This window comes from Aquirufa sp. ROCK2-A2 (assembly GCF_054558485.1).
The window spans coordinates 518,540-576,210 of the sequence record NZ_JBPXKA010000001.1 but is presented as its reverse complement, the minus strand read 5'-3'; the positions used below and the strand labels follow the sequence as shown (position 1 = coordinate 576,210).

Below are 57,671 nucleotides of genomic sequence, written 5' to 3'. Positions count from 1 at the left end.
CAATACCCATTTTAGAAGTAAAGAAGCCTGTAGCTGTTAAATTTCTCATCATAGTAAAAAAGCTTACCCCTTGGGAAAATTCTTTCTTTGCTATTTCAGGATAGGCAATATCATCTACGATATTAATGCGTTGAGCTGGAGTTAAATCAACAAACAATTTCTGAAAGCGTTTGTTTGATTCAGCATCTAACCAACGTAAACCTCCGCGCATCGGTGTTTTCATTTCAGGTTTATCTTTTACAATGAATTCGATAAAACCGGTCACTCCCGACTGAGATGCACTTCCAGATTTTCCATCAGCAGGAATAATAATATCTGTCAAAACAGTAATGGTTGCTAATTCATGTGCGTTCAAAAACTTTTCAGCCATCAAACGAGCATCTCTTTCAGCCTCATCTTTGGTTCTTCCTCCTGGAATTTTTAATTCTCCAGATGCTGTTTTAGGTGCGCCAAATTGGTCTAAGGATTCTGCTGCTTGAATATCTGGACTCAACACTGCAAGTCCTAATGAACTTAAACCTAAGTTTTTTAAATAATCTCTTCTTTTCATTAGATATTGCCTTTTTTACGTTGATCAAGAATATATTCAGAAGTTCTAAGGGATAATGCCAAAATAGTTAAAGTAGCATTTTTATCTCCTTGAGAAACAAATGGCGCTGCATCCGCTACAAAAAGATTTTTTACATCATGAGCTTGACAATTCGAATTTAACACAGAAGTTTTCGGATCATTACCCATACGAGCAGTACCTACTTCATGGATAATCTTTCCAGGTTCCGCCAATCCATAATTGTTTTCTGGTCCTGGTTTTTTACCCATTGGAACACCACCCATAGAAACGATGATTTCCTCAAAAGTATCCTGCATGTGCTTCGCTTGCTTCACTTCATAATCAGACCATTTATAATGAAATCTTAACACAGGAATACCATATTTGTCTACCGTATTCGGGTCGATTTCACAATAATTATCTTCTCTAACTACTGGTTCACCTCTACCCGCCATACTGATGTATGAACCGTAATATCTTGCATAATCTTCTTTCAAGCCAGATCCGTATCCTCCAGCTGGTTTAGCTTTACCATCTTTGGTATATTGCGCTTTTCCATTTACGCCTTCGATACCTGAACCAAATCCAAAACCTGGCATTCCCATTCCTCCACCATATTCAATGTGGTAACCTCTTGGGAAATCTAATTTTTTGTTATCTAACCACCATGGCGTGTAAATATGCATTCCGCCTACTCCATCTTCATTGTAACGTTTTCTATCAAACAAAGCAGGAATAATTCCTGAACGGGAAGCCCCTGTAGAATCATTTAAATATTTTCCTACTACTCCTGATGAGTTAGCTAAACCATTCGCATATTTCGGCCCTTTGGAATTCAATAATAAACGAGCGGTTTCTCCAGCACTAGCTGCCAAAATAACCACTTTACCTTTAACCGTATATTCTTGTAAATTAACTGTATTAACGTAAGAAATACCCGTTGCTAATCCAGATATCGGATCTGTGATCACTTCGCGAGCCATCGCATAAGTAATTAAGGTAGTATTTCCAGTTGCTACGGCCGGTTTAATTAAAACAGATGAGGAAGAAAAATCGGCATAAGCCATACAAGCTCTTCCACATTGACCACAGTAAAAACATTTACCACGTTCATCATTGATTTTTTTAGTCAACATAGCCATACGAGATGGATAAGTTGGAATTCCCAACTTTTTGTTGGCTTTCATGATCATCAATTCATGAAGACGAGGCTTAGGAGGTGGTAAAAATTGTCCATCTGGATCATTACGAAGTCCTTCGTTGGAACCAAAAACACCTATTAATTTCTCTACACGATCATAATATGGTTTCATGTCGTCATAACCAATCGGCCAATCGTCACCTAAACCATCTATACTAGCGCGTTTAAAATCATCTGGACCAAAACGCAAAGAAATTCTTCCCCAGTGATTGGTACGACCACCCACCATTTTAGCACGGAACCAATCAAATGTTGTTCCATTTTTTGCCGTATATGGCTCTCCTTCAATGTTCCAACCTCCATAAGCAGCATCAAAATCGCCAAAAGGACGTGTTGTGCTTGCTCCTCTACGCGGAGATTCGTAAGGCCATTTTAATTGAGTGATATTTTTTGGATCAGCTGGATCAAAAGGTTGACCCGCTTCTAAAACACAGACTTTGACTCCAGCTTTAGCCAAAGTATAGGCTGCCATCCCTCCTCCAGCTCCAGAACCAACAATGACAACATCAAATACTTCTTGCTGAGCTTTAATATTAATAGAATCGTTTATCATAAAATAGGTATTATTTTGAAAGTTCGAAAATAGAAAATTTAAAATTAATATTCTAATATTTCTATCCTGAAAATTTCAACTATCTATTTTGCGAGGACAAATTCCTTTACATTACTTTGATTTCCTGCCAAATCGTATCCATACACACAAACCTTTGCAGGCAAATCGGCCGTGGGAACTAATTTGGAAAACCGAAAATAAGGTTCTAAATCACTTTGATCAGCACAGTTGCAGGTTGCTAGGGGTCCAACTTTCCAAGCATAATTAACAATTTCAGGATACTTAAAAATAGGCTCTATGAAATAGCCATCTGAGCCTTTATTTTGACTCAATTGAATATAATCTGAACTTGGAGCCGTGAAATCCATTTTAAATGTCAGATAGCTTTTTTGATTATTTTTCAAAAATGAAAGCACATAAAATCCTTCTTCATTCGGAAAAGGAATTTGCATTTGATCGGCTATCATAGGAGAAAAACCAGTTTTATTTTTTGGGTCAAAGGCTTCAAAGGGATCTAAGCGAAAAGATAACTGAGCAAAATTGCTCGTTTGAAAAACCAATTTTTTGTCCTTCAAATTTTCCTTCCCAAAATTTCGAACAGCGCCTTCTAAATTGACAGAAAAATCGAGCGGTTTTTCTAATTCATTTTTTGCTGAGTTTATATCAAAAATACCTTTCGAATTAAAACTACCTTTCATTTTTCGGATATCCAGGACATAGGTAGTCTCGTTTTTAGTTTGTGGACGAACATTGGAATAGAATTCACAAGGAGCCCCTAACTCGCAATTACCGATTCCACCTATTGTAGTTGTATTAATCATTCCCCACATTCCTTTCTTCAAATCTTCAAACACGGGAGAGCCTGAACTTCCGGATGCAATGTTTTTAAAATTATTAGAGAAGAAATCATACCAAAGCCAAATAAATTCCGCGACAGTTGTACTATTTCCTTGAATTCCATTGCTTATTCTTAATTGAACCGTTTGCTGAGAAAGCGGATAACCAAAGGCTTGAATCTTAGTGCCAGCGGCTGGAATCGAATTGGCGATTTTAATGGGTAAAATGCCGGCATTTTGTAATTCCCTATTGCTATGTTTTAACTCCACAATGGCCAAATCTGTACCCTTCATGGTAGCATAAGCTATTTTATTGGTTGCAAAACTTATTTGTTCTGATTCTGGAATACCTTCCAATCTTTTAAATGTAACTTGAGCAGAAAGGGGTGTATCCAGGTATATAGAATTGTCCTCAAAGCTATAATTGGTGCAGTGTCCATTGGTTAGGATGTAGGCAGGAGAATCCAATGTTTGATTGGGAACTTCGATGTAAGTTGCAGTACAAGTCATTGGACCTTCAAATTGCCCAATGGCTAACAATGACTTATCTGAAATATTGGGATAATTGATTGGGCCATCTGGAATTATGGGAGTTAAAATCTCAGAAGGAGCTGAACATGCATGAATGATCAAAAAAGAAATTAGAATAAAAATACTATGGATAGAATTTCTCATTGAAAGATTAGATGGTTAAGTTTGAAATAGTTTATTAAAACGGACACAAAACTATTTTATTTTACTCAAAAATAAAAAATGAATTAATTATTTATGCAAACAGCCATTATTACAGGTGCATCCAAAGGCATCGGAAGAGCATTAGCTATTTTATTAGCCAAACAAAATTTCCAATTAAGTTTAATCGCAAGAAATGTCGGTGAACTGAAAGATTTAGCCGCGGAAATAACTGAAATCGGACACCGACCACTTTATTTTGCCGGTGATGTGGCAGATGAAGAATTTGTCAAAATGGTTGTTGAAAAAACAGCACATACTTTTCAGCGAATAGATTTCATGATCAACAATGCAGGAGTAGGTGCTTTTGGCCCTATTGAATCGTACACAAGTCAGCAATGGGATCAAGTTTTTTCGACCAATGTCAAAGGAACTTTTCTATTTTCCCAAGCGGTTTTGCCAACTATGAAATCAGCAAAAAAAGGACATATTATCTCCATTGCATCGGATGTAGCTAAACGAGTATTTGATGGTGGATCTTTGTATTGTGCCTCCAAGTATGCTCAGCATGCTTTTTCTGAGGCTTTACGAAAGGAAATCAGAAAAGACGGAATCAAGGTTTCAGTGGTTTATTCCGGCTTGGTGGATTCCATGTTTCACCGGGAACCTCAAGGGGATCCTAGCCATAAAGACTGGCTGAGTCCGGAAGACATGGCCGAAAGTATTGCCTTTATCATGAATCAACCAGCACATGTGGTAATCGATGAATTGATGATTCATCCATTGAATCAAGAATATTAGAATGACGAGTTAATAATGGATCAATTCCTTTCTAATCATTCTTAATTAATGCGTTTCTTTGCTAATAACGATATGATTATTTATATTTAAAATTGCATTTAAACCCCCAAGCATGTCATTTAAAAAACCATACCTCTCTTTAAGTCAAATTATCAACATGAATGTCGGATTCTTTGGCATTCAATATTCCTTCGGATTACAACAAAGCGCCGTTAACCCTATTTATGATTTTCTAGGGGCTAGTCCCGACGAAATTCCTCTGTTAAACCTAGCCGGTCCTGTTACGGGCTTATTAATTCAACCTGTTATTGGTGCATTAAGTGACAGCACATGGCATCCTAAATGGGGCCGCAGAAAACCTTACTTTTTCATTGGAGCATTATTGTGCAGTATTTGCCTACTTCTTTATCCATTTAGTAGTTCATTATGGATGGCCGCTGGATTATTGTGGATTTTGGATGCAGGAAACAACACCGCCATGGAACCCTATCGTGCTTTTGTGGCAGATAAACTGAATGAGGAGCAACAACCAACAGGTTTCCAAATGCAAAGCTTTTTTACAGGATTTGGACAAACCTTGGCAAATTTATCGTTATTCATATTTCCATTGATTTTCATCGGCAAAACAGGTTCATTACCTACTTGGGTTTATGCTTCCTTTTTCCTTGGCGCGGTTTGTTCCATTGGATCCATTTGGTGGTCGATGAAAACCACCGAAGAAATCGTACCGAGTGCAGAAGAATTAGCCTTAATTCGCTCCAAAAAAGTCAGTTTTGTAGAATCTTTAAAAGAAATCTTTGAGGCGATTAGAGAAATGCCCAAGGTAATGTGGCAATTAGCATTGATCTACTTATTTCAATGGTATGCCTTATTTTGTTATTGGCAAAATTCATCCAAAAGCATTGCACTTTCCGTTTGGAATGCCACTCCGAAGGACCAACCAAAATTATACGAAGAAGCCGTTTCTTGGACAGGCTTAGTGAACGGTTGGTACAATATCGTCACCTTTTTATCAGCCTTAGCGCTAGCTAGATTTGCCAATAAATATGGTGCAAAAAGTGTTCACATGATTTGCTTAATATTGGCAGCTGTTGGATTTTTAGCTTTCCCAATGATACATGATAAAAACCTTTTATTTGTAGCCATATCTGGTTTCGGTATTGGTTGGGCAAGTATGATGGGCATCCCCTATTTGTTGGTCGTAAATGAAATACCCAAAGAACGTTATGGTGTATACATGGGAATTATCAATATGATGATAGTTATTCCAATGATTTTACAAAATCTAACTTTTGGATATATTTTAAAGCATTTTTTAGATAATGACTCAAGAAATGCGATTATCTTTGCGGGCGTTTTATTGATACTTGCAGCTATTGCAACGGCAATAATTAAACCCACCCATAAAAATTCAGAAGTATAATGAGTGTATTGTGTATAGGCGAAGCCTTGATTGATATGATTTGCACAGATAAGGGTTCTCCCCTTTCTGATGGCCAAAATTTTTTAAAAAAACCGGGTGGAGCACCTACCAATGTAGCAGCAGCTATTGGTGCCTTAGGCGGGCAAGTAGGCTTAAGTGCCAAAGTGGGAAATGACCCATTTGGTAAACACTTAAAAGAAGTTATGGCTTCTTTCCAAGTCGATACCCAAAATTTGATTTTAGATCCAAGCCATTTCACCACATTTGCTTTTGTTTCTTTGATGTTGGATGGCGAAAGAGATTTTGTCTTTAATCGAGGAGCAGATGCGGCATTGAATTTAGCTGAAATTCAAGCAATTGATTTAAGTGAATTTTCCATTGTACATTTTGGATCGGCCACGGCATTTTTAGATGGTCCGCTTAAAGAATCTTATTATTTTCTATTAGCAGAAGCGAAAAAAAAAGGTAAAATCGTCAGTTTTGATCCCAATTACCGACATTTATTATTTGGTGACAAACAAGATACTTTCATCGAGCAGTCTTTGATTTTTTTACAACAAGCTGATTTCACTAAACTTAGTGACGAAGAAGCCATGCTGATCACTAGGACCCAAACTTTGGAAGATGCCATCCACCAATTATTGGAAATCTGTAAAGGTGTTTTTGCGATTACCATTGGCAAGGAAGGAACCCTGTTAGGATTAAACAATGAAACCCATAAAATCAATAGCATTGAAGTTAAGCCTGTCGATACCACCGGAGCAGGAGATGCATTTGTAGGGGCAGTTTTATATCAAATTGATCAAATGGGTTTAAAAAGTGTCTCCGAATTATCTTTTGAAAATTGGAATAAAATCATTCAAAATGCCAACAAAGCAGGCGCTAGAACCTGTGAATACATGGGCGCTATGGAAGCATTTAAACATTTAAACAATAGCATTTTTAATTAATTTACCTGTGTACAATTCATACTTACAAAATACGATTAACGAATATTCAAAAAATTTAAAAATTGGCAGTACGCCAAATGACAAAGCTTTTTTGCAAAGATTCGCTGCTAATATTGCTGATATAAATGAAATATTTGACCACATTTATGGCAAACATCCAATTGGCAAACCACTTTTCGAATTATTAATCAAAAGTATTTTTCAAGCTCATTTAGATAGAAACAAAGACTTAAAATCCAGAGATGATGCCAAGGCACAAAAAGGGAATTGGTTTTTGAGCAATCAATTAATGGGCATGAGTCTTTATGTCGATCGTTTTGCTGGAAATATACAAGGATTAGGTAAAAAACTTGATTATTTGGAGGACCTTGGAGTCAATTTCCTTCATTTAATGCCATTGTTCAAAAGTCCAGAAGGCGAAAGTGATGGTGGATATGCAGTAGAAGACTTTCGACAAGTAGAAGAAAGATTGGGTAGTATTGAAGATTTACGAAAATTACAATCAGAACTACAGTCAAAAGACATGTATTTAATGATCGATATCGTATTGAATCATACCTCTCACCACCACGAATGGGCCAAAAAAGCGAAATCAGGCGACAAGGAATTTTTAGATTATTTCTATTTCTATGATGACCGTCGTATTCCGGACCAAATGGAAGAATTCTTACCAGAAATTTTCCCAGAAAGTTCACCTGGAAGTTTTACCTACATTGAAGAAGTTGACAAATGGGCGATGACCGTTTTCCATCATTACCAATGGGATTTAAATTATACCAATCCAAAGGTTTTTGTGGAGATGTTAAACAATGTTTTCTTTTATGCCAATTTAGGCGTTGATGTATTAAGAATCGATGCTCCAGCCTTTATTTGGAAAAAGAATGGTACAACTTGTCAAAATTTACCTGAAGCACATAAACTTCTCCAAATGATCAAGCTTTGTGTGGAAGTTGCAACTCCTGGAATGGCTTTATTAGGTGAAGCGATTGTGGCTCCTGCCCAAATCATGGAATATTTTGGAACAGGTAGATTTGCTACACATGAATGTGATTTTGCTTATAATGCCACTCAAATGGCTTTGCAATGGGATGCTTTAGCCACCGGAGATACACGGATTATGTTGGCTGCTCAACACGAATTAGAGAAAAAACCTTTGGGGGCAACTTGGATTACTTACACGCGCTGCCATGATGATATCGGCTTAGGTTATGACGATTATATGATTGAACAGTCAGGATACAACCCCTATTTACACCGGATGTATTTGAAAAATTACTACGGTGGATTCCAAGAAGATTCTCCAGCGACTGGAGCACTTTTTGCGGTGAATCCTAAAACACAAGATGCTCGAATTTCGGGTTCTTTGGCTTCACTCTGTGGCTTGGAAAAAGCCAATGACAGCAAAGACAAGAAGAAAATTCAAACTGCCATTCAAAAAATAGTGATGATGCAAGCGCATTGCTTCTTTTTAGGCGGTGTGCCCGTTATGTTTTATGGAGATGAAGTAGGTTACGAAAATGATTACTCGTACTTACAAGATTCAGGCAAGAGCTATGATAATCGCTGGATGCACCGTCCGATCATCGATTGGAAGAAAAATAATAAAGCCAAAAAACCAGGAACAATAGAAAATCAGGTATTCTCTTCCATTCAAAAATTAATTGTGCTTAGAAAAAGTCTTGAGGTCGTCGCCGACTTGAAAAATATTGAATGGATGAAAAGTCATAATTCAGCGATTGTAGGTTATGAGCGTTTTATTGGCAAAAAACGCATGTATTTCCTTTTCAATTTTAGTCAGTTTAAACAAGAATTAACATTCTTTGCATTTGATAAAAACGAGGAAAGACCCGAAAAACTACGAGATTTATGGACGAATCAATCTATTTCGGTAGGAATGGATCACGAACATTTATCATTCCAACCTTATCAATTTTATATTTTGGAAGAAGTTTAACTTAATACATTATGATAGAAACCTTTTTACTAAGATATGCCCTGAATTTTATTTTCACCTTTTTAGTCATTAGGTTAATCTATTATCCTACTTACCGAAATAAAGATTTCGTTTTTACTTATTTCCTCTTCAATAATATTTTATTTGTATTGTGTTTCTTGTTAAGCGAGGCCGACTTAAAGTTCGGTTTTGCTTTTGGCCTTTTTGCGATGTTTTCCATGTTTCGCTATCGGACAGTTACGGTTCCAATCGGCGAAATGGGCTATTTTTTCTTAGTCGTGACGTTAGGAATCATCAACTCCATCAGCTCGTTCAATAATTTATATTTATTGCTATTAGCTAACGGAATTTTGGTATCCTTGACTTTTATTTTAGGCCGATATTTATCCCTAAAACATGAAAATTCATTGCAAATCAATTTTGAAGATTTACAGTTATTGAAACCCGAAGATCGAGATACATTAACGAAAGTTCTTGAAGACCGAATTGGTCTAAAAATTCATAAAATACAGCTCATCAAAGTCGATTATCAAAAACAACTTGCACAGTTAAAGGTGTTTTATTTTTCCAACATCAATGAAAGCTTTTCAGGGGATGCCGAAGATTAGCCTCCTCACGATCCTTCTATTTAGTTGTCCCATTGTTCCAGGTTTTGGACAAGACTCCACAAAAATACTGCGAGAAGTTATTGTACAAGAACAAAAATCAGATATTCAATACAGTCCTAGTAAAAAAATCTACCAAATAAGTGGAAATATAACCACCATTGGAGGTAATTTACTGGATGCCTTGGCCAACATCCCATCTCTATACATCAATCCAGATGGAATTATACAATACCGAGGAAATCAGAATATGACGATCTACTTCGATGGAAAACCTTCCGGCTTTGTCAATTCCTCCAAAACGAATGCCTTAAGTCTTTTTCCCTTGGATATGGTGGAACGCGTTGAAATCATCTCATCTCCAGGTGCCAATTTCTCCTCAGAAGGAAGTTCTGGTATCTTAAATATCATATTGAAAAAAGGCACTCAAATGCCGTCTTCCTTTAAGTTAACAGCCAATTTTGGAACCCGTGATAAATATTCGGTCACTTCTTCCTACGCCAAAACAAGTAAAAAATTTACTCAATTTTTGGATTATAACTTTCGAAAAACACGTAGAAATGATTACCAGAATTTATTCCGAGAAAATCCAAGTTCGAACGGATTTGCTAGAATTTATCAAGAAATGGATGAAATCAATCGGGATGAAAATCATACCCTCAAATGGGGAAATAATTGGCAAATAACGACAGAAAATAATTTAGTAGTTTCCTTTTTAGGAAGAGCGGCCTTGGATGAAAACAATGAAATCAGACAAAATCGCACCAAATACCTTTCTTCACCTCAGCGTTTATATATTCGCGATGCGCTGAAAAAAGGTACTGATTATGGTTTTGATTTTTCTATATCCTATCAAACCAAAAAAAGGAAATCTGAATCGAGTTTGGATTTTCTATGGATTAACAATGTTGGTAAGGATCGAAATGATTTTGTTCAAAATTATTATTACAACGATTTTGAAACATTTAACTCTAATATTCCTCAAAGATTGGAAAGAAGTGCTAATGATAATCAAAATCATACCTTTATCCTCCAGGGAGATTGGATCCAAAAAATTAAGCCTAAAGCCAATTGGGGATATGGTTTTAAATGGAGTAATCGATCATTCAGTAACCAATTTTCTTACGAAAAATGGAAAACAAATCTTTGGCAAATTGACCGAGCTAGAAGTAATCAATTTGACTATGATGAGAACATCGCTGCTTTGTATACACAATGGACCCAAACCTTACATCAATGGGATTTCCAAGCCGGTCTTAGAGCAGAATTAAGCTTAATTTATCTTCCCATCCAAAACATTAGCAATAATTACCTTAATGCATTCCCTTCATTTTCTGCCGTGAACAACAAAAATGTCTTGGGAACCATATCTTTTAATCTTTCGAGTCGCATCAATCGACCCAGTTATAAATCATTAAATCCCTTTATTTCCTTCGCTGATCCGATCAATTTATCCAGTGGAAATCCCAATTTAAAACCAGAAAAAACCCTATTAATGGAGATGGGTCAGGCCAAAGATTTCAAACACTTTTCTATTAATAATCAACTATTTTACAGAAAAACCCATGATTTAGTTGGTCGATTCCGCACTTTGCAAGATGGAGATACCACTTTGACCAGATTTGAAAATATTGAAAAATTCACTTCATGGGGCTTTGAAAATATAACCTCCTGGCAAGTCAATCCAATTTGGAAAATTCAACTCAATGGAAGTATTTATCAAAATGATTTACAAGGTAAAATCAATGAATTGACCATTAATCAAAATAGATGGTCATATAATGGCCGCTTGAATCAAACATTTAAACTGGTAAACAATTGGACAGCGCAAATCATTGGTGTTTATCAATCCACACAAATTAGTGCTTTAGGGCAAATAGCCCCCATTTATTCCATTGATTTAGGTATTAAAAAGGAATTTATGCAGGGTAAATTGACCTTTAATGCAAAAATCAATGATTTATTCAATACACAACGAACGCAATATCATTTTGACAGTTTTGGGTATGTCTTGGACCTTGAAAAAAAGAAAGAAACCCGCATATATTACCTAGGATTTACCTATAAACTTGAAGGAAAAAAGAAAATCAAAGATCCCAAACAGCGTAAATCCATCAATGAGGAAGAGGCTGGTTTGGAGGATGATTGATGATCGACTTCCCAATGCTGCAAGAAAGGCATTTTTTTTCGCTACAGTAATGCTTGTTTAAATGTAGGCAAGCTTGTGAATCCGCTGCTGATCGAATAGGCAAATGTAATTTTTTGTACACATTCACGATACTATTCTCTTCCACTTTCAATTCGTTCAACCATCGCATGGCTTTTTCGCCGTATTCATACTGTTGTTTTACTTTGGCATAACAAATTAACATGGGAATTAAGGTATTAATGCAAATAGATTGAAATGAATAAAGTCCAAGTGTTGAGTAATTTTTGGTTGATTCCCTCCCGAAATGATAGTGCTTGTCCCAATAAAAATCCAAGGGAATATCAAATAATGTCTTAATGGTTTTTAGTTCTTTAATCTCTAGAAGTAAGGAAATCAATGAGCAATTGGACTTGATCATTTCTGAAAATTGAGCAATTCGGATGGTCGGAAAATTATAAGGTCGAAGTCGAAGAAACTTCCAATCGGACATTTTCAAATACGAGTTTTCCCATTGATGCTTTTTTTGCAAATGAATAAATTCTTTTCTAAGTTCTTTTTGATAATCATCTTGCAGCGGTTCTTCCAAAAATCCAGCTAGTCCAAACAACATACTTTCCACCGCATAAGGACGATCCCTATACCGTAAAATAACTTTGAGCGAAATGGATTGCGCTAATCGTAACATAGGATCTGCATTAACTCGAAAACCAAAACTTTTGGCTAAGGATTGAAAAAATGTTTCCTCCCAATCAAAATGTGCCTTTTCAAGCAAGTCGTAAATCAAATCGGCTTTCTCATTTAATCGTTCTTTCAAACATTTCTCCAACATATCATACTTGATTGGAAGCAGAACTTGTTCAAAAAAATGAGCACAAAGAATAGATGAATCAAGATTAATTTTAGTAGCAAAATCAGCTAATGAAAATTTGTTTAGATAATTCGAAAGCAATAAGGTAGGAATATTGGTACCATCTTGATAGGTAACAATCAAATCATTTTCCCAGATCACGTGTAAAATAACATTTTCATAGGCAAAATCGGAATCGTGATGATGTAAATACCAATCGGATGCTTTGACATGTAATTCCACCGAACCAACCCATTCGATACCAGCTATTCGGATTTTAGCATTTTGAAAATCGGCACCCGAATGAAAATTTTCTGTTCCAGTGGATAAGATGCTTAACTCTTGTCCATCAATAGTTTTCAAGGACAATTGTTCAAATAAACGATTTTTCCAAAAATAGGCTAGGTATAATTCATTCATAATCTTTCGTTAGGTAAAACGAAAGTAAGGGAATGGATTAAAAGTTGTTTGATAAAATGATTTTATGGAATAGAATATCAAGAAATAGGGATGAGGTAATAGGTAAAAGGTAATAGGTAATAGGTATGAGGTAATAGGTAAAAGGTATGAGGTAATAGGTAAAAGGTAATAGGTAATAGGTAATAGTATTAGGATATTGCTAATTAAGAGTTAAAATCCTTTTTGAAGAAATATGGTATCTCTGGTAGACGGATGGCATAATTTTTGTGTCTGTTGTTTTAAACTATTCATTTTTAAGGAGAGAAAAGAGAAGAAGAGAGAAAAGTAACCTATTACCTTTTACCTATTAATGCGAATTAAGGGTTAATAAAAAAAATAAGGATCTTTTCTAATAATTGTGGCTAAATCAAATTTAATTACATTTTTCCTGGCCAACAATGCAATTTTCTGGCTAATTCATTTTATATGGCATTTCTTTTTTTGAAAAAAAAGAAACAAAAAAACTTATTAGTCGCAAGTTAATCCAAGACGAATCAGCAAGCTGACCGATTTTCACTTCGCTCTCGGCTATTTTCTTTGACCCTGACGCACATTGCCCTTGCGCATTGTCAAAGCTCCGCCTACCGCTACGTTCAAATCTTTCGTCGGATTAACCGCAAATTCATTTATATGTCCTAAAAAAGAATATATAGGGTCCACCGATCTGAGTCGAAGCCAAAAGCGGTAATTAAGAGATTAATAATTGCAAATTTCAACCCTTAATTTGCATTAATAGGTAATAGGTAATATTGCTAATTAAGAGTTAAAATCCTTTTTGAAGAAATATGGTATCTCTGGTAGACGGAAGGCATAATTTTTGTGTAGGTTGTTTTAAACTATTCATTTTTAAAGAGAGAAAAGAAAAGAAAAGAGAAGAGAGAAAAGTAACCTATTACCTTTTACCTATTACCTTTTACCTATTACCTATAACCTATTACCTTTTAACTATCAACTCTATTTTTTATTTACTTGATAAACCCCAAAAAGCAGCACCAACATAAAGAACATTTGAGATAAATAGACTGCTTCATTGTCAAATAATCCCCAAGCTAGAGCGACAATGGGAATTAAATAAGTAACCGAACTAGCCACAATAGCATTGGTCCATTTAATTATTTGATTAAACAATAGCATTCCCAAAGCTGAACCAAAAAAACCGAGTGCAATACCAGCCATCAAAGGCCAAAAATGTTCCTGATCAATGGGTTTGCTAAAAAATCCGGAAGCAAATAAGATTCCAAGCGCCAATGGGGCAATTGAAATAAATATCCCAGCGGTAGAAGTTAATGGATGTAAACTAGATAATTTATTTTTGACCAAATGCATATTAATTCCATACAAAAAAGTGGCCAATACGACCCACAAGGCATGAACATTGAAATCCAGATGAAAATCCTTTCCTCCTATCAATAAACCTATACAGCCAATTAGACCCAATACAACACCGAAACCTTGACGAATTTGGAATTTTTGAGAGAAAAACAAAACACCTAGAATGAGTGTAAATAAAGGGGTAAACGCATTTAACATACCCGACAAGGCACTGGTCAAATGTTGTCCGGCCAATGAAAAAAGTAGAGCAGGAAATAAATTTCCTGTTAAACCCGCTAATAAAAAATATTTCCAATGGAATTTTTCCATGTGTTTACTTCGACCCATGAAAACGGGCAGAAAAAACATAGATGCTGCGAAAATTCGTAAGGCGCCGACCTCCATTGGAGAATAAGCAACTAAACTTTTTTTAACCAAAATAAATGAACTTCCCCAAATTAAGGCAAGAACGATAATTCCGATAAACGCAATTAAGGAAGTGGATTTGTTTTCTTGATTCATTCGTAAACTATTGAAATAAGGCCGTTTCTTGGTAAAAATCCGCAACTTCCGCTAAAATCTGATTAATTTCATCAAAGCTAGGTGATGTGACCAATCGGCTCCGAAAAGGTTTAAAATGATCCATTCCTTTGAAATAATTGGCATAATGACGACGCATCTCCACTATTCCACCATGGTTGCCTTTCCAACGAATGGAAAATTCCAAATGATTTAAACAAACTCGAATACGTTCATTCAAATCTGGAGCAGCCAAATGTTCGCCAGTTTTTAAAAAATGCTTGATTTCATTGAAAATCCATGGATATCCGATGGATGCCCGACCAATCATGATACCATCAACTCCAAATTTATTTTTATACTCCAAAGCTTTTTCCGGCGTGTCAATATCACCGTTGCCAAAAATGGGAATTTTTATTCTTTGGTTATTTTTCACTCTAGCAATTAAATCCCAATTCGCTTCACCTTTGTACATTTGCACCCGTGTACGACCATGAACAGTTAATGCTTGGATTCCAATGTCTTGTAAACGTTCCGCCACATCTTCAATGTTTTTTGTGGATTCATCCCATCCTAAACGGGTTTTAACGGTTACCGGTAAATGAGTCGCGTCCACTACGGCTTTGGTCATTTCCACCATTTTGGGAATATCTTGCAACAAAGCGGCTCCAGCCCCTTTGCAAGCGACCTGCTTGACAGGACAACCATAATTTATATCTATCAAATCGGGTCCAGCTTGAGTAGCGATTTTCGCACAAGAAGCCATTGTTTCAATGGAACTTCCAAATAATTGAATACCAATTGGACGTTCATATTCAAAAATATCTAATTTCTGAACACTTTTTGCCGCATCACGAATCAGGCCTTCCGAAGAAATAAACTCGGTGTACATTAAATCTGCCCCATTTTCCTTGCAAACAGCCCGAAAAGGAGGATCAGACACGTCTTCCATGGGTGCCAAAAGCAAAGGAAAATCACCAAGTTCTATATTACCTATTTTTACCATTCTCTTAAAAAATTCTGTAAATTTACGACCATTATGCAAGAAAACTATCATTCAGGACCAAGCAATTGGTTTAACATTTTCTCGAAACTGCTTAGTTTGTTTGGATTCTTCCTTTTAGGCAGTTTTATTGGGCAGTTTATCGGATTGTTATGTGTGCTAATTCAAACGGACATATTGAACCAAGTGTCGGTTAGCAACCAACAATTAATGACTCAACAAATGATGCAATTTTTGAGCAAACCAGAAGGCTATTTGAACGGACAAAAAGCCATGATGGGTTTTCAATGGTTTTCAGCGCTATTTAGTTTTGTTTTCAGCGCTTGGGCATATAACCGATTCATTAATAAACAAACGTTAAATGACCTAAGTCCCAACCAAATACCTAGTTGGCACATCGTTTTTTGGTCCATCATCGCCTTGTTGGTATCCATGCCTTTAATGGAATACATGATTGAATGGAACCAAGGAATTAAACTTCCACCTGCCTATAGTCAATTAGAATCTACCATGAAAAATACAGAAGAAATGGCAGGTAGATTAACCAAATTTTTAATTCACTTTGATAGACCCATCGATTTTATTTCTGGTTTATTCGTGATAGCTGCCATGGCTGGCATAGGGGAAGAATTATTTTTTAGAGGTATATTACAAAATATCTTTGAAAAATATTTAAGCAACAAACATGTGGCCATTTGGGCTTCAGCAGCCGTATTTAGTTTTATTCATTTCCAATTTTATGGCTTTTTCCCGCGACTTTTCTTAGGCGCATTTTTCGGATATCTTTATGTTTGGTATCGAAATATATGGATTCCAATCATCGCTCATTTTTTCAATAATGGATTCGCTTTAACGATGAATTATCTTTATCAATTGAAAAAAATTAACATTGATCCTGAACGAAGCATTCAATATATGCCCATGTGGTCAGCAGCGATATCATTAATTTTCGTAACTTTCTATTTGAACCGTTTATACAAACACAAAACTACCTAACAAGATGAAAAATTGGCAACTAATTGGAATTTCCAAAAATGGAATTGATTTAGAAATTCAAAAATCCTTATTACAAGAAAATTGTCAGATAAATGCCATCGTTATAAATAAGAAAGTAAGTGCTTATGATCTAGGAAATTGGGAACTCTATGTTCACGAAACTCAAATAGAAGAAGCAAAAAAATATTTATCAAGTTTATCAGAAACAACAACTACATCTTAATGGGTATCAGACACCTTTCAAATCTTCAACAAAGAGTTATTGCAGCAATTATTGCAGTGCCTTTTCTCCTATTTTGTATTCAATTTAGCGATTACACATTCTTAGGCTTGTTTTTGCTCATCGGAGCTGCTGCTCAATTAGAATTTTACAAATTAGTAGGAAGTTTTGATGGGAACCTGCCTTTGACCTTTTATGGCACCTTTTGTGGGATTGTCTTACATTTATTGACTTTTTTCATTGAAAAGGGTATGATTGGTTATCAAAATTATTATATCCTTTCACCCCTGTTAGCCATTATCTTTTTCATCAAATTGTATAAATCACAAGATGAAAAACCTTTTCAAAATATCGCCTATACTTTTCTAGGTATCATTTATGTGGCATTACCCTTTGCATTATTAACCGTTTTGGCCTTTATCAAAAATGAAACCTACGATCCACAATTGGTGATGGGTTGTTTATTTTTGTTGTGGGCTAGCGATTCCGGTGCATACTTTGCAGGTACGAAATTTGGAAAAACGAAATTATTTGAAAGGGTATCACCTAAAAAATCCTGGGAAGGAAGCATAGGAGGTTTAATAACTGCTATGATCGTTGCTTTGATGATTTCCAAATATTTCACCCATTACGAAGTTTGGCAATGGTTTAGTATTGGTATCATCATAGTGATAGCAGGAACTTATGGAGATTTGGTGGAATCCTTATTTAAAAGAAGTATGAACATCAAAGATTCAGCAGATACCATTCCTGGGCATGGTGGATTTTTAGATCGTTTTGATGGTTTATTGTTGTCGATTCCATTTATTATCACCTTTTTAAAATTATTTTAATTTAACATCGTTTAACGATAGCTGTTTGGTAATACATTCAATATTGGTAAAATTCGCTTTATGAAATTTTGGAATAAATTTAAATTCATTTGTGTACTATTGCTTTTCGTAGGCACATTCCAAGCATTTTCGCAAGGTCAAGATAAAACAGTATTATTTACTGCCCGCGTCATTTCAGCCGAAAATTCAGAATTTTTACCCCTCGCCTATGCCTTCAATCCTCAAGCAGGTAATGGTTCCTTGAGTGACAATTTTGGAATCATTGAAATGTACGTTTTTCCAGGTGATAGTATCGTCTTTTCCTATATCGGGCACAAAAAGAAATATTACATCATTCCCAGAGATACAGAACTGAACCACAGAGCGATTATTGCCATGGAAGAAGAATCGAAAATGCTTTCTGAAGTAAAAGTTTATCGCCATTCCAGTGAGGAGGAATTCAAAAAAGCATTTCTTGAAATGCGTTTATCTGATGAAAAACAACGGAACATCGCAGAGAAAAATTTAGAACAGTCGAAATTAAATGTATTTGCCATGCAAGCAGGTATGGGTGCTGTTTCCAATTTCAGAACCTTCTCTGATCAAATGACCTATTCAATGGCCAATCGAACATTTGTTAATTCTCCCATGTTAACTTTGGCCAATCCTTTTGCCTGGATGAGCTTCATTAAATCCGTCAAAAATGGCGATTTAAAACGAAAAGACTATAAAAAGGCCTATGAATTCTTACCCAAAGAAAATATTTCTAGGCAACAATTTCTAAGGGAAAATAAGTAGGAATCATAAGTCTCTTTGTTGAAAGCACAATTTTCTAATAGGACCGATCTTATTTATGACCATTCGTGTGAAATCATCACAGAGCAAATTAAAACTTTCCTATATTTGTAAGTACTTGTACTATTTTTTATATCAATAATCCAAATTGTAATGTTTCAAAAATTTAGAATGCAAAAATTAAGCTTTTTGCTTATTTTTTGTAGCCCATTTGTATTATTTGCCCAACAAAAAATCTCATTCAATGATTTGAGTTTTTGGAAATCAAATAATAAATCCAATTGGCAGATTGCCGGAGATGTCAATGCTGATCTTCACGTGGCAGAAGCCATGACAGCTACTCCGGGAGCATCCATTTTAGTTAATTTACCCAACAAAGAAAATCGGGCAAATTTAATTTCCCATCAAGAATTCGGAGATGTCGATGTTGAATTCGATTTCATGATGGCCAAACATTCTAATTCTGGATTTTATTTACAAGGACGTTATGAAGTTCAATTGTTAGATAGCTGGGGAGTTCTTAATCCTGGCACAGGCGATTGCGGTGGAATTTACAAAAGAAGGAAATTCATTCCTGAAGAATATTTGTTTGAAGGACATGCGCCAAGAATCAATGCCTGCTTGGCTCCAGGACTTTGGCAGCACATGGAAATTTCCTTTCAAGCTCCCAAATTTGACGCAAAAGGCCAAAAAATCAGAAATGCAAAAATCATTTTAATCAAATTAAATGGAGCCATTTTGCACGAAAATGTCGAATTAACAGGCCCTACCGGCGGAGCAATTTCTGAAACAGAAGCAGCCTTGGGACCATTTATGATACAAGGAGATCACGGTGCCGTTGCTTTTAAAAATTTAATGGTAAAGTCTTTTTCAGGCAAAGAAGTTAACATGTCAGGCATCGATTACCAGGTGTTTTTAGGCGAATTTAAGAATCCAAAAGACTTCATTGGTAAAAAACCAAATCTTTCGGGTAAAATGGATAAGTTAACTTGGGAGGTTAGTCCCCAAGAAAATAATTTAGCGGAAGTATTCAAATCCACATTAGATATTCCAATTGCAGGAAAACACACTTTTGAATTTATCGTTTCTGGCAATTCGATGGTTAGTATCAATGGCAAAGAAGTTCTGAGTAATCAATGGAGAGACAACAGTACTAAGAGAAGTGTTGAAGTTGATTTACCTAGTGGAAAAGTGCCCATTGAAATAAGCTCTTACAAAACAGATGCTTGGTTAAGACCTGCACTAGGCATGTGGATCGAAGGTCCTGAATTTCGATCAAAGACTTACCACAGTATCTCATCCCTGTTAGGAGCCACTCCTTCAGACCCTATTTTATTGGATGCCAAAACCAATACAGTTTTCAGGTCATTTACTGATTTAATGAATGATGGCAAAAAGGTAAAAAGAATCGTACATGGCGTGAATGTAGGAAGTCCAAGCAATTTACATTATACCTATAATTTGGACAATGGAAGTATCGTCCAAATTTGGAAAGGACAATTCCTAGATACATCCCCCATGTGGGATGACCGTGGAGATGGTTCATCCAAAGCAAGAGGTGCGATATTGACTTTAAACGATTTATCCACATTACTTGTGTCAAAAACAAAGAACTTATTGGAAGATCAAACGTCAGAAAACGTTCCATTTAGAACCTTAGGTTATGACTTAGATGAGGAAGGTTTACCTACTTTTCATTACAAAATGGAAGGAACGGATGTTTCAGATCAAATACGAATCAAGAATAATGAATTCATCGAAAGGACTCTATTATTGAAAAATATTTCTGACAGTCCCATCATCCGATTAGCTATTGGGAATGAAATTATTTCATTGGGAAATGATTTATATGCCATCGATGGAAAAAAATACTACATAAAAGCCAGCCATGCGAGTATCTCGGTTGCAGGTTTCAAGAAAGTATTGACAACACCTGCAGCAGAAAAAGTGACTTATGAAATCCTTTGGTAAAATTAGAAATCAAACAATGAAAATAGCAATCAATTACTTCGCTAAAACTAGCATTCTGCTTTTTGCCTTAGTTGGACAATGTTTTGCCCAAAAAGTAAGCAGTGAAAATGATTATTATAAAATCGTAAAAGTTCCAGTACCGGAAGGCATCGTCTTGGAGGTGGGTGGTCTTGTGACTTTACCCAATGGAGATGTAGCAGCATCCACTCGAAGAGGAGATGTTTACATCATCGAAAACCCTTTGTCAAGCACTCCGAATTTCAAAAAATTTGCCAGTGGATTACATGAAATACTGGGATTAGCTTACAAAAATGGACATTTATATTGTGCACAAAGAGGAGAACTAACCCGTTTGGTAGATGTAAATGGAGATGGGAAGGCTGATAAATATGAAACGGTCTATTCCATACCTATTTCTGGTCATTACCATGAATATTCTTTTGGCCCTAAAGTGGGTCCTGATGGATCATTTTATATCACTGGAAACGTTGGGTTTGGTGCATCCGATTGGTGGGCTGGTAAGTCGTATGTTCCATGGAGAGGTTGGACCATGAAGATTTCTGAAGACGGCAAAATGGAGCCATTTGCAGCAGGTATGAGATCACCATGTGGAATAGGAATGCTTAATGGCGATTTCTTTTATGGAGATAATCAAGGCGATTGGCAAGGATCAGGATTTATTTCCCACGTTGAAAAAGGCGATTTTATGGGTCATCCTGCTTCCTTAAAATGGGCGGATCGTCCTGAATCACCTGTTAAAATGAGAAAAGAATTGGTATTTGCCAAAGTAGATCCAAGAGATAACCCATTTGTCAAACCAGAAAATATTGAAAACGAAAAATATACTTCGATTTATGAAATGTCGAAAAATATTTATCCTGACAAACAAATTAAATCACCAGCAGTGTGGTTGCCCCACGGTGTTTTAGGTGTATCTACTTCCGAAATCATCAGCGACGAATCAAATGGTAATTTTGGTCCATTTTCGGGTCAAATTTTTGTTGGAGACCAAGGGATGTCAAAAATTGCACGTGTATTTCTTGAAAAAGTGAATGGTCAATATCAAGGCGCTTCTTTCGATTTTAGGTCAGGTTTCCGTTCTGGGGTATTGAGAATGGCTTGGGCTGGTGGAGAAAATGGTTTATTTGTAGGTGGTACAAACAGAGGTTGGGGATCAGTGGGGAAAGAACCCTTTGGATTAGAAAGATTGGTATTTACAGGAAAAATGCCTTTTGAGATGAAAGCGGTCCGTGCGATGCCAGATGGATTTGAGATAGAATTCACATCACCTGTCAATCGAAAAACAGCTGAAAATGTAGCTAACTATGAAGTAAGTAGCCATACCTATAAATACTTTCCCGTATATGGTAGTCCATTAACCAATCAAAAGGCGAACTTAGTCAGAGGAGTAAAACTTTCAGAGGATGGATTACGATTAAGAATGGTGGTAGATGGATTACGGTTGGGATACGTTCATACAATTATTCCAAATGTAACTTCCGCCATTGATGGAAATAATTTACTTCATAATACTGCCTATTATACTTTAAATAATATTCCTGTTGGAGAAAAAGCAACATTTCCTTTGACAAATCAAAAAGTAAACAAAGGTAAATTACAAGAAGACAAAGGTTCAAAAGTAAATACACCTGATAACCAAAAGAAAGAAGCAGCACCGAATGTGGAAGGCGAAAAATTAAAGGCCAATGCTAAATTAGGAGTAATTTCTACAGACGAAGCGATGGCGCTATTGAAAAAACATGCTTGTTTGGCTTGTCATAAAGTAGATGAAAGAGCTGTTGGCCCGGCCTACACGGAAATCGCTAAAAGAAAATATACGAATGCCCAAATTGCCGCTTTGGTAGCACAACCGAAGCCTTCCAATTGGCCTGATTACAGCACACCGATGGCTGCTATGAGTCATGTTCCAAAAGGAGATGTACTTAAAATTGCTGGTTGGATAAACTCTTTAAGAAAATAAATTAGTTGAAATGATGGACATTTTAAAAAGAACTTCATTTTCCTTTTGGATAATTATTGCTGTTGGGATTACCTTGATTTACCCAAGCCCATTTGTTGGATTTGGTGGTATCCAATTTAAAATATTCATTATACCCTTGCTTCAAATCATCATGTTTGGGATGGGTACAACCATGGGAATTGAGGATTTTCAAGAAATCTTGAAATCACCAAAAGCAGTAGTATTGGGCGTATTATTTCAATTTACCATCATGCCATTCGTGGGTTATGGAATAACCAGAGTATTTGATTTTCCATCAGAAATAGCGGCTGGAATCATTTTGGTAGGCTGCATGCCCTGCGGTTTAGCTTCCAATGTGATGTCATTTATCGCAAAAGCCAACGTGGCACTATCCTTAACTTTAACTGCTATTGCAACGATTATAGCTCCTATTTTAACTCCATTTTTAATGGAAAAATTAGCCGGTCAATTGATTAAAATTGATTTTTGGAACATGGTTTGGGAGATATGTAAATTGATTTTAATCCCAATATTTTTTGGGGTGATTTATAAAAAATTGATAGGCGACAAATGGATATGGTTGCAAAATAATTTATCCAATATTTCTATGTGGAGCATCGCCATTATCATCATTATTATTACGGCAAATGGTAGAAATGCCTTATTGACCGTTGGGCCTTTATTGGTTGTTGCCTGTCTTTTACACAACCTGCTGGGATTCATTCTAGGTTACATGGGTGCTAAATTGGTTCGATTACCCGAGAAAGATTGTAGAACAGTCGCGATTGAAGTGGGATTGCAAAATGCAGGCTTAGCCTCTGGATTAGCCATGGCTTTGGGTAAAGTTTCCACTCTTGGATTAGCACCTGCCATATTTGGTCCGCTAATGAATATCAATGGTTCCGCCTTAGCGAATTATTGGAAGAAGAAATGAGGTAATAGGTAATAGTGTTTAGTTATTAGGTTTTAGTTATTAGTTATTAGGTAAATTAAAAACTAATCACTAAACACTGATAACTGAACACTAATAACTAAACACTTCCGATATCGCATTGCCATTTATTGGTTAATTTATTTTCTATGGCATTTCTTTTTTTGAAAAAAAAGAAACAAAAAAATTCATTTTCTTCCAGTTAATCCAAGACGAATCAATTTAATTATGAAGTATGAATTATGAGCATTTTTTAAAATTCATAACTCATCATTTATTTCGTTTCTTTCATCGGATTAACCGCAAGTTCATTTATAAGATCTAAAATAAATAACGTTAGCTGATCTCGGTTACTGAGCTTGCCGAAGTATCGAAGCCAAAAGCGGTAAGGTAAGAGATTAATAATTGAAAATTTCAATCCTTAATTCGCATTACCTTTTACCCATTACCTATTACCTATTACCATTTACCTATTACCATTTACCTATTACCTTTTACCTATTACCTATTACCTTTCAACTCATAAATCCTCCCTTCTAAAGAATCTTTTTCAAAGCTTGCATACTAATAGCAATACTTTCATAAGGATTTTTAGGCATATCATGTTCAACAAAGAAATGCTCCAAACCACCTAAAGAGGCTGATTTGAAAATGGTAGCATAGTCGATGATACCCTCTCCAACGGGTAAAATTTCTGAATAATCCTTATTAAAATCTTTGATATGGCATAATGGAAAACGCCCTGGGTGTTTTTTAAATAACTCCACTGGATCAATACCGGCTTTAGATACCCAACCCAAATCCAATTCAAATTTCAATAAATCGGAAGGTACATCTTTTGCAAAAACATCGAAGGGAAGTACACCTTCTACAGATTTAAATTCAGCATCATGATTATGATAACAGAATACCAATCCAGCTTTTTTGGCTGCTTCACCAGACCTATTTAAAATCACAACTGCTTCCTCAATTTCTTTTTTTGATTCGATGGGAATATTGGCACAAACCAAATACTTCACTCCTGTACCAGCTAAACTATCAATGATTTCATTCGTATCATTTTTCAATGAAAGCATCTTAGGCATTTTTGAAAAATCAAAACCTGGTCGTGGTTTTAAGGGTGCACCAATGGCATGATGCGAAGTCCAAGTCATTCCGATAGAAGATAAATAGGAACTAAATTCTTTCCCCGACATGCCATAAAAAGCTGGCAACATACTGAAGGCAGATTCGATTTCTTTATATCCAGCATCGGCTACTTTTTGCAAAGAACCTTTTACATCTTTTTCAATTTGTCCAAACAACGTAAAAAGCTGTAAGCCTAATGGACGAGAAACATACGTTTGTGCAGTTAATAAGCGAGGGGCAATTACACTGGCTGCGATAAAAGCACCCGTTTGTTGCAGAAATTTTCTTCTTGAGTTCATCATTATAAATCATTTTAGGATTACTCAAATTTAATGTATATAAATGATACAATAAAATTAATCACCCATTTATACGCAATTTTTACTAATTTCAATTTTTAAAATTTACCTATGAAAAACATTCGTGTACTAGTGGTGGGTTGTGGAAATATGGGAGCATCTCATGCACAAGCTTATCAACATTTAGAAGGATTTGAAATTTGTGGATTAGTATCTCCAGGATCGAGTAAAGAGACATTAAATAAAGCATTGGGAGGTGGACAAACATTGTATGCAGATTTTTACACCGCTTTAGAAGCATCCAAACCAGATGCAGTTTGTATTTCAACTTATCCAGATACCCATGAAGCATATTCCATTGCAGCCTTGGAAGCAGGATGTCATGTGTTCTTAGAAAAACCAATTGCAGATTCACTAGAAGGTGCTATTCGTGTGGCAGAGGTGGTTAAAAAAACAGGAAAAAAATTGGTTGTAGGATATATTTTGAGGCATCATCCTTCATGGATTAAATTCATTGAAATTGCAAAATCCATGGGAAAACCATTGGTAATGCGCATGAATTTAAATCAACAAAGTCATGGCTACATGTGGGGTGTCCACAGAAATTTAATGAAAAGTCTTAGTCCCATCGTTGACTGCGGTGTTCATTATATTGATGTCATGTGTCAAATGACCCGATCCAAACCCATCAGAGTATCTGCCATTGGTGCTAGATTGACAGATGATATTCCAGAGGGAAATTACAATTACGGACAATTACAAATACATTTTGAAGATGGTTCAGTTGGCTGGTACGAAGCCGGTTGGGGACCTATGGTTTCGCAAACTGCTTATTTTGTCAAAGATGTATTCGGACCCAAAGGATCTGTTTCCATTGTAGCGAAAGAAGCTGGTGGAGAAGGCAAATCAGATGATGTTGGATCACATACCAAAACCGAATCGCTTCGCGTACATCATGCCACTATTGATGACCAAAATGAATTTACCCAACCAGATGAATGGGTGAATTTAACAGATGAACCTGATCACCAAGGATTATGCGATCGGGAACAAGCCTACTTTTTACAAGCAATCAAAGAAGACATGGATTTAACGGATCATGTGGAAGATGCGGTCAATAGTTTACGCATTGCATTCGCCTGTGATGAATCAGTTAAAACGGGCGAGATGGTGGTTTTGAGGTAAAAGGTAATAGGTAATAGGTAATAGGTAATAGGTAATAGGTAATAGGTAATAGGTAATAGGTAATAGGTAATAGGTAATAGGTAATAGGTAATAGGTAAATTTCAAAAACTAATACCTAATAATGCAATTTAAGGGTTGAAATTTTTAACACTAAAAGGCCTCATAGGTGCCAAAATATAAAAAACCTTTTACCTATTACCTTTTACCTCATACATCTTACTTCAAATAATTATCCAACCAATTCGAAATCTCGCTATAATGAAATCTTGAATTTTCAGGTTTTAAAATCCAATGATTTTCTTCTGGAAAGACGATCAACTTACTAGGAATTTGTAAGCGCTGAAGAATACTCCAATTCGTTAAAGTATTATTGATAGGAACCCTGAAATCATTCTCTCCTACTGTCAATAATATGGGAGTTTTGAAGTTAGCTGCAAAGCGCATCGGATTTTGTTCTTTCCAAGTTTTTGTCGGAATCCAAGGAGCTCCACCATTCATCAATTCTCTTCCCCAAATCACGTCCGAAGTGCCCCATTGTTCCTCGGAATTCATCAATCCAGCATGAGAAATTAAACACTTAAAATGTGTGGTGGTTGCCTGCATCCAATTTGCTAAATGTCCACCGTAACTTGCGCCACCCGCTGCCTGCTTACTTTCATCGATAAACGAATACCTTTTCATCGCATCTTTGGAAGCTTCAATAATTTCTTGTCCTGGACCTTTGAAAGGATCAAACTGAATATCCTGCGCAAATTTTTCACCATAACCCACGGAACCCGTGTAATCGGTCATGACAATCACATATTTATGGGATGCTAAAACATACGGATTCCATCTAAATCCAAAAACATCCTTGAAGGAAATGGCGGGTCCCCCATGCATTAAAACAAATAATGGATATTTCTTCGAAGAATCAAATCCTGCAGGCTTTAACAACATACTTCTGATACGTTTGCCCCGACTCGTTTGTGTCCAAAAAATTTCAGGTGCAGCTGCATCCAATTTGGAAAGCGCTTCTACATTGGATTTAGAGATAGCATTTATCTGCTTATCTGTTGACGAATAAACTTCGCTCGGTGCCGCTAAATGTTCGTAGGAATAGGCAAAAACGGAGGGATTATTGGACAAGGATACATTCGTCAACGAACCTTTATCGCCACCTAACAAATTATTCCATTTACCAGAACGGATATCCAAATGAATAATCCGATCTACTCCTTGATCTTCTATACTTAGTATAATCGAGTTTCCTTTTGTTTCAAAACCATTGATGGGTCTATCCAAGTCAGCTAGCAAATCTGTTTTCTCTGTCATGGAAGGCCAATTAAAACGCAATAAATGAGCCAAATGATAGATTTTCTGATCATCTAAATTCCCTAAAGCCAACAAATATTTTCCATCTTGAGAAAATTGCACTTGAGAATAATCCCATGGATCTTTCACCAGTAAACTTTCAGCTCCTCCCGAAAGACTTAATTGATAAAGATGCGAGGTAGGATTTTGAAAGGCGCTGGTATGATATTCTGTAGTGGCAGTAAAAACCACCATTTCATCCTTCGGACTAAAAGAAAAAGCACCTAATTGAAAACCTTTGGATTCCACTAAAGAGATATTTTTGAACAAATCCACCGGCTTTGAATCATTTTCCAAATTCAATAAAAAAATATGATCTTGTTTTTCATCCAACCATTTATCAAAATAACGTATAGGGAAGGTCGTATAAACACGTGCTTTGTATTTGACTTTCTTTTTATCCTCCGCAATCTTTTTATTTAAAGAATCGGTGAAGGCTCCCGGAAAAACCTTGGAAGTAAACAGTATTTTTTGCCCATTTGCACTAATTTTGGGACTAGATACTCCTGTAGAGAGATTGGTCAAGCGTTGTGCTTCACCTCCTAAATCTAAATCCATGGAATATAATTGAGCATTTTCATCCCCTTCCCTTTTGCTTGTAAAATAAATTTTCTTCGCAGTAGGATGCCAAAAATAATCAGATTCTGCAGCTTTTGAATTCGTTAATTTTCGAGGAGCAATGGTTCCATCAGCACTTGCCAAATACAAATCGGTAGAATTTTCTTCGGTATTATAAGAAGGAATCATGACATTGTAAATGATCCATTTACCATCTGGACTAATTTTGGGGGCTCCCACGCGCTTTAAAAGAATCATATCTTCATGACTCATTGTTTTCAAAGGTTGTTGAGAAAAACTAGAAAATGCAGAAAGGAGCAATAAGAGATTGAAAAGGCAGATTTTTTTCATATTTTTAGATTTGGATTTCAAATTTCCAGATTTTACTCACATCAACCTAAAAAAATGAAAAAAAAATACGTTTGGCTACTGACAGCCGGTTTATTATCCTTAAGTCAAATTAATTTCGCGCAAGATAAACCCTTTAAATTCATTGATAAATCCAACATGAATTTAAAAGTAAAACCAGGAGATGATTTTGCTGAGTATTCCAACGGAATTTGGGTAAAAAATAATCCCATTCCAGCCAAAGAAACTCGTTGGGGTAGCTTCAATCAATTAAGAGATTTTAACATCAATGCGGTTAAAAGTATCTTAGAAAATGCAATTAAAAACCAATCGAATGCTGCAGCAGGCTCAATAGAAAAAAGAGTGGCTGATTTTTACGCAGCTGCTATGGATAGTTTAACGATTGAAAAATTAGGTTATAGCCCCATCAAAGAAGACCTTAGTCGAATTAATGCTATAACAAGTAAAGCTGGAATTGTCAATGAAATGGCGAATTTCAGAACTTCTGGAATTGGATCTCCACTTTATGGATTTTATGTTGGCCAAGATAGAAAAAACATTGAGAAAATGGTTCCACAATTAAGTCAAGGTGGAACTAGTTTACCTGATAGAGATTATTATTTAAAATCGGATGCAAGAAGTTTGAAAATCCAAGAAGCTTACAAAAAGTACATTGTTTCACTTTTTACGCTGATTGGAACCTCCGAAGAAGCGGCTAAAAAAAATGCAGAGACCATTTTTCAATTGGAAAAGCAATTAGCCGATGCACAGATGTCGCGAGTGGAAATGCGTGATCCATACAAAACTTATAACAAGTTGAAATTTGCTGAATTCCAAAAGAGTACACCCGAAATTGATTGGAAAGGACAATTTGCTACCTACGGAGTTCCTCAACAAGATTCCATTTTAGTTTCTGCACCCAAATTTTTTGTGGCAGCGAATAAACTCTTAGAAAATGAATCTTTGGAAAATTGGAAAACGTATTTGACTTGGAATATTTTAAAGAACTCAGCAGGCAATTTAAGTAGTCCGTTTGTCAAAGCTAGTTTCGCTTTTTCACAAGTATTATCCGGTCAAAAAGTACAAACTCCTAGATGGCAGAGAATGTCTAGTTTAACTGATGGAACAATTGGAGAACTATTGGGACAATTATATGTCAAAGAATATTTCAAACCGGAAGCCAAGGCGAGAATGATTGAATTGGTGGCGAATTTGCGAAAAGCATTTGAAATTAGAATCAAAAATTTGGATTGGATGAGTGCTGAAACCAAAGAAAAAGCTTTAGCTAAATTACATGCCTTCACTCCTAAAATCGGATATCCAGACAAATGGAAAAATTATGAAGGTTTGGAAATCAATGATAAGACATTTTTCAATAATCTTCGTAGCGCAGGAATTTGGGGTTTCAAAGAAAATATTAGCCAATTGGGTAAACCCGTTGATCGTAGTAAATGGGGTATGACTCCACCGACGGTAAATGCCTATTATAGCCCTGTCATGAATGAAATTGTATTCCCTGCGGGTATTTTACAATTCCCATTCTTTGCGGCAGAAGCGGATGATGCCTTAAATTATGGAGGTATTGGTGCTGTTATTGGACATGAATTATCCCATGGATTTGATGATTCAGGTAGTCAGTATGACAAAGACGGATCATTAAGAAATTGGTGGACGGCAGAAGATTTGGCTAAATTCAAAGCTAAAACAGCACTATTAGGCGCCCAATTTGATGCCTATACAATTTTAGATACGCTACATGTCAATGGTAAATTAACCATGGGCGAAAACATTGGCGATTTAGGTGGCTTAAATATGGCCTATGAAGCATTCAAAATGACAGAACAAGGGAAATCAAAGAAGAAATTGGATGGTTTTACACCTGATCAACGTTTCTTTTTAGCTTGGGCTCAAGTTTGGAGAGGAAGTTCATTACCTGAAACAGCAGCCCAATTGGTTCAAACAGATCCACATTCTCCTGCAGAATTCAGAACGATTGGAGCACCGGTCAACATGGATGCTTGGTATGAAGCCTTCAAAGTGAAGCCTGGTGATAAATTGTATAAAAAACCTGAAGATCGAATTAAGATTTGGTAATAGAAGAGAGAAGTGAGAAGAGAGAAAAAATTACTGGCTGAGCGGAGTCGCAGTCGAAGGATATAATTGGTAAAACTAGGTGGCTGAGGGATCAGCCACCTAGTTTTGTTTTATATAAATCTCATCTAAAAACCTTGCGAGAACCCAATCTTTTTCAGTGACAACATTTCCTGCATCATGGGTATTTAATTTCACATGTACCTTGTTGTATACATTGGTCCAGTTTGGATGATGATCAGTTTCATTGATAAAAGGAACCGCTGATTGCATAAATAAAAGTGCCTGCTCAAAACTAGCAAATTCAAACGTTTTAATTAAAGCATGGTCTACTAATTTCCATTGGTTTATTTTATACATTCCATCGAGATTTTAAATTTCGTTTAATGATGGTTGAGTAACTTTGTGAAACCTTTGTGACTTAGTGTTAAATTTAACACCAAGGTCACAGAGATTCCACAAAGGCTCTACATTTATCAAATCTTATTTTGGAAAAAGTATTAATTGAATTCGATCAATACAATCCTCCAAATGGTATTGATTGGCTAAATCCTTGTAGGATTGTTTAGCGGATTTCAAACTGGCTAGCAATTGTTTTAATTCACCTCTAACTATTGAACGAAGATCCGATTGATTGACTGAAAAATAATCTTTATTTCCAGTTGAAACGGGCATCTGCTCAATGAGTAAAAACTTCATTCGGTCAATATATGCCTTCTGTAAATTTCTGCGGTAAACATCTATTTTAGAAACGGATGCTAATTCCTTCCAAATACCGACTCTCAAATCCGTAAATAAATCAATGGGCTGATAATATTCTGCTTCCATGTTTAATCCATTTTCCAAACGACTAAAGGTTTCAAAACTCATTAATCGATTGAGCGTTGAAACTTGCAAGGACCTAATTCGATCAATAGAACCCGTAAATTGATTGTTTTTAATTAATTCTTTATTCAACAACCACTGATAATCGGTAAAAGGATTATCCAATAACCAGCGAACAGAGGCTTGTTGGGTTTGTTTGGAGACCAATGTATACGTGTTAGAAACCTGATTTGGTTTTTTAAAATGCTCATAATAACCACCTACATTGGTTGTCACATGACTAATATACCTAAACCATGCACTCAATAATTCCTCATGTAATTCGATCAAATCTTCGTAATCATTTGTTTTTGAGCTTGTCCAAGTCGATAAATTTTTGGCTACAAATTTTAAATTTTTAATCGCATAAGTACTTGCTCGGATGGGATCATTTCCAATATCTTCTGTTTGTGAACTAGGGTCAAAAGTGCTTGATTGACTTCCAAATCTAAAACGTTTATCATTCGCTTTCTCCTCTATCCATTTATCCAAAACAGAAACCTCTGATTCAGGAGTTGGTGCATCAGGTATTATTCGATAACCCCAATTGACGGCATAATCATCGTAAGGTCCCATTTGGCGGATAAATCTTACTCCCTTATCTCCCGGCTGTGCGATATAATTAAATCGGGCATAATCCATGATGGTAGATGATATACCAAATTGATTGGTAAAATCTGCTTTACGATAATCTTCTACCTCGTAAGAACTACTTGCCCCCATATTATGTGGAAATCCCAAAGCATGTCCAACTTCATGTGCAATAACCATTTCCATCATTTCCCCTATATCCTCTTCTCTTGTATCCAATGTTCTTGCTTTTTCATTGGCTGCCCCTGTTTCCAACAAGTACCTATTGCGATAAGATCTTAAATGATTGTGATACCAAATGATATCGCTTTCAATGATTTCACCTGTTCGTGGGTCACTGACACTAGGTCCCATCGCATTACGAGTTGTACTAGCCACGTATCTAATAACAGAATAACGTATATCTTCGGGAGAAAAATCAGGATCTTCTTCTTTTGTTGGTGGATCTTTACAAATAATGGCATTTTTAAATCCAGCCTTTTCGAATGATTTCTGCCAATTCTCCACCCCTTTTTTGATGTGTTTACGTAATTTTTCAGGAGTAGCAGGATCTAAATAATAGACAATTGGCTTAATGGGTTCAACTAGTTCGCCTCTCAAATAAGCCGCCATGTCTTTCGGTTCCAATCGCCATTTTCTAATGTAAACTTTTTGGTCCGACTTCAATTCTTCACTGGAATAATCATATTGTTTCTGTGTGAACCAACCCACCCTTTGATCGAACAAACGGGGTTTCATGGGTACTTCTGGCAATAAAATCATGGACTGATTCATTTGTAAGCTAATGGTTTCAGTACTTGAAAGCATAGAAGGTTTTGAAGCATTGTAAGTAAAATCTTGAACTACCTCTATATTCAAAGGAAAAGACTTGACAGAATGAATAAAACTTCTAGATGCATCCAAGCTTTTCACTTTGTATGTATCTCGCATCGATGCATCTAAACCGCTAAGAGCCATGACATCACTTGAATAAAACTTAGTTACGTCTATGACAAAATTCAACGAATCTTTACTTATTGTTTCAATATCAAAAGCGTATAATGTTGGTTCATAGTTATTCGCTTTCACAGATAAACTAATGGGTAGGGAATCATTAGCAACAGAGGCAAATGATTTGACTTTGATTAAAATCTTTTCGTTGAATTTTTCCCAAACAATAAGCTGCTCATTGGTAGGGGTTCCTGCATTGTAATATCCACCCCCCAATCCACTTGGTATCTTTGCAATTCGACTAACGAGTAGCATTTCCTTTCCTAAGTATTTTTTAGGTATTTCAAAGTAGTATTTTTCGCCTACTTTGTGGGAGGTAAATAAACCTTTTGAGCTAATAGCTTCCTTGGTGATAATTTGGTGATATTCTTTAGATTTCTTTTCTCCTTTTTTTTCTGTTGCTACTTCCACAACAGGATGATCTGTAGACCCACCTTTAGAAGACTGTGAAAAGGCGACATTCAACCCTAGAAAAAATGTAAAAATGCTAATCCAACCTGATATTTTCATCTTTCAAACTTATTTAATGATAAATGTGTATTTATGATACCAACAATTACTTCACAAATTTTTGTAACCAATTATGTTGCTCCCAAAGCATGTGAAACAAATTTTCTTTTCCGCGATAACTATGTGCTTCATAAGATAAAAAAACAAATCGAACTGTTCCTCCATTTCCTTTAATAGCAGCATATAAACGCTCACTATTAATAGGGTAAGTCCCCGTATTGTCATCTGCTTCACCATGAATTAGTAAGATGGGTTCTTTAATTTTATCGGCATAACTAAAAGGACTCATTTCATAATACAATTGAGGAGCCTGCCAATAGGTACGATCTTCATTTTGAAATCCAAATGGAGTCAATGTGCGATTATAAGCTCCACTCCTAGCAATTCCCGCTTTAAACAGATTTGTATGTGCCAACAAATTGGCTGTCATAAATGCGCCATAACTATGCCCACCAACAGCCATTCTTTTGGGATCACCTACACCTAAAGCAACCAATTGATTGATCGCAGCTTCTGCATTCATTTTCAATTGATCAACAAAACTATCATTGGGTTTTTTATCTGGACTAGTAGCTACAATTGGCATTTCGGCATTATCCAAAATGGCAAAGCCTTGCGTCACATAGTAAATAGGAGAAGCCCAACTTAGTGTCGTAAATCGATCTTTACTTCCTCGGATTTGAGCTGCATCAGAAGCAGAATTAAACTCTCTGGGATAAGCCCATATTAATACAGGTAAAGGGCCGTCTTTTTCTTTATTATATCCTTTGGGTAAATATAAATCACCCGTTAAATCTACTCCATCTGCACGTTTATACTTGATTTTTTCCTTGCTTATACCTGCCAATGCTGGATAAGGATTCGGAAAATTAGTCAGTTGAACAATTTGTGAAGAAGAAGAAGAAGAAGAAGAAATATTTTTCAAATAATAATTAGGAACTTCTTTTTGAGACTCCTTTCTCGTTAAAAACAAGAGCTTATCTGCATCAAAAACATCTTCCACCATTTCAAATGTACCTTCAGAAGAACGCCAAATAATCTCATTTTGTTTACTATTCAAATCAAATTTAGCCAAAAATGGCAAATCACCTTTAGGCGATGATCCCGTAGTATTATTCATCAAAATTTTAGAACCACCATCAGTTGTTTGAATAACATATCTTCCGAATGAATTTTTTGTCAGTACAGGACTACCTGGATTGGTGTAAGCATCTGTCATATTTCTTTCATACAAAAGAGATAAATCATTACTCTCGGAATTAAATCGACTCACTTTTAGGCTTTGTTTAACACGGGACATCTCTGTTACCATGGCTAGTTGAGCATTTCCCCAAGTGATGCCTGCAAACCGCGATTTAGTTTTAAATAATTCACTAGGGTCATCTTTGAAAGGTGCCTTTAAAGCCCAAATAGCATCCCGAAAATCTACTTGTTTTTTAATCAATCCACTATCCAGAGGCATAGCCCAAACAATGGTTGCAGCTTCATCCTCTCTCCATTCAAAACCTCTTGCTACATTTTGAACATTATCATAACCCGCAGGAGCTGTTTCTGTTGAAGGAAGTGTTGCCACAAGCTTGACCAATTTTCCTGACAAATCCATTATTTGAACATTGGAAGGAAATCCATATGCAGTAACGACATAGGAAAAAGGTTTAGTTATAAGTTTTGTTAATATATATTTCTTATCCGGCGACAAATCCATACTTGAATATATGGCAGAAGACGCAATTAATTTCTCTTGCCCATTTTGATTGATTACCAATTGACTCATCGCATAATATTCAAATAATTGTTCATCATATGGTGATTTTATTAAATCTTGAAACGTAGGTCGCGGTGCTGCTTTGCCGATGTTCTGTTGAATAGTTGGACCTAAAGGAGTGATCGGTTTTTTGGGAGCGCCAGAAGCCGAATGAATGATGGATTTATATAAAATGGTTTGATCATCTATCCAAATAAATGGAGATCCTAAAACGTTATTCAGTGATCTTTTATTCATTTTTGTTGCTTTGGCAGTTTTCAAGTCTATGATGTACAAATCAATGTGGTCAAATTCTGTTTGAGTAAAGGCTATTTTAGTTTCGGAAGGACTCCAAACTATATTTCCTGCATGAAGATCTTTTGGCATTCCTGTTAAAACAACTTCTTTTTTATCCTTTAAATTCTTAACGGAAATAGAATGAAGGAAGGTTTGCCGAGATGGAGAAAAGTTATTGGGATTTAATCGCAATCCTGCAATTCTATATTCTGGTTGTCCTAACTCTTCGACCGTTGGATAAGAATTTCTGCCAAATTCCAACATCCATGTAGCTTTGCTATCAATTCGGATGGTTGGGGTTGGTTTGGCTAAAAGTAAATCGGCAATTTCCTTGGGAGGAGTTTGATATCCTGTAGCATCTTGAGAAAAAATAGCTGTATGGGACAAAAATAATAGAGCTACAATCAATAATCTTATCATAGGTTTCATATTAAATAATTTGTTAATAGGGAATTTAAGGAGAAAAAAAAAGGTGGCCAATAAAAGCCACCTTTAAATTCTAAAATCAAATTATAATGGATTTTGAACCACTGCTGGATTAGCATTAATTTCACGACGAGGAATTAAGAATTCCCATCTTACATCACCCGGAGCAACATCAAATAACAAAGCAACTGAAGCAATGTGATTAGCTCCATTTCTGTTCAATGGTGCATTTAAACGCTTCAAATCTAAGAATCGATGACCTTCACCCCAAAGTTCAATACGACGATGTACTAAGATCTCATCAATTAAAGCTTGACCCGAATTGGTAGATTTTTCATAAGAAGCATCTCTTGTTTTGATTAAATCAAATAATACCGTTGCTGCACCTGCTTCATCATTCAATCGAGCTTTTGCTTCAGCTTCAATTAAATACATTTCTGCAGCTCTCATATAAGGAACATCTCCCATCGCAGATGTGGATGGTGTACCTGGTAATCTGAATTTTTGGTTCAGAAATTTCACCCGAATACCTCCTGGAGGAACAATCGAGTTCGCGGCAGTTGGTGATTCAACCCACATTTTACTTCGTACATCTGAAGAAGGAATTTGTTTATATAATAAACTATTAATTGCCTTTGGATACGTTCTAATAACCGTTGAATTATAATTACAAGAAATGTAAGAGTGATAAGCTCCAAAATATTCTGATTGATCTTCTAAGTGATCAAAACCCCACATCCATTCAGCATTTGCTATATCTTGAAAACCATCTAAATAATTGGTGGCATTCATTGGTGTGTATCCAGCTCTTGCTTCTGCTGCATATTTAGCCGCATTAGTCCAATCTTGTTGCACTAAAGCCACTCTTGCCTGCAAACCTTTTACAACATTCAAATTGATGTGTGACTTATTTACCCGAGTACTCTTCAATAAGGCTGCTGCATCCGTTAAATCCTTGTTGATTTGCGTATAAACCTCTTCAACCGTATTTCGTGCTTTTCCTTCTGTTGTTGGCTCTAGAACAAGAGGCACCCCAAGTTGAGTATTCGGTTTAGCTCTAGCATCGTAACGTTTACCATACAATTGAACTAAATTAAAATAACCAAATGCACGTAAAGCAAGCGCTTCGCCCTTAAGGGTATTTCTATCCGCTGAGGGTCCAACGGCCTTATCAATATTTGCAATACCTAAGTTGGCATTTCCGATGATTCGATAATACAATTCATAAGGGAATTGAGTCATTGTAGTCACATCAGAACGATGAGCAATCCATCTTGTTTCATCCCGGTGCCAGGAAACTGAAGTCGTACCTATGACCATATCTTCACCCATATGGTCCAAAATAATCATCATTGCAGGGTGACCAGAATGTCCTTGAGAACTTAAATAACGAACGATAAACGAACGATAAATTCCATTAATTGCCGCAGCTGCATTCTTCGTTGTGGAATAGGCCGCATTTGCATCGATACTAGCCGTCGGATTCGTATCTAAATAGGTTGTTTCGCATGAAAATGAAATCATGCCGAAAACAAAAGCTAAGAGTAATATAAATTTATTTTTCATGATTCAATTATTATAAAGAGAATGATAGACCTAAGACTAAAGACTTCGCAGGACTGTAAACGTTACTTGTTGTTCCACCAAAGTTTTGTTGTACGTTCATACCATTACGACGAGACAACATAATGAAGTTTTCTCCACTAACATAGACTTGTGCATTATCAATTTTCAATTTAGATAAAACAGATTTTGGCAAACGATAAGACAAAGTAACTGAACGGATATTCATATAACTTCCATCAATCAACCAACGATCGGAAGCGGCATCAAAATCTGAGGTACGAGCATTATCCATACGTGGTACGTCCGTAATGTCTCCTGGATTTAACCAACGTTTCATAATATCCACATGTTTTGCATTGTGATAACCTGCGCTCATTAAGCCGGCATAAGCCCCATCATAAATTTTTCCGCCTAATTGATATACCATTAAGGCCGATAAAGTAAAACCTTTGTATTTCAATGAAGTATTAACAGAACCAGACAAATCAGGAATAGAAGAACTACCTGTATATCTGTAACGTGCATTTGCAATATTATTCGTTAAGGTATCGCCTTTTTCTGTAATACGAGAATTGGTTGGGACATAACTTATAGCACGATATTCAGCAACTCCTGTTTCAGGATTTACACCTTTGTATTCCCTTAACCAATAATCATAAAGCGAACTTCCTTCTTTTAATTTTTTAGTTCCATCGATGATTTCCTTACTTTCATTTGGCATTTTAGTGATTTTATTTTGGAAATTAGTTGCATTCACATCTAAGCTCCAAACCAAATCCTTGGTACGAACGATATCTCCACTCAATTGCAATTCGATACCTCTATTGTACATGGATCCGATGTTTCTCGTTTCTGTAGCAATACCTACCGACAATGGTAGAGGTACAGCAAAAATCAAATTAGTCGATTGACGATCAAAATATTCTATGGTACCTGAAATACGATTTTTAAGGATTCCAAACTCTAAGGCAATGTCATAAGAAGTATTCGTTTCCCATTCCAAGGATTTACTACCTAGAGATGATTGCAAAACACCTGGCTCTAAGGCATTATTCCAACCCAAGGCATAAAGCGGTTGCCAAGCATAATTACTAATTCCACCATCATTACCTGTTTGACCATACGAAGATCTTAATTTTAAATTATCAATGAATGGCAATTCTTTGATAAAATCTTCTTGATCTAAACGCCATGCAGCTGAAGCTGAATAAAAAGTTCCCCAACGTTTGTCTTGAAAGAATTTAGATGATCCATCACGACGCGCAGAAAAGGAAACAAAATATTTCGAATCATAGTCATAATTCACACGTGAGAAAAAACCTTCTACTCTACGCATGTCATATTGAGATGTTAAATTTGTGGTAGTCGTAAAGTTGATCAATTCATAATTACCGTCTAGGATTTGTTGAGAACGAGACCCGTCCAAAATATTACTTACTAAGTTGTAATTTTCATGTCCAATCAAGGCATCCACATTATGTTTTCCAAAGGAGTGATTGTAAGTCAATAATTGGGAAAGGTTATAATTCGTGATATTCTCAAATGTATTTTGAGCACGACCTGCTGGAGCGCCATCACCGATTTCTGGATTTCCGAAAATAATTGTATTGGCATTGGTAATATCAACCCCTACGTTATTGCTTAATTTAAAATCTTTCAAGAAAGAAATTTCTGCATAAGCACGGCCACCTAAAAGGTTTCTTCTAAAGAAATTTTCATTCAATTCTGTTTCTGCCACAACGTGACGACCACCATATTGAGGACGGTTAGATAAGCCTAAAGAACTTAAATTACCATAATCATATCTTCTGTTACCATTTGGAAGTGTTAAAAAAGAACCAGGACTTGCTGGATCATAGGCATAAACTGGATAAATAGGTGCCATACCTCTTGTAAAGAAGAAAGGATTAACAAATGAGGTACCACCATCAGCAGTAGACTGGTTAGAAGAAGTTACGGTTGTATTCATATTGGCACCTACTTTAAGCCAATCATTCATTTGACTGTTTAGGTTCAAACGAGCTGTAAATCGATCGTAATCCGATTTGATTTGATAACCTTTATCGTTCAAATAAGAAACAGAAAGGAAATAATCCGTTTTTCCATTTGACCCCGAAAAATTAGCATTTACTTCATCACGTACTCCTTGACGTAGAACTGCTTTCTCCCAATTCAAATCGTCTGGGTTATAGATCATTTTAGCGTTAGGATTTAACTTACCATCTACACCTACCAATTCTGCAAATGGTACATTGTAAACATTGTAACCCGCTCCTAAAATACCCCCTAAACCAGAGGAAGCTGAAGCATTTGCGGCAGAGATTGATAATGGACTTGCCGAACGATAAGCCAAATTGTTTCTATTAGCTTCCCACATTAAAGGATAATATTCAGCAGCACCTACACGATCATATTCTGGTAAGGCACGCGTATTAAATCCTTTGGTATACTTAACATTGATCGAATTTTTTCCTTTAGCACCTTTTTTAGTAGTCACCATCACCACCCCATTGGCAGCACGAGCACCATAAAGGGCTGTCGAAGCAGCATCCTTCAAAACTGTAATTGATTCGATATCATCATTGTTTAAATTGGCAATACTAGCCGAATAGGGAACTCCATCCACTACATATAAAGGTGCGTTGGACGATGAAATAGAACCAAATCCACGAATACGAACATCAGGTGAGGAACCTGGTTGGCCAGAAGTAGAGGTTGTAGTAACACCGGCAGAAATACCTTCCAGAGCTTGACCAATATTAGTAATTGGCCTAACGGCTAATTTTTCTGCCCCTACTTTGGCAGATGAACCTGTAAAAGAAGCTTTTTTGGCAGTTCCAAATGTAGTCACAATCACTTCATCCAATGTAGATGATTCTGATCTCAAGACAATATTAATGACCGACTGATTACCTACTCGAATTTCTTGAGGAGAATATCCAACCGAGGAATAAACTACTAAGGCATTCGGTGCAACAGATAATTTGTAATTTCCTTGAGCATCTGTACTTGTTCCTCTAGAAGAACCTTTGACAACAACACTCACACCGGGCACTCCGTCACCATCATCTCCGGTGACTTTACCACTAATGGCTCTCTCTTGTGCAAAAGTTGGCAGCATTGCCATGACGCACAAAAAGATACTGAAAAGTAACTTTTTCTTCATAATTTTTTTGTTTGTTAATGATTTATTTAATTACAATTATTGACTAAACTTTTTGTTCGAAATTTTGTTTCAATTTTTTAAAAAAAACTTTAACAAAAAAGGCTCACCAGTTGGTGAGCCTTTTTTAGGAAATGGAATCTTATTATTTCCCAACCGATGGATTGGTTTGTGTTTCAATTAATGGAATACCATAAATATATCTTGGATCAGATGGTGCAATAATTGCTCCAGCTCCAAATGAATTTAATGATTCACCACGGCGTAACACATCATTCGCTCTAAATCCTTCCGATAAAAGCTCAATACGGCGTTCCGTTAAGATGGCTTTAATCAAATCAGCTTTTGTAGAAATAGAAGAAAATTCATAAGAAGCATCGGAACGACCGTGAACAGCTTGCAATAATGCTGTTGCACGAGTCAAATTACCAGATTCCGCTTCTGCTTCAGCTACATTCAAAAGAACTTCTGCATAACGAATATTGGGTACGTAATCGATAAATGGAGAAACTCCACTAAATTTAGTTGGTGACGGGAAGTTAGCAACCGAAGTTTTCGCCACCGTCAATTTAGTTTTGCGATCATCCGTTGCTGCAAATTGTGGATTATTGTAAATACCAGTTGCTCCTGTATTCAAATAATACTCAACGTTACCAGCATTGTAATAGTAACCCAATTGATTTTGAGTTCCCGGAGTATTTGTTGCATCCATTGGGAATGAAAGAATAGATTCAGTTGTTGTATATGGAGCTTTAAATACGGCTGAAACATCAGCTTGTAAAGCATGTGCAACTCGATTGGCTGATTTAAAAGGGGCATTTGCTGAAACAATTTTATTTGATTCAGAAATAACCCCAGCAAAATCTCCCATAGCTAATAAAACACGTGTTTTTAGTGCAATAGCCGTATTTTTGTGTGCACGAGTTGTATTTAATAAAGCAGATGAATAGCTATCTGGCAATTCAGTTTCAGCTTCATTCAAATCTTTAAGTACTTGTGCATAAATTTGAGCAACCGTACTACGAGGCAAATCATTGTTAGCAGAAGAAGTCTCTCCTTTTAAGCGCAGTGGTAAACCCGCAGAAGCACCTTTATCTAAAATATAAGGTTTTGCAAAAAATTGAACCAAAGAAAAATATGTTAAAGCACGTAAAAATTTAGCCTCACCACGGTAATTGGTAGCCAAAGCGGTTGAAACTGCATTTGGATTTGCTGCTAAACCTTCCAAAAAAAGATTGGAACGGTTGATTGTCAAATAACCTTGAATCCAAAAATTAGCTAAATAAGTATCAGATGGATCCTGGTTACCTTGATAAGTTGAATAACCTGTAACGGAGTTCGTTGTACGATTAACAAATTCTTCTCCACGGATATCGTTATAAATTAAATAACGACCACCAAATAAATTTCCTGATTTAGCAGAAGCGTACAAACCATTTACTTGAGAAAGAACTCTGGCAGGTGTACTAAATACCGTTGCATCTGATAAATCTAATTCAGGCACTGCATTAAGAAACTCCTTATTGCAAGAGGAAACTGTCAGTGCTAAAGCTACTGAGAGTATACTCATTTTTGTTGTGAATAATTTCATTTTATATCTGTGTTAAAATTATAAACCTATGTTAATACCCAATGTAAATGATCTTCCTTGTGGAATTGAGTTACGCTCTATACCAGATGCAAGGTTTGTATCACCATTGGTTGAAATTTCGGGATCTACCCCTTTGTAGGCTGTCCAAAGGAAAGCATTATTTACTTGAGCATAAACTCTTAAACTAGAAATTCCCCAATTGCTTAAATTAGCAGGAACTTTATAACCTAAGGTTGCTGTTTGTAAACGCAAGAAATCTCCTTTTTGGATATTGGCATCAATTAAGAAAGAAGAACCATTGGAAACGTTGTCTCCATAGACCGCACGTGGAATTTCAGCAATTTGACCAACTGTTTTCCAAGAATCTAATACATCCACTGAATTGTTCCAAACACGTTGATCACGTAAACCAGCTTGGCTACCATTGTAGATGTAATTACCTCCTGAGAAAGTAAAGTTCAATCCTAAGTCAAAACCTTTGTATTTGAAAGTATTGTTGAAACCTCCGTAGAACGTTGGTAAGGTGTTACCCAAAATTTGTTGTTGATCGGAAGGGGAAACCGTAGGAGTTCCGTCTAACAATGTCCAAGCATTTTTTCCACCCTGATGTAAATATTGAACTTTAACTCCATCTTTTCTAACAAAAATACGACGACCATTTTCAGGATTTACTCCTGCCGTTCTTACACCATAAATTTGTGCTGCAGAATATCCTACTTTGGTAATGGAAGTAGCCTCTAAACCACTCGTATTTGTCAAGATTGGTGTATTGGCATCCACCAAAGATGTAACCATATTTTCGTTTGTAGCGAAATTGATATTAGATGTCCAAACAAATTGACCCGTATTAATCGGCGTGGCAGTAAGTGCTATTTCATAACCTTTGTTATACATGGAACCTACGTTTGCCAAAATCGAATTCCCAGGAATACCTTTAGAAGGTGCTTGAGGGACATTTAAAATCAAATTATTAATATCCTTGTAATAATAATTTGCTTCTAAAGTAATACGATCATTCAAGAAACTAACATCTAATCCAATGTTGGTTTGTGCAGATGTTTCCCATTTCAAGTCTTTATTTCCCGCTTGGTTAAATGCTAAGGTAGGTGCTGCACCATATAAACTAGATGCAAAAGTGGAATACGATCCATAAGCATTCGTAACATTTCCATTTCCTACTTTTCCATAACTAGCTTTCAAACGTACATTGGAAACAGTGTTCCCTAAATCTAAATTCTTGAAGAATTTTTCTTCCGATAAAGTCCAACCAACAGATACTCCACCAAAATCTCCCCAACGATTTTCAGAAGATAGAGCAGAGTTTCCATCTTTTCTATAGTTCGCATTTAAGAAATACTTACCTGCATAACTGTAAGAGAAACTGCTGAAATAGGCTTCATATGAAACTTGAGAAATTGCATTCCCTGCAGCTAAATTCGTTCCGTAATTTCCTTGGAAATCAGAAAAGAAAAAATCAGCTAATCCTTGGCGTTGAGCACCCCAGTTCAATACTCTTGTCTTTTGAACATCTGAACCTACAATGGCTGAAAAATTATGCTTATCAGCTAAAGTTAAATTATACTGTAAAGTATTGATCCAGTTCCAGTTGTCTGAACGTGCAGTATTGTTATACGCATCCCCTGCAGTTGACCAACCATCACCATTGTATGGATTGAAGAAACGAATGTTTTCTGTATTACGACGATCCCATGAATAACTAGTTTTAGCTGTTAAACCTTTTGCCAAACTAATTTCAGCTCCCAAATTGGCAATCAAACGTGTATTTTCTGAAGTGATTTTATCTAAATCACGTACAACTGCTGGATTGGGAAATTGAGCCGGTAATAAGTTATTCATACGACCAACGGTATTATTTTCCAAATTGTAATTGCCATCTGGTAAATAAGCAGGTAAATTGGGAACCTGAGCAACTGCTATACGACCCAAACCAGAAGTATTGAATGCTCCACCTGGATTGGAACCAGACATAGGGGCCTTATTAAAGGTATTTGAATAGTTAAAATTAGCTATTAATTTCAACCATTTTGTAGCTTGGTGATCCATGTTGAAACGGCCAGAACGACGTTGAAAACTGTTGCTTTTCAAGAAACCATCTTGATCTGAATATCCAGCAGAGAAATAATAGGTAGTTTTATCATTTCCACCATTGATCGTCATATTATGATTTTGTGAGACACCTGTTTGGTAAACTTCTTTGTACCAATCTGTATCAATTAAACTTCCATCCGCATTGTAATTGGGCAAAAACGATTGATTAGATGCATTTCTTTGAGAGGCTGCAACAGCATTTGGATTTAACGCTAATGCATTGGCAATCGCGTAGTTTTTATGATCCATGTATTGTTGTGCATTTAACACATCTGGCAAACGAACAGCATTACTGATACCAGCCCACGAGTCAATGGAAACCTTCGCTTTACCTGATTTACCACGTTTAGTAGTGATTAATAAAACTCCTGCACCTGCACGAGAACCATAAATAGCAGCAGAAGCCGCATCTTTCAAAATGTCAAAAGACTCAATATCCGAAGGATTAATATCTGCCAATGGATTATTGGTAGTTGAGTTAGCAGAAACGTTGTCCGTTGAAATAGGAATACCATCAATGACAACTAAAGGAAAAGAGCTAAGCGACAATGAGCTCAAACCACGTACACGAATAACCGGAGGGTTATTCAATAAACCATTCGGTTGAGTAATGTTGACACCAGCTGCTTGACCCGTCAAACCTTGTGAAAAAGATTGAACAGGACGTTCGGCGATGGCTGCAGCTTTAACCGTAGATGCAGCACCAGTAAACTCCACTCTTTTTTTGGTGCCATAACCCACCACAACAACTTCTGATAATTGTTGATCATCTGATGCCATTTGCACGTCGATAACGGAACGAGAACCAACTGATACTGTTTGACTTTTAAAGCCTACAAAGGAGAATACCAAAGTAGCATTTTCGGAAACAGCAATGGAATATGTTCCATTTGCTGCAGTAGATGTACCCCTTGAGGAACCTCTAACGCTTACACTAACTCCAGGTAGAGAACTGCCATCTGCAGCAGATGTGACTTTACCGGTAATTTGTTTGTTTTGCGCAAATACCGAACCTATGGTCGATACTACCAAAACCCATACGAGTAATAGTTTTTTCATGTTGATAAATAAAGATTAAAAAATTGAATCTTAAAACTACCGATTAAGTCCTATTTTTATTAATCCTTGTAAATAACCAAAATACCATCATAATATAAGGGTTTATAAAAAACCCAAAAGCGTCTAATTGGCAAAAAAGACCATTAAATCAACAAAAAAGCCATTTTAAACATATGTAAAATCTGTAATTGCCTAATGTTAAATTGAAATAATGCAATAAATCAATTATTTCAATACCAAAATAATACAATAAAATAACTGCCATTGAAATGATAATTATCAATAGATATAACAAATAATAAAATCCTTGATAGACTAGTTGATGAATTTCCGAGTCAAATAATATGATTCATGTTAGTCTATAAAAAAACAAAAAAAAAGGGCAACTGAATCAGTTGCCCTTTTAAAAGTTCTTAAAATAAAACCTAGTTTTTATCCCAGAATAATTTTGTTGTAACAACGTCAGTACCAATTGCAGCTGAAGCAGCAGTATAGTTAGTACCATTCAATTGTTGTTCGTTAGCTGGGTAAGTCAAACGAGTTGGGAATCCAGATTTTGCGCCCTTAGGAGCAGTAATTTTAGGATAATCCAAACGACGTAATTCAGTCCAGCCATCATATGGTCTATTGTATAATGCAATCCATTTTTGTGTACCGATTTTTTGCTTCCAATCTCCAGCAGCAGTTGAATAAGCAACTTCTGTTTGGGCTAAGTAAGCATCTGCATCAGCTGAAGAACCACCCCAATATTGAATAGATGCTTTTACAGCATTATTGTAATGAGATTCGGCAGTACCTGTTACATTATAACCTCTTTCTTTAGCTTCCGCTCTTAAAAATTCCATCTCAGCATAATCGATCAAAACCGCAGGATCAGCTGGGTCTAAAACTTTAGCACCTGCACGAGAGAAATCTACAAACGTATTTGCAGCTCCAACAGTACCACCCGCATAATTCCCAGCATTATTTGTGCTAAAGAATTTTGTTTTACGAGGATCATTCCAACCGATTAATTTATCCATTAAGTCTCTCGCAGCAATATAATCCGAACGACCACCAGTTACGATATCAACATAAATTGGATTTTGATTTGGAGATGCAGTCATGTAAGCAAACAAACCATTATCAGCAGGAGCAGATATAGCACCTGCATCAGAAGCCTCAACAGCCGTTTTTGCAGTAGCACCATCAGCATCAGCTAAAATCATACCTAAACGCATACGTAAGGAATGAGCAAACTTTAACCATTTTGCTGGAGAACCTTTGTACATGATATCTTCACTTGCAGTAAATGAAGAACCAGTTGTATTCAACTTAGCAATATCAGCATTCAAACGAGCGATTAAATCCAAAGAAACCGTTTTAGCATCATCATATTTTGGGAATAAGATGGCTGGATTTAAAGCTTCTTTGTAAGGAACATCTCCAAATGTATTAACTAATACACTATAGGTATAAACCTCCATGATATCAATAATAGCTAACTTATTAGCTTTTTCAGTTGGAGACAATGATGCATCAGCTGTGATAATTTTATTTGCTTCTCTTAAATCAGCAATCACATCACGATACATACTTGTCCACCATGCCTGAGGAATTGCTCTTGTCGCAAAATCATAGTTGGCTTCATCTTGGTAAACCGCCATAGCCCAGTGGCTAACCGTAAAACGGAACACATTCGTATTAACACTTGTAGCTGCTAAACGGTCAGCCAAAGTTCTAACCGCATTAGTAAACAAAGTTGGAGCAGGAACAGCCGCTGGCTTCTTTGTTTCAATGTTCAATTGAGATATATCTTCCGTACAAGCGGTTGCTAAAAGCAATAGCGGTACAAAAATTTTCAAAATACTTTTCATCTTTATATAATTAAGAATGATTAAAACAATAATTTAACGTTAAATCCGATAGATCTTGTTGTGGGATATGCACCTGACTGATAACCTTGGGCATTTCCTGATGAAAGATTCTCTTCTGGATCTGAGTATGGAAGGTTTTTATAGATAATCCATAAATTTCTACCAAACACGGAAACATCTACTCCTTTAACACCACCCAATTTTCTAACGATTGAATTAGGTAATGAGTAGGTTAAATTAGCTTCTCTTAACTTGACATAACTTGCATCATACACAAATGCTGCAGCTGGATTATAATAATATCCTAAAGCACCCCAATCATTTTCCACACGAGTAGTATTTACTGATCCATCTGCTTTAACTCCAGGATTAATAAAACCACCACCTTTAGCGACAGAATTACGGGAAGGATTACCTAAATCATTGATAAAAACAGATTCAGCTAATACCCCAGTTGCTGCCCCATAATACATATCTAAAGAGAACAAGTCACCACCTTTCTTTACATCTATCAAGAAATTAAATGCAAGGTTTTTGTATTTAAAAGAGTTATTAATACCCCCAATCCAATCTGGATTCACATTACCAATGTTATTTGTAGTTGTGGTGGTGATATCATAATAACCATTTGCCTTAACCAATTTTTGACCATTTAAGGTCTTCCAAGTTTTACCTTGAATTATCCCGTAAGGTTGACCAACTGTAGCGTTAACACTTACACCACCTTGGAAAGATGCTAATTGTAAATTTTGGCTATCATTGTACAAGCTCAAAACCAAAGAGTTATTTTTAGTCCAATTCAAGTTAACATTCCAAGAAAAATTCTCTGTTTTGATTGGATTTGCATATAAACTTAATTCGTAACCTTTATTTTCGATATTACCGGCATTTACATAAGCACTTGTAAACCCAGTTGCAGCAGAAACTGATGCTGGCATAATTTGATCCAAGGTATTTGTTTGGTAATACGTCAAATCAAATCCAATACGATTTTGCAAGAAAGCCATTTCTAAACCGATTTCTCTCGATTGAGTTTGCTCCGGCTTCAAGAATGGATTATTTTGAGTACTTGGCACTGAGAATAAAATACTAGACCCAAATGGGGATGGTTGATCATAAACGTTTTTGATAGATCCCCAAGGAGCATCATTACCAACTGTTGCATAGTTGACTCTCAATTTACCTGAAGTTAACCAAGGTAAATCTTCGATGTGATGTGAGAATAACCAACTAGCAGAACCTGCATAATAGTTATATGCATTGTTATTCACGGGCAAAGTAGATGATTGATCACGACGAATAGTTCCATCCAATGTTAAGAAATCTTTGTATGTTAAAGTTGCACCTCCAAATACACCAAACACTTCTCTTGGTTGATATGCCTCACTTGGTGCCGCTACAGTTCCTTTAGAGTTAGCTACAGAATACAAACCAGGAACAATTAAACCGCCATTTGTAGTAGAATATACCGAACGTACCAAAGCTTTACGTAAGTTAACTCCAGCTAAAGCTTTCAAGTTCAAGCCTGAAAGGATTTCTTTGTCAAAATTCGCTAAGAAATCATAGTTAGTCTCGTTAAAAAAACGATCATATCTTGAATAACTTGCAACTCCTTGAGAACCGAATGCAGTACGCTCCTCCTGAAATTCTGTATAAGTATCTAATGTAACTCGGCCCATTAAATTCAAATAATCAGTCGCTTTGTAATTTAACATGGCATTTCCAAAAATACGAGTCCGTGTATCGTTCTGATAATTTTCATAACGAGTCCAGTAGTAGTTATCCGTATAAATTGGCTTTAAACCTGCTGCTGTAGAAGGATCCGACCAGTTCCAAGTAACGTTTTGGCGATTTCTGAAATAGGCATCTTTTTGTTCTTGTAAATCTACGTTAGTTTGATACCATTGACGGAAATTTTGGTTAACGTTCAAACCATTGTAACCTGTTCCGTAACGTCCTTTACCATCAATAACTGAAAAGTTAGCCGTTGCAGAAGCTGTTAATTTGCTAGAAATAGCATAAGTACCACTTAAGTTCATGATGTTTTTGGTGATATTACTATTAGGTAATGTACCTCTTTCATCATTACGAGTGTAACCTAATTTGAATGTTCCTTTATCTGTTGCACCATCTAACATAATATTCGTATTATTCGAAATAGCTGTTTCATAGAAAGTGTCTGGCATATTTTGTGCTGCAACCCAAGGCTTAGCTTTTAAATAATTGGGGCCAGCAGGATCAAATGAATCCCAGTGGTAAACCATCAAACTAGGATCAAACTTAGTTCCATAAGAAGAATCCTCAGCGGTAGGTACAACTAAATCTTTAGTACCATCACCATTGGCATCAAAATACAAGAAACCATCCTTTTGATACGGATCGGAATAACCTGCACCATATTGATTTTGGTAAGTTGGAAAGGTAGTTTTATCGATTGTACCTACGGTCAAACCTGCATTAACTGTCAAACCTAAACCCTTCTTTGCTTTCTTTGAGGTAATCATGATTACACCATTCGAAGCACGAGAACCGTAAAGCGCGGTCGCAGCTGCTCCTTTTAAAACCGTCATTGACTCAATATCATCCGGGTTAATATCTGCAGCGGCATTACCATAATCATAACCACCTCGTCCTGTTTTTTGATTTCCTGAGTTAGTATTTGAATTATCAATAGGTACACCATCCACTACAAACAATGCTTGGTTATTACCAGTCAAAGATTTGTTACCACGGATAACTACGTTGGTAGAACCACCTATAGAGTTACCTTGAATAATGCTTAAACCAGCGACTTTACCAGAAAGTGCAGAGAATGCATTACCATTTCTAACACGTGTTAACTCATCACCTTTTACCTGTTGAGCAGCATAAGGTAAAGAGTTTTTGGTACGGGTTAAACCTAAGGCTGTAACAACTACTTCATTTAATTCGGAAGCATTTGGTGCCAAAACAATATTAATAGTGTTTTGCTTCCCTACTGTAACTGATTGTGATTGAAAACCTACAAAACTAAACTGTAGAACAGTCGCATCGGAGGCATTGATTTTGAACGTTCCATCAGCGGCGGTTGAAACACCTTTGGAAGTTCCTTTAATAGATACGCCAACACCGGGAAGTGCGGATCCATCTTCAGCAGTTGTAACCTTTCCGGTTACCAATCTACTTTGTGCCATTAACGAACTAAACACCGTCGTCATTAGCAACATTACTAGTAAGATTTTTTTCATGTTGATAAATAAAGATTAAAAAAAAATTGAATCTTAAAACTACCAATTAAGTCCAACTTCTATAAATCCACATAAATAGCTATTTTGCCATCTGTTGAACCCTTTTGATGAAAAAAACAAGTATGTTGAAAATGATAAAAAAGCCTTATGATGTAAATAAAAGGCATTAATGAAAATGAGTCAAGATAAATAGAAGCCTGTAAAGATTAAAATAATACAATTTTATAGCAGATTCTATCGCCGAATAATCCAAAAAATAATGTTGCTGTAAAATTGACGAATATCAATTCGTGTAACAAAAAAAAACGAGCCTACAACAATCGTTATAGGCTCGTTTGATTAAAATCAATCAGTATTGAAAATTACTCATGTGCATATTTCCAAACTTCTGTCCACGTTGTACGAACGTGTGGAGGATCTGGTACTAATGACTTTTGAGTCATGTTATACTTGATTGTCAAGGTTTTCTTGCCAGCATCATAAGCATTCACTTCACCCGTTGGATCTAAGCGACCACCCCTTGTATTAGCAGGAGTACCATAGTAATTCGTTACACCAATCACTTTGTCTGTTGCTAAATCAAATTCAAAAATAGGAGCAAATGAACCATAACCAGATAAACCTGTACCACCACCTGTAGAGATTGGAATGAAATAATCAGCCCAAACAGTTGGATCATATACCGCACACTTAGTAGCTGATACCGTTTTCAAGGTTAATTCTAAATCTGCCCCTTGAGTTTTTAAATTGTCAGTAGCATGAGTTAAACCTGCATTTAGAATATCCTCCATCGTTCCAGTTACTACATAAGTTCCATCGTATTTATTTTTGATGGAAATTTTAGTAATGATCGATGTTTTGTCTTTATTTAATAAGCCACCACCTGCATCAACAACTTTGAATGCCATGGCAAACTTTTTAGACAAATCCCATTTCGCGCCGTTCAAATTAATTACGAAATTTTTAGCAAAATCACCTGATCCAAATGTAATCGTGTATTTATTGCCACTTTTTACAATGCTAGGATTAGCTGCCAATGTATAAATATCAGTTGGTAACACTTCATAATCTGTGCCATTATCTGTATTGTACTTTGTCACCAATTCAGGAGCTTCTTGAATAACAATCGTTTTCGTAGCTTTTAATTCAGCACTTGAATTTGGATCACGACGCAAATCAAATAAACTGATTTGTTTGGTATCTAAAAACGGCAAATAAAACAACGATAGATCGGGTCCATCTTGAAATTTAACTAAGGTTGAACCTGTATCACCTAATGGAGTAACTTCATCTTTGATACATGACTGCATCAAAAATGTCGCTAAGAACATCAATGAAAGGAATAATTTGATCTTTTTCATATTATAAATATTTTAAAATTATAAAATGGGGAAATATTAATTATTCCACCAAACTTTAGAATCTTGTTTGTCACCTCCAGGTAATGCAGAAACCGCAGCATCAACATTTGCCTTGTTTGAAGTAAACTCCGTTGATCCATACGTATATCTTCTTGGAATTTGCTTCGAAGAGTTGGTCGCATCTGGAGCTGGAGTTAATTCAGGGAAGCCTGTTTTTCTCCAAATATTCCATGCTTGCATTCCATCTGGATAATGAGCAATGTAACGTTGAATAGCAATTTTCTTCAAATTACCCGCTGCACCTGCCGACTCTAAAGCAACAGCTGATTGACTTAAATAATCGCCTGGCAAGGTCATTCCCCATTGATCATGAGATAAAGCAATACCCGTTGAATAAACAGTAGATAAGTTCTCAGTTGTCCAACCGTAGTTAGCAGCTTCCGCTCTAGCCAATGCAATTTGACCCGCTGAAATAATCACCACACTACCATTTTCTTTACGGTAATCACCACGTAAAATACGTGCCCAGTTGGTATTCGCTGAAGTAAATGCTTCTACTTTTGCACGAACCAAACCATAAGGAACACCAACACTTGAAGTTTCAGATGCATTTCCAGCAGTTTGATCTTGCGTAGCACCACCAAATGCTTTTTGACGATTGTCTCCTAAAGAAGCCATTAAATCAGTCATTGGCTTACTTTCACCATAATCCTTACGGCCATTGTATAAATTAAACCAGTTGCTTTTGTAATTACCACCTGGGAAAGTCAATAACATGTTTTGAGCATTAGATTGGATATATCCACCACCATCAGCCAAAGCCTTAGCAAATTCAGATGCAGCATAACCACCAGCAGCTGGGAATTTTTTAGACAATTGCAATGACATCAACATTCTCATTGAATTAGCAGCACGTTTCCATGAAGCAGCATCTCCACCATAAATCAAATCACCTTTGATTGTAGAAGCATCAAATGAAGCAGCTGCTTTGGTCAAAGTAGCAATCATTCCTTTGTAAATATCCTCCTGACGATCATATTTAGGGTTCGCATTCTTAACACCTAATAAGGCTTCTGAATACGGAACATCACCCCAACGGTCTGTGATAGTCCAGAAAATATATTGTTGCAAAATCTTCGCAACTTGAGTCATGTTATTGCTCTCATTTTTCTCAATGATTACTTGCAAATCTTGTAAGGGACCTGCGTATTCTCCTGAGAACTCAATTTGAGGCAAACTGTATAAAGATGCATCTGTGTATTGAGTTTCAGAGAAATATTGACCGTATAAACCTGGTCTAACAGATGCAGCATATCCACCTAAGCCCGACTGAACATTTGCCATTAAAGCAGAAAGTATCGGTTCTGATGTCGCTGCAGGATTGACGTTGGTATCACCAAAGTCGCTCATTTTCGTACATCCCTCTACACCTAAAAAAAGTAGAGAAACGAATATATATATGATTTTCTTTTTCATGTCTTTATTATTTTAAAGAGTTTATATCAATTAAAATCCGAATTTGATATTGATACCGTAACCGCGTGTACCTGGCCACTGACTCGTTTCTCCAGCAACGGCAGAAATCTCAGATGGATCAAAGTCTTTCGTAGTAGCATAAACCAATACTGGATTTCTTGCTACTAAAGAAACATTCACATTTTGGAAATATTTGCTCATACCTAATTTCTTAACTGGCAAATTGTAACCAAATGAAATCTCTCTGATTTTAACAAATGTCAAATCATAGATATAAGGATCGAAAGTTTTGTTGTTGTACAAATTGTGGAAATAATCTTGAGCCTCTACATAAAAATCAACTGGCTCGCCTTTATCATTTACTCCTTTTGTATGAACTCCTCCACCATCGGCAACAGCATCACGGATTGGATTTCCTTTATCGTTGATTGTCGCAGTTTGTGCTGTCAAACCTGAGAATGAACCCCACATATTAGACAATGAAACGAATTTTCCACCCACTTGAAAGTCCATATTAACATTTAATGTAAAGTCTTTCAAAATGGTGAATGAGTTTTGTAAACCTCCTGTGTATTCTGGAAGAACACTACCAAAATAAACAGCTGGATCATTTACATAAAATCCACTAGCATCTAAAACAGGTTGTCCATTGATACGTTTGATACCATTTCCGTAGATTTGACCCCAACGCATTCCTTCTTTATGAACCATGTAAGGCATTGTTGTGCCCCAGATAGTTTGAACAGAAGCAGTTTGAGTAATACCATACTTTGGTGATAAAGAAACGACATCGTTAGCAACTAACTTAGATAAAGTTCCAGAAATTTTCCAAGATAAATCTTTAGTAACCACTGGGCGACCATTCAATTGAATATCCAAACCTTTCTTAGCAATCTCTCCAATGTTAGTTAATAAAGAAGTATATCCACTAGCTCCATTTACACTTAAAGCATAAGGGAAATTCTTTTCTGATCCTTCCCAATAGGTTGCAGAGAATCCTAAACGATCATTTAAGAAAGATAAGTCTAAACCAATCTCACCTTGAGTTACAACTGATCCCATGATGTTTGGATCCACTAATGTATTAGCTGCAGACATCAAGAAATTATTACCCCATTTGTTTTGTCCTAAGCTATAAGCTGAACCTGGGAAACGATAAGCTCCAAAAGTCTCATTGCTAGTTCCCAATGCTTTTGGAATTTCTCCCCATGAACCTCTCAATTTACCATAACTAATCCAAGGTAATTTTTTAGAAATTAAATCACCGAAGACAAATGATAAACCTGCTGATTTAGATAATACCGAATTGGTCGCTGCTGGTAAAGTAGAATACCAGTCATTTCTCAAGGTAATATCAGCAAATAAAATGTTTTTATAACCGAAAGTACCTTTTCCAATTAATGCACGATATTTTTCTGTGATACGATCATTACCAATTGTAGCAGGATCCACCGAGTTAGTTACTGTATACAAATCAGCTACACTTAAACCGTTGTTGGTGTTTGCTGAGTTACTTACGTAATTCCACTCAAAAAAGTCAGTACCAACGTTTGCATCGATCGTGAAATCTTTGATTTTCTTGGTATAGTTAGCAAACAATTCCATATTCGTACGATCTGAATAGGTTTGTCCTGTATAGTAGTAACCTTTTGCTTCAGGTGAGTTACCTGTAGTTTGCAAACCTGATTCGTTCAAGCGAGAGCTATAACGGTAATCAGCCATTCCATTGTTTTGTTGCTTTCTATAAGTAGCAGTGATTTTCAAATCATCATTTACTTTGTAAGTGAAAGCCACGTTACCGTATAAACGATTTCTTGAATTGGTTTGATTTACTAAATCGAACCAAGTATAGAAGTTATACCAATAGTTACCTGCATAGAAGTTTCTTGGATTACCTGCATCATAAGCATCTGGATTTGCGTGGTTCCAAGAAGCATAAATTCCTTCTGGAGTTCTCAAATCTTTCAATTCTTTTACAATGTTCATATCCAAATCTCTGTGGAACCATTGGTTAAATGCTCCAGAAGATTGGTTAGAATAACCATCATCAATTTCTCCTTTTTGAACTTGAGAAATGTAGTTGATATCCGCGCTAACTGAAAAATGATTATTCAATTTATAGGATGTCATTACGTTCAATGTATTTTTATTCAAAGAAGTATTCGCCAACAAACCATCAATTAACTGATTTCCATAAGTTAATTTGAATTTCAATTTATCCGTAGATGAATTAATTGTGAAACTATTATTTTTAGTCACACCAGTTTGATAGAAATCACGCGCGTTATTTGGTTGAGGTGTCAAAGATGCTGTTTGGAAAGAATATTTGCTTCCACCATACCAAGCATACCAAGGGATATATTCTTGTCCAACCATTCTTGGTCCCCAAGAAGCATCATCACTATAATCATGGTAATATTTACCATCTAATGCTTTCCAATCTTCAGGTTGACCTGCTTTCCATTTGTATTGCATCAAATCAGAAACAGCACCACCCGCATAAGAGTTTTGGTAATTAGGTAAAATGTAAGGTGTTTCAAATAGAATACCTGTATTTAATGTTACACCTATACCTGGTTGAGCAGTTGAACCATCTTTCAATGAAATGATGATGGCACCGTTTGCGCCTTGAGCACCAAACTGAGCAGCTGCAGCAGCACCTTGAAGCACTGTTACGTTTTCAATATCATCTAAGTTGATATCATCACCGTTTGGTAAAATAGTTCCGTTAACAACATATAATGCACCATTACCTAAACCAAATCCTGAAACCCCACGTAAACGGATTTCGGTAGAACGGCCTAAAGCTGCAGCAGATTGAGAACGTACCTGGATACCAGATACCTTACCTGCCAAAGCATTATTTAAGTTAGTTTGACGGATAACGTTCAAAGCTTTTTGGTCAACTACCTGGTCATTGTTAGTTGATGATCTAGCTGAACGCTTTGTTCCGTAAGCACCTGTAACAACAACTTCAGATAATTCTGAAGCATCTGATACAAGAACTACGTTAATTACACTTTGATTGCCAACTGCAACCGTTTGGGATTTGTGACCAACAAAGCTGAATTGCAATGAGGCACCGGTACCAACTGTAATCTTATAAGAACCATTGGCATCCGTAGATACACCACGTGAAGTTCCTTTAAGACTAACGTTTACGCCAGGAAGCGGCATACCATCCTCTGTGGAAGTTACCTTTCCGGTCACTTGCCTGTTTTGGGCTAATAACGAACTGAAAGCAGTCGCTACTAGTACCCATACTAGTAAGAGTTTTTTCATTTTTTTTAGTTTAATGAATGATATATTTAAGACACTTGTTCGCAAATTAAAAATAAATTTAGAAATGACAAAAAAAATAATGCAAATATTTGCATTATTCTATGTAATCATGTCATTAATTCAATGAATTTGCGTTAAAACCAACAAAATCTAAATTATGAAATTGTATTAATGCAGTATGGTATTCAAAATCAAGACGCCCAAAAGTCCGGCAAAGGATACAATTGTTTCCATGATGGACCACGATCGGATGGTTTCTTTGACGCTAATATTGAAATATTCTTTAAATAGCCAAAAGCCGGGATCATTCACATGAGAAAACATTAAACTCCCTGCACCGATGCTTAAAACCATTAAATTTGGATCGACCCCACTAACCTGAATGATGGGAAAAATCATGCCTGCAGCCGTTAAACCGGCAATTGTGGCAGAACCCACACAAATACGAATGATGCCTGCCGTCATCCAACCTAATACCAAAGGAGGAAAAGGTAATTCCAATAAATAACCTGCAATTTCCTTGCTTACGCCAGAAACCAACAAAATTTCTTTCAAAGCACCCGCACCGGCCGTAACTAACAATACCATCCCTACTTCTTTTACCGAACTAGTGTATACGTTCATGATATCTTCCATTTTTCTACCCATTCGTAAACCCAAGGTATAGGTAGCAAGAATGATTGCTACGAGCATCACAATCGAAGGATCCGCAATGAATTTTACGACGGGATTCCATGGTGAATCCTTGGCTATCAAAAATTCACACACAGTGGTAACAATTAATAAAAAAACAGGGAATAAAGCGGTAATAAAACTCATCGATTTACTGGGTAAATCTTCCACAGCTTTCTCTTCTGAACTAAAAACACCCAAAGGTCTAATGGGCATGTTTTTTAAGGTTTTAGAAAAAATGGGTCCGGCCAAGATAATCGCTGGAATTGCTACCAAAATTCCATAACTAAGCGTTGTTCCCATATTGGCTCCAAATTGACTAACCAATGCAGCTGGTGATGGATGTGGAGGTAAAAATCCATGCGCCACCGACAAAGAGGCCATCA

General features: G+C 36.3%; 36 protein-coding genes (2 of these 36 running past the window's edge). 15 read left to right on the top strand and 21 right to left on the bottom strand.

The features are described 5' to 3' along the window. From V7S76_RS02425 to V7S76_RS02415, 3 genes are all read right to left on the bottom strand, one after another. A protein-coding gene (locus V7S76_RS02425; protein ID WP_459508414.1) for a gluconate 2-dehydrogenase subunit 3 family protein crosses the window boundary here: on the bottom strand, positions 1 to 550 show its 5' portion. 92 nt of this gene lie to the left of the window's left edge; 550 of the gene's 642 nt are visible here — the first part of the coding sequence; its start codon is at positions 548 to 550; its stop codon lies off the left edge, out of view. Beyond that, entirely contained in the window at positions 550 to 2,304 is a 1,755-nt protein-coding gene (locus V7S76_RS02420) for a GMC family oxidoreductase (RefSeq protein ID WP_459508413.1), read from the bottom strand. Before V7S76_RS02420 ends, V7S76_RS02425 begins: the two co-directional genes overlap by 1 nt. A gap of 83 nt (positions 2,305 to 2,387) precedes the next feature. Beyond that, positions 2,388 to 3,815, bottom strand: a complete 1,428-nt coding sequence (locus V7S76_RS02415; protein WP_459508412.1) for a trypsin-like serine peptidase — start codon at positions 3,813 to 3,815, stop codon at positions 2,388 to 2,390. Between the two features lie 93 nt (positions 3,816 to 3,908). Between V7S76_RS02415 and V7S76_RS02410 the strand changes: the two genes are divergently transcribed. The 6 genes from V7S76_RS02410 (at position 3,909) to V7S76_RS02385 (ending at position 11,694) form a co-directional block, all read left to right on the top strand. Continuing rightward, entirely contained in the window at positions 3,909 to 4,613 is a 705-nt protein-coding gene (locus V7S76_RS02410) for an SDR family oxidoreductase (protein ID WP_459508411.1), read from the top strand. Between the two features lie 112 nt (positions 4,614 to 4,725). After that, on the top strand, positions 4,726 to 6,036 hold the full coding sequence (locus tag V7S76_RS02405; RefSeq protein ID WP_459508410.1) for an MFS transporter: 1,311 nt from the start codon (positions 4,726 to 4,728) through the stop codon (positions 6,034 to 6,036). Continuing rightward, entirely contained in the window at positions 6,036 to 6,986 is a 951-nt protein-coding gene (locus V7S76_RS02400; protein ID WP_459508409.1) for a carbohydrate kinase family protein, read from the top strand. The genes V7S76_RS02405 and V7S76_RS02400 overlap by 1 nt, the downstream gene beginning before the upstream one ends. Before the next feature lie 7 nt (positions 6,987 to 6,993). Continuing rightward, positions 6,994 to 8,940, top strand: coding sequence for an amylosucrase (locus tag V7S76_RS02395; protein WP_459508408.1), 1,947 nt, complete (start codon positions 6,994 to 6,996; stop codon positions 8,938 to 8,940). Between the two features lie 11 nt (positions 8,941 to 8,951). Continuing rightward, positions 8,952 to 9,548 (top strand): DUF4956 domain-containing protein, encoded by a 597-nt coding sequence (locus V7S76_RS02390; protein ID WP_459508407.1) that lies wholly within the window; start codon positions 8,952 to 8,954, stop codon positions 9,546 to 9,548. Then, entirely contained in the window at positions 9,517 to 11,694 is a 2,178-nt protein-coding gene (locus tag V7S76_RS02385) for a TonB-dependent receptor domain-containing protein (protein ID WP_459508406.1), read from the top strand. The genes V7S76_RS02390 and V7S76_RS02385 overlap by 32 nt, the downstream gene beginning before the upstream one ends. On the opposite strand, the gene V7S76_RS02380 is transcribed toward V7S76_RS02385, so the two are convergent. The 3 genes from V7S76_RS02380 to dusB form a co-directional block, all read right to left on the bottom strand. Further along, complete coding sequence (locus V7S76_RS02380) at positions 11,660 to 12,961, bottom strand: DUF2851 family protein (RefSeq protein WP_459508405.1); 1,302 nt, start codon at positions 12,959 to 12,961, stop codon at positions 11,660 to 11,662. The two genes, V7S76_RS02385 and V7S76_RS02380, sit on opposite strands and share 35 nt — an antisense overlap. 993 nt (positions 12,962 to 13,954) lie before the next feature. Continuing rightward, entirely contained in the window at positions 13,955 to 14,833 is an 879-nt protein-coding gene (locus V7S76_RS02375; RefSeq protein WP_459508404.1) for a DMT family transporter, read from the bottom strand. Positions 14,834 to 14,840: 7 nt separating this feature from the next. Then, on the bottom strand, positions 14,841 to 15,836 hold the full coding sequence (gene dusB / locus V7S76_RS02370; RefSeq protein ID WP_459508403.1) for a tRNA dihydrouridine synthase DusB: 996 nt from the start codon (positions 15,834 to 15,836) through the stop codon (positions 14,841 to 14,843). Between the two features lie 33 nt (positions 15,837 to 15,869). Here dusB and V7S76_RS02365 point away from each other — a divergent pair, with 33 nt between their 5' ends. The 7 genes from V7S76_RS02365 to V7S76_RS02335 all read left to right on the top strand — a co-directional run bounded on the left by V7S76_RS02365 (position 15,870) and on the right by V7S76_RS02335 (position 23,542). Continuing rightward, positions 15,870 to 16,829 carry a CPBP family intramembrane glutamic endopeptidase gene (locus V7S76_RS02365; protein WP_459508402.1) on the top strand — a complete coding sequence of 320 codons (960 nt, stop codon included), beginning with the start codon at positions 15,870 to 15,872 and terminating at the stop codon, positions 16,827 to 16,829. Positions 16,830 to 16,833: 4 nt separating this feature from the next. Beyond that, positions 16,834 to 17,052, top strand: a complete 219-nt coding sequence (locus tag V7S76_RS02360) for a putative signal transducing protein (protein ID WP_459508401.1) — start codon at positions 16,834 to 16,836, stop codon at positions 17,050 to 17,052. After that, positions 17,046 to 17,882, top strand: a complete 837-nt coding sequence (locus tag V7S76_RS02355) for a phosphatidate cytidylyltransferase (RefSeq protein WP_459508605.1) — start codon at positions 17,046 to 17,048, stop codon at positions 17,880 to 17,882. The genes V7S76_RS02360 and V7S76_RS02355 overlap by 7 nt, the downstream gene beginning before the upstream one ends. Before the next feature lie 60 nt (positions 17,883 to 17,942). After that, complete coding sequence (locus V7S76_RS02350) at positions 17,943 to 18,659, top strand: peptidase associated/transthyretin-like domain-containing protein (RefSeq protein ID WP_459508400.1); 717 nt, start codon at positions 17,943 to 17,945, stop codon at positions 18,657 to 18,659. A 168-nt stretch (positions 18,660 to 18,827) separates the two neighbouring features. Beyond that, complete coding sequence (locus tag V7S76_RS02345; protein WP_459508399.1) at positions 18,828 to 20,627, top strand: family 16 glycoside hydrolase; 1,800 nt, start codon at positions 18,828 to 18,830, stop codon at positions 20,625 to 20,627. Positions 20,628 to 20,643: 16 nt separating this feature from the next. Next, positions 20,644 to 22,608 (top strand): hypothetical protein, encoded by a 1,965-nt coding sequence (locus V7S76_RS02340; protein WP_459508398.1) that lies wholly within the window; start codon positions 20,644 to 20,646, stop codon positions 22,606 to 22,608. 10 nt (positions 22,609 to 22,618) lie between these two features. Next, positions 22,619 to 23,542 (top strand): bile acid:sodium symporter family protein, encoded by a 924-nt coding sequence (locus tag V7S76_RS02335; protein WP_459508397.1) that lies wholly within the window; start codon positions 22,619 to 22,621, stop codon positions 23,540 to 23,542. 533 nt (positions 23,543 to 24,075) lie between these two features. Here the strand turns inward: V7S76_RS02335 and V7S76_RS02330 are convergent. Next, the gene (locus V7S76_RS02330; protein WP_459508396.1) at positions 24,076 to 24,969 is read right to left on the bottom strand and encodes a sugar phosphate isomerase/epimerase family protein; all 894 of its coding nucleotides are present in this window, start codon (positions 24,967 to 24,969) and stop codon (positions 24,076 to 24,078) included. Between the two features lie 108 nt (positions 24,970 to 25,077). Between V7S76_RS02330 and V7S76_RS02325 the strand changes: the two genes are divergently transcribed. Beyond that, the gene (locus tag V7S76_RS02325; RefSeq protein WP_459508395.1) at positions 25,078 to 26,151 is read left to right on the top strand and encodes a Gfo/Idh/MocA family protein; all 1,074 of its coding nucleotides are present in this window, start codon (positions 25,078 to 25,080) and stop codon (positions 26,149 to 26,151) included. 216 nt (positions 26,152 to 26,367) lie between these two features. Here V7S76_RS02325 and V7S76_RS02320 read toward each other — a convergent pair whose 3' ends face one another. Then, positions 26,368 to 28,413, bottom strand: coding sequence for a dipeptidyl-peptidase 5 (locus tag V7S76_RS02320; protein ID WP_459508394.1), 2,046 nt, complete (start codon positions 28,411 to 28,413; stop codon positions 26,368 to 26,370). A 54-nt stretch (positions 28,414 to 28,467) separates the two neighbouring features. On the opposite strand from V7S76_RS02320, the gene V7S76_RS02315 reads away from it, so the two are divergent. Beyond that, the gene (locus V7S76_RS02315; RefSeq protein WP_459508393.1) at positions 28,468 to 30,504 is read left to right on the top strand and encodes a M13 family metallopeptidase; all 2,037 of its coding nucleotides are present in this window, start codon (positions 28,468 to 28,470) and stop codon (positions 30,502 to 30,504) included. Positions 30,505 to 30,603: 99 nt separating this feature from the next. Here the strand turns inward: V7S76_RS02315 and V7S76_RS02310 are convergent, their stop codons facing one another. The 13 genes from V7S76_RS02310 to V7S76_RS02250 all read right to left on the bottom strand — a co-directional run. Next, complete coding sequence (locus tag V7S76_RS02310; RefSeq protein WP_459508391.1) at positions 30,604 to 30,861, bottom strand: 4a-hydroxytetrahydrobiopterin dehydratase; 258 nt, start codon at positions 30,859 to 30,861, stop codon at positions 30,604 to 30,606. A gap of 123 nt (positions 30,862 to 30,984) precedes the next feature. After that, positions 30,985 to 33,456 carry a zinc-dependent metalloprotease gene (locus V7S76_RS02305; protein WP_459508390.1) on the bottom strand — a complete coding sequence of 824 codons (2,472 nt, stop codon included), beginning with the start codon at positions 33,454 to 33,456 and terminating at the stop codon, positions 30,985 to 30,987. 46 nt (positions 33,457 to 33,502) lie between these two features. Next, a complete protein-coding gene (locus V7S76_RS02300) occupies positions 33,503 to 35,926 on the bottom strand; it encodes a S9 family peptidase (protein ID WP_459508389.1) in 2,424 nt (807 codons plus the stop codon). A gap of 81 nt (positions 35,927 to 36,007) precedes the next feature. Next, positions 36,008 to 37,489 carry a RagB/SusD family nutrient uptake outer membrane protein gene (locus V7S76_RS02295; RefSeq protein ID WP_459508388.1) on the bottom strand — a complete coding sequence of 494 codons (1,482 nt, stop codon included), beginning with the start codon at positions 37,487 to 37,489 and terminating at the stop codon, positions 36,008 to 36,010. 10 nt (positions 37,490 to 37,499) lie between these two features. Then, positions 37,500 to 40,655 (bottom strand): SusC/RagA family TonB-linked outer membrane protein, encoded by a 3,156-nt coding sequence (locus V7S76_RS02290; RefSeq protein WP_459508387.1) that lies wholly within the window; start codon positions 40,653 to 40,655, stop codon positions 37,500 to 37,502. Between the two features lie 142 nt (positions 40,656 to 40,797). Continuing rightward, complete coding sequence (locus V7S76_RS02285) at positions 40,798 to 42,222, bottom strand: RagB/SusD family nutrient uptake outer membrane protein (RefSeq protein ID WP_459508386.1); 1,425 nt, start codon at positions 42,220 to 42,222, stop codon at positions 40,798 to 40,800. A 39-nt stretch (positions 42,223 to 42,261) separates the two neighbouring features. Then, a complete protein-coding gene (locus V7S76_RS02280; RefSeq protein ID WP_459508385.1) occupies positions 42,262 to 45,411 on the bottom strand; it encodes a SusC/RagA family TonB-linked outer membrane protein in 3,150 nt (1,049 codons plus the stop codon). A 425-nt stretch (positions 45,412 to 45,836) separates the two neighbouring features. After that, positions 45,837 to 47,267, bottom strand: a complete 1,431-nt coding sequence (locus tag V7S76_RS02275) for a SusD/RagB family nutrient-binding outer membrane lipoprotein (protein ID WP_459508384.1) — start codon at positions 47,265 to 47,267, stop codon at positions 45,837 to 45,839. 20 nt (positions 47,268 to 47,287) lie between these two features. Then, positions 47,288 to 50,494 carry a SusC/RagA family TonB-linked outer membrane protein gene (locus V7S76_RS02270; protein ID WP_459508383.1) on the bottom strand — a complete coding sequence of 1,069 codons (3,207 nt, stop codon included), beginning with the start codon at positions 50,492 to 50,494 and terminating at the stop codon, positions 47,288 to 47,290. A gap of 362 nt (positions 50,495 to 50,856) precedes the next feature. Then, complete coding sequence (locus V7S76_RS02265) at positions 50,857 to 51,855, bottom strand: DUF1735 domain-containing protein (RefSeq protein WP_459508382.1); 999 nt, start codon at positions 51,853 to 51,855, stop codon at positions 50,857 to 50,859. Positions 51,856 to 51,891: 36 nt separating this feature from the next. Continuing rightward, positions 51,892 to 53,331 carry a SusD/RagB family nutrient-binding outer membrane lipoprotein gene (locus V7S76_RS02260; RefSeq protein ID WP_459508381.1) on the bottom strand — a complete coding sequence of 480 codons (1,440 nt, stop codon included), beginning with the start codon at positions 53,329 to 53,331 and terminating at the stop codon, positions 51,892 to 51,894. A gap of 30 nt (positions 53,332 to 53,361) precedes the next feature. Beyond that, entirely contained in the window at positions 53,362 to 56,613 is a 3,252-nt protein-coding gene (locus tag V7S76_RS02255; protein WP_459508380.1) for a SusC/RagA family TonB-linked outer membrane protein, read from the bottom strand. A gap of 168 nt (positions 56,614 to 56,781) precedes the next feature. After that, positions 56,782 to 57,671, bottom strand: partial view of a gluconate:H+ symporter gene (locus V7S76_RS02250; RefSeq protein ID WP_459508379.1) — the 3' portion only. It continues 538 nt past the right edge of the window; the window shows 890 of its 1,428 coding nt (coding positions 539-1,428); its start codon lies beyond the right edge, outside the window; it ends in the stop codon at positions 56,782 to 56,784.

Coding starts and splice junctions, on each gene's coding strand:
- V7S76_RS02255 (WP_459508380.1), bottom strand. CDS start 56,613: ATGAAAAAACTCTTACTAGTATGGGTACTAGTAGCGACTGCTTTCAGT.
- V7S76_RS02315 (WP_459508393.1), top strand. CDS start 28,468: ATGAAAAAAAAATACGTTTGGCTACTGACAGCCGGTTTATTATCCTTA.
- dusB (WP_459508403.1), bottom strand. CDS start 15,836: ATGGTAAAAATAGGTAATATAGAACTTGGTGATTTTCCTTTGCTTTTG.
- V7S76_RS02350 (WP_459508400.1), top strand. CDS start 17,943: ATGAAATTTTGGAATAAATTTAAATTCATTTGTGTACTATTGCTTTTC.
- V7S76_RS02415 (WP_459508412.1), bottom strand. CDS start 3,815: ATGAGAAATTCTATCCATAGTATTTTTATTCTAATTTCTTTTTTGATC.
- V7S76_RS02260 (WP_459508381.1), bottom strand. CDS start 53,331: ATGAAAAAGAAAATCATATATATATTCGTTTCTCTACTTTTTTTAGGT.
- V7S76_RS02265 (WP_459508382.1), bottom strand. CDS start 51,855: ATGAAAAAGATCAAATTATTCCTTTCATTGATGTTCTTAGCGACATTT.
- V7S76_RS02310 (WP_459508391.1), bottom strand. CDS start 30,861: ATGTATAAAATAAACCAATGGAAATTAGTAGACCATGCTTTAATTAAA.
- V7S76_RS02320 (WP_459508394.1), bottom strand. CDS start 28,413: ATGAAAAAAATCTGCCTTTTCAATCTCTTATTGCTCCTTTCTGCATTT.
- V7S76_RS02410 (WP_459508411.1), top strand. CDS start 3,909: ATGCAAACAGCCATTATTACAGGTGCATCCAAAGGCATCGGAAGAGCA.
- V7S76_RS02375 (WP_459508404.1), bottom strand. CDS start 14,833: ATGAATCAAGAAAACAAATCCACTTCCTTAATTGCGTTTATCGGAATT.
- V7S76_RS02340 (WP_459508398.1), top strand. CDS start 20,644: ATGAAAATAGCAATCAATTACTTCGCTAAAACTAGCATTCTGCTTTTT.
- V7S76_RS02335 (WP_459508397.1), top strand. CDS start 22,619: ATGATGGACATTTTAAAAAGAACTTCATTTTCCTTTTGGATAATTATT.
- V7S76_RS02280 (WP_459508385.1), bottom strand. CDS start 45,411: ATGAAAAAACTATTACTCGTATGGGTTTTGGTAGTATCGACCATAGGT.
- V7S76_RS02380 (WP_459508405.1), bottom strand. CDS start 12,961: ATGAATGAATTATACCTAGCCTATTTTTGGAAAAATCGTTTATTTGAA.
- V7S76_RS02405 (WP_459508410.1), top strand. CDS start 4,726: ATGTCATTTAAAAAACCATACCTCTCTTTAAGTCAAATTATCAACATG.
- V7S76_RS02305 (WP_459508390.1), bottom strand. CDS start 33,456: ATGAAAATATCAGGTTGGATTAGCATTTTTACATTTTTTCTAGGGTTG.
- V7S76_RS02275 (WP_459508384.1), bottom strand. CDS start 47,267: ATGAAAAGTATTTTGAAAATTTTTGTACCGCTATTGCTTTTAGCAACC.
- V7S76_RS02365 (WP_459508402.1), top strand. CDS start 15,870: ATGCAAGAAAACTATCATTCAGGACCAAGCAATTGGTTTAACATTTTC.
- V7S76_RS02325 (WP_459508395.1), top strand. CDS start 25,078: ATGAAAAACATTCGTGTACTAGTGGTGGGTTGTGGAAATATGGGAGCA.
- V7S76_RS02285 (WP_459508386.1), bottom strand. CDS start 42,222: ATGAGTATACTCTCAGTAGCTTTAGCACTGACAGTTTCCTCTTGCAAT.
- V7S76_RS02295 (WP_459508388.1), bottom strand. CDS start 37,489: ATGAAAAATAAATTTATATTACTCTTAGCTTTTGTTTTCGGCATGATT.
- V7S76_RS02400 (WP_459508409.1), top strand. CDS start 6,036: ATGAGTGTATTGTGTATAGGCGAAGCCTTGATTGATATGATTTGCACA.
- V7S76_RS02345 (WP_459508399.1), top strand. CDS start 18,828: ATGCAAAAATTAAGCTTTTTGCTTATTTTTTGTAGCCCATTTGTATTA.
- V7S76_RS02420 (WP_459508413.1), bottom strand. CDS start 2,304: ATGATAAACGATTCTATTAATATTAAAGCTCAGCAAGAAGTATTTGAT.
- V7S76_RS02290 (WP_459508387.1), bottom strand. CDS start 40,655: ATGAAGAAAAAGTTACTTTTCAGTATCTTTTTGTGCGTCATGGCAATG.
- V7S76_RS02300 (WP_459508389.1), bottom strand. CDS start 35,926: ATGAAACCTATGATAAGATTATTGATTGTAGCTCTATTATTTTTGTCC.
- V7S76_RS02360 (WP_459508401.1), top strand. CDS start 16,834: ATGAAAAATTGGCAACTAATTGGAATTTCCAAAAATGGAATTGATTTA.
- V7S76_RS02270 (WP_459508383.1), bottom strand. CDS start 50,494: ATGAAAAAAATCTTACTAGTAATGTTGCTAATGACGACGGTGTTTAGT.
- V7S76_RS02390 (WP_459508407.1), top strand. CDS start 8,952: ATGATAGAAACCTTTTTACTAAGATATGCCCTGAATTTTATTTTCACC.
- V7S76_RS02385 (WP_459508406.1), top strand. CDS start 9,517: ATGAAAGCTTTTCAGGGGATGCCGAAGATTAGCCTCCTCACGATCCTT.
- V7S76_RS02330 (WP_459508396.1), bottom strand. CDS start 24,969: ATGATGAACTCAAGAAGAAAATTTCTGCAACAAACGGGTGCTTTTATC.